The following is a 55340-nucleotide window of genomic DNA, read 5'->3' as shown; positions in this document are numbered from 1 at the left end:
GCATTGGCCCAGCCGGGTGAGGACGTCGCCGTCCTGAACGTCGGCGGCATCAGCAATGTCAGCCTGCTGTGGGCCGACGGTCGCAGCGGTGGGTTCGATTGCGGCCCTGGCAACTGCCTGATGGACGGCTGGATCCATCGGCATCAAGGCGCGAGTTATGACGCAGGCGGCCAATGGGCGGCCCAGGGACAGGTGCATGCCGGGCTGCTCGCCGCAATGCTCGCCGAGCCCTACTTCCATCAGGCGCCACCGCGCAGCACGGGACGGGACCTCTTCCACTTGGGATGGTTGGATGAGCGCATCACGGCGCATGCGCCGCAGGTCTCCGCGGTGGACGTGCAGGCCACGCTGCTCGAGTTGAGCGCGCGCTGCGTGACCGACAGCCTGGCGGCTCACGCTCCGGGCGCCTGGCGCGAATTGCTGGTCTGCGGCGGTGGCGCGTTCAACGAGGCGCTGCTTGGACGGCTGCGCGCGCTGCTGCCCGGCATGACGGTAGCAACCACCGATCGTCGTGGCCTGCCGCCGATGCAGGTCGAAGGCGCCGCGTTCGCCTGGCTGGCGATGCGCCATGTGCGCGGGCTCCCGGGCAACCTGCCCGCCGCGACCGGTGGCACCGGACTCCGCGTCCTCGGCAGCTACACCCCGGCGTGAGCCAGAAACGACAAGACCGCCCGAAGGCGGTCTTGGTCATGGCGCCCGACACGTGTCGGGGCAGTCGGGTCGTGCCGGCCGATCAGACCGAGAAGCTCGAACCGCAACCGCAGGTCGTCTGCGCGTTCGGGTTCTTGATCACGAACTGGGCGCCTTGCAGATCTTCCTTGTAGTCGATCTCGGCGCCGACCAGGTATTGCAGGCTCATCGCGTCGATCAACAGCGTCACGCCGTTCTTGGCCATCTGCGTGTCGTCGTCGTTCACCGCTTCATCGAAGGTGAAACCGTACTGGAAGCCGGAGCAGCCACCACCCTGCACGAACACGCGCAGCTTGAGCTCAGGATTGCCTTCTTCCAGCACCAGCTCGCGCACCTTCTCGGCCGCGCTGTCGGTGAAGACCAGCGGAGCCGGCATGTCGCCCATGCCGGTGGTTTGGGTTTCGAGGACTGCGCTCATCGTGGATCCTGTTGTGTCGGAGGAATGGCGGGAATTATCTCAAAGCACCCGCTGCATGGGGCAGGCACTTGGGGATAGCCCCTTCGGCGGGAGGTGCAGCCCACCGGATAAAAAACAAGGCCGCTGGAAACAGCGGCCTTGTTCTGGAGCTTGCGTCGCCGATGAAATCCCAACCCGGATTCCACCAGCGAACGGAAGTCGATCAGCGCTTGCTGAACTGCTTCCGGCGACGGGCGCCGTGCAGACCGACCTTCTTACGCTCGACTTCACGCGCGTCACGCGTGACGAAGCCGGCGCGGCTCAGTTCGGGCTTCAGGGCCGCGTCGTAGTCGATCAGCGCGCGGGTGATGCCCAGACGGACAGCACCGGCCTGGCCGGACTCGCCGCCACCGTGCACGTTGATCTTGATGTCGAAGGCCTCGCCATTGTTCGTCAGCAGCAGGGGCTGGCGCGAAATCATGATCGAGGTCTGACGGCCGAAGTACTGCTCGATCGAGCGGCCGTTCACCGTGATTTGGCCGGTGCCCTTCTTGATGAAGACACGCGCCACCGACGACTTGCGACGGCCGGTACCGTAGTTCCAGTTTCCGATCATCACGGCTCCTTAGATTTCCAGCGCCTTGGGCTGCTGGGCGGTGTGCGGATGCGTGTCGCCCGCGTACACCTTCAGCTTCTTGATCATCGCGTAGCCCAGCGGACCCTTGGGCAGCATGCCCTTGACGGCCTTCTCCAGGGCGCGGCCCGGATGCTTGGCTTGCATGTCCTTGAACTTGGTGGCGTAGATGCCGCCCGGGAAGCCCGAGTGACGGTAGTACACCTTGTCCGTGGCCTTGTTGCCGGTGACACGCAGCTTCTCGGCGTTGATGATGACGATGAAGTCACCGGTGTCGACGTGAGGCGTGTAGATGGCCTTGTGCTTGCCGCGCAAACGGAGTGCCACTTCGCTGGCAACACGTCCGAGCACCTTGTCGGTGGCGTCAATCACAAACCACTCGTGCGTCACTTCGGCCGGCTTGGCGCTGAAGGTCTTCATGAGATTCTTTCAAAAGGCGAAACTTCGGGCGATCTGCCCCCGTACGTTCGGTGCACGCTTGTCGGCGACGTGAATCGCGCGGCCTCTCACGGACGTTCCCCCGCTGCCTTGGAAACGGGAAAGCCGGCGAGTCTAGCAGAACACGCTCGAAAGGCCAAATCCACGCGCCCCGCCGGTCCGGCGCAAGCGCCGCGACGGCGCCCCGCCATGCCGGTTCCGACACGCATTCGGAAGGGAACGACCCGCCGCCCGCTTTCCCCGCTAGCATCCGACCCCATCCGCCACCGCGCCATGACCACCCCGCCCGATCCCCGGCCCACCCCGACGCCCGGCCCCGTGCCGGACGAGGCACCGCGCTCGCGCTGGCACCCCCGCGCGATGCTGGCGCGCTGGACCAGCTGGGTGCCGATCCGCTCGCTGGGGCGGCGCCACCGCAAGCGCATCCTGCAGCACCTGCTGTCCCTGGGGGAACGCGACCGCTACCTGCGCTTCGGCTACCCGGCGCGGGACGAGCAGATCCAGAAGTACGTGGCCGGGCTGGATTTCGTCCGGGACGAGGTCCTGGGCATCTTCAACCGCCGGCTGCAGCTGATCGCGGTCGCGCACCTGGCCTACGCCCCGGCGCCGCAGATCAAGGGCCGGCCGGCGATGGCCGAGTTCGGCGTCTCGGTCGCCACCACGGCGCGCGGCAAGGGTTTCGGCGGCCGGCTGTTCGAGCGCGCCGCGCTGCACGCCCGCAACCGCGGCATCGACACGCTGTTCATCCACGCCCTCAGCGAAAACGCCCCGATGCTGAAGATCGCCCGCAACGCCGGCGCGACCGTCGAGCGCGACGGCGGCGAATCCGAAGCCTGGCTGCGGCTGCCCCCGGACTCGGTGTCCTCGCACGTGGACGAGGCCCTGGAGCGCCACATGGCCGAATGGGACTTCCAGTTCAAGCGCCACATGCGCACCGTCGGCGATTTCCTGGATGGCGTGGCCGAGGTGAAATCCCGCATCCGCAAGGTCCGGGACCGGTCGGACGACCGCCCCGGCGGCCCCGGATCGAAACGCTGATCGCACGGACGGCGGCGGCATTCCACGGCGGCCCACCCGATTCCAGGGGGGAATCCGGATGCATTTTGTAACGCCTTTCCGCTACATTCGCCCGATTCGCCGGTCCGTTGCGCGCTGTCCTTGCCACCTCCGAGCGACCCTCGGCGCCTCGTCGCGCCATCCGTCCGGTCCGTCCAGTTCGTTGGGATATGCAGAACCTGCTTCCGTGGATCATCGCGGGACTGTCGGCGCTGGCGGTCCTGGGACTGCTCGCCGCGCTGCTGCTGCGGCGCCCCCGGCGCGAGCGCAAGCCGCTGCCCACCGAGTGGTCACTGAGCCCGCGCCCGGTCTTCAGCGCGGATGAACGCCGCGTCTTCCGCCTGCTGCGCGAGGCGCTTCCCCACCACGTCGTGATGTGCAAGCTGCCGGTGGTGCGCTTCTGCCAGCCGACCGAGGCCCGCGACGTCCGCTACTGGTATGAGCTGCTGGGCGGCATCAGCGTGAACTTCGCCATCTGCAGCCCCAACGGCCGCGTGCTGGCCGCCATCGACCTGGAAACCGACCGCCCCGGCTCGTCCCGCAGCCTGCAGATCAAGCAGGCCGTGCTGGCCGCGTGCCGGATCCGCTACCTCCGCACCTCGGTCGACCAGCTCCCCAGCGCGACCGAGCTGCAGCTGCTCGTGCCCTACAGCAACCAGGGCAGCCGCGCCAGCATGGCGCCGATGCCGCGCGCCAGCGCGCATGCGCCGGTCGCGAGCGCCGCCGGGGCGCGGCGCGCGGCACCGGTGGCCGCGGCCGCGCGCAACACGCTGTGGAACGACTCGCCCGTCTTCAGCGATTCCTTCTTCGCGCCCGACAGCCGCTATGACGCCTTCGGCGGCGGCGAGTCGATGCACGCGCCGCTGCCGCCGATGGCCGCCCCGATGTCCGCCGCCATGGCCCCGCTGCCGCCCGCCGAACCCCGCGCCCGCGGCTACCGGCCGCGCGCCGGCGCGCACGAGGCCAGCGGCTTCCGCGACTCCCAGCTCGGCCGGGAGTCCCAGTTCGGCCACGACTTCCCGCCCCTGCCCGGCGAATCGCCGGACGCCGACATCGGCGGCGTGGTCGTCGATTCGCCGCGCTACGGGCGGCGCTAAGCTACGCGCCTGCTCCGCTTCCTCGAGGACACACGACGGCGCTCCTGCGCCGTTTTCGTTGCCTCCGCGACTCCATGACTGACACGACGGCCGGGTTCGGCCTCCTGACGCCCGAGCTGATGCTCGATGCCCTCGAGCACGCGGGCCTGCGCCCCGACGGCCGCCTGCTGCAGCTGAACTCCTACGAGAACCGCGTGCTGCTGGCGCACCTGGAGGACGGCGCGGCGGTGGTCGCGAAGTTCTACCGGCCCGGCCGCTGGACCGATGCGCAGATCCTGGAGGAACACGCCTTCGCGCAGGCGCTGGCCGCGGCCGAGGTCCCGGTGGTCGCGCCGCTGACGCTGACCATCGACGGCGCCACCGGCACCCTGGGCCATTTCCAGGGCCAGCGCTTCGCGGTCACGCCGCGCCAGGGCGGCCGTGCGCCGGAGCTCGAGGACCCGGAGGTGCTGCGCTGGATCGGCCGTTTCCTCGCGCGCATGCACGACGTCGGCCAGGCCCAGCCCTTCCAGGCGCGGCTCGCCTGGAACAGCGCCGCGCCGGCGCGCGATGCCCGCGACTGGCTGCGCGCCCAGGACACCCTGCCGCCGGAGCTCTCGGCCCACTGGCACGATGCCGCGGCGCGCTGCATCGACGCGATCGACGCCGCCTTCGACAGCTTGCCGGACCGGCGCTCGCTGCGGCTGCACGGCGATTGCCATCCCGGCAACATCCTGTGGACGCCGGACCGCGGCCCGCACTTCGTCGACCTCGACGACGCCGCCCAGGGGCCGGCGGTGCAGGACCTGTGGATGCTGCTATCCGGCGATCCGGAAGCGGCGCGGATCCAGCGCGACGCGCTGCTGGACGGCTACGAGAGCGTGCGCGAATTCGACTGGCGCGAACTGCGCCTGGTCGAGGCGCTGCGCACGCAGCGCATGATCCACCACAGCGCCTGGCTCGCGCGGCGCTGGGACGACCCGGCCTTCCCGCTGGCTTTCCCGTGGTTCGGGACGCCCAACTACTGGAGCGACCAGGTCGTCAAGCTGCGCGAGCAGCTCGAGGCCATGCAGGTGGCCGCCGAGCGCTTCTGACCGCTTCTGACGCCGCTCAGCCCAGCAGCAGCGCGTTGACGCGGCGCACGTAGGCGGCCGGGTCCTCCAGCACGCCACCCTCGGCCAGCAGCGCCTGGTCGAACAGCACCTGCGCCAGGTCGCCGAAGCGCGGCTCGTCGCCCTCGATCGCGCCGAGCTTCTTCACCAGCGCGTGGTCGGGGTTGATCTCCAGCGTCGGCAGCGCGGTCGGCGCGGTCTGGCCGGCCTGCTTGAGCATGCGGGCCAGATGGCCGCTGATGTCGCCCTCCTCGACCACCACGCAGGCCGGCGAGTCCACCAGGCGGGTGGTCACGCGCACGTCCTTGGCGCGGCCCTCGAGCGCGGTCTTCAGGCGGTCCAGCACCGGCTTGAACTGCTCGGCGGCTTCCTCGGCCTTCTTTTTCTCTTCCTCGTCCTGGAGCTGGCCGAGGTCGACCGCGCCCTTGGCGACCGACTGCAGCGACTTGCCCTCGAACTCGTAGAGGTGGGACAGCATCCACTCGTCGACGCGCTCGGTCAGCAGCAGCACCTCGATGCCCTTCTTGCGGAAGATCTCCAGCTGCGGGCTGTTCTTCGCGGCGGCCAGGCTGTCGGCGGTGATGTAGTAGATGGCCTCCTGGCCCTCCTTCATGCGCGACACATAGTCGGCGAAGGAGACGTTCTGGTCCGCATGCGTCGAGGCGAAGCGCAGCAGCTTGACCAGGCGCTCCTGGTTGGCATGGTCCTCGCCGACGCCCTCCTTCAGCACCTGGCCGAAGTCGGTCCAGAAGCGGGCGTACTTGTCGCGCTCGGCGGCGTCCTCGCTGTTGGCCAGCGACTCCAGCATCGACAGCACGCGCTTGGTCGAGCCCTCGCGGATCGCCTTCACGTCGCGGCTTTCCTGCAGCAGCTCGCGGCTGACGTTCAGCGGCAGGTCGGCCGAGTCGATCACGCCCTTGACGAAGCGCAGGTAGACCGGCATCAGCGCCTCGGCGTCGTCCATGATGAAGACGCGCTTGACGTACAGCTTCACGCCGCCGCGCTTGTCGCGGTTCCACAGGTCGAAGGGGGCCTTGGCCGGGATGTAGAGCAGCTGCGTGTATTCGCTGCGGCCCTCGACGCGGTTGTGGGTGAAGGCCAGCGGCGGCTCGGTGTCGTAGCTGATCTGCTGGTAGAACGCGTCGTACTCGGCTTGCGTGACGTCGCTCTTGGAACGGGTCCACAGCGCGGAGGCCTTGTTCACCGGCTCCCACTCGTCCTTGAGGACCTGCTCGGCCTTGTCGGCGTCCCACTCCTCCTTGCGCATCAGGATGGGCAGCGAGATATGGTCCGAATACTTCGCGATCGTCGACTTCAGGCGCCAGGTCTTGAGAAACTCTTCCTCGCCCTCGCGCAAATGGAGGATCACATCGGTGCCGCGGCCCGGCTTGACGATGGTCTCGACCTCGAAGTCACCGGTGCCTTCGGAGCTCCAACGCACGCCCTGGTCGGCCGGCAGGCCGGCACGGCGGGACTCGACGGTGATGCGGTCGGCGACGATGAAGCCGGAGTAGAACCCCACGCCAAACTGGCCGATCAGGTGCGCATCCTTCTTCTGGTCGCCCTCGAGCTTGGCCATGAACTCGCGGGTGCCGCTCTTGGCGATGGTGCCCAGGTGCGCGATGGCTTCTTCCGCGGACAGGCCGATGCCGTTGTCGCTGATGGTGACGGTGCGGGCCTCGGCGTCGAAGGAGACGCGGACCTCGAGATTGGGCTGGTCTTCCAGGAACTGGGGATGATCCAGGGCCTCGAAGCGCAGCTTGTCGCAGGCGTCGGAAGCGTTGCTGACCAGCTCGCGCAGGAAAATTTCCTTGTTCGAGTAGAGCGAGTGCGTCACCAGATGCAGGATCTGCTTGACCTCGGCCTGGAAGGAATGAGTTTGCTTGTCCATCGTTCGAAAGAAGGGTGGATGAGAGAAACGGGTGGGAGCGCCACCCCGATTGGGGGCGGATTATCGCGGCGGGGCACATGGGCGCGGCGGCGCCGATTTCAAGGGGCCGCCTCTACACTCCCGGCCCTATGCCGATGATCTACTGGTTCGATTTGCTGGGCGTGGCGGTGTTTGCCGTGAGCGGGGCGCTGGCCGCGATGCAGGCCGGGCTGGACCTGTTCGGGCTGCTGGTCATCGCGGCGATGACGGCGGTGGGGGGCGGCACGCTGCGCGACCTGCTGCTGAACCGGCATCCGGTGTTCTGGATGAAGGACACCCGCTACCTGCTGGTGATCGTGGCCAGCGCGCTGGCGGCGCTGGTGGTCGGCCCCTTCCCGGGGCATGCGATCGCGGTGCTCAAGATCGCGGACGCCTTGGGCCTGGCGCTGTTCGCGCTCTGCGGCACGGAGATCGCCGAGGAACACGGCGTGAGGCCGATGCCCGCGCTGCTGATGGGCACGCTGACCGCCTGCGGCGGCGGCGTGCTGCGCGACCTGCTGAGCGGGCAGGCGCCGCTGCTGCTGCGCAAGGACATCTATGCGACGGCGGCGATCGGCGGCATCGCGCTGTACTTCGCGCTCAAGGCGATGGGCATGCCGATGCGCTGGGCCTTCGTGCTGGGGATGGTCGGGGTGGCCGCGCTGCGCCTGGCGGCGCTGTACTTCGGTTGGCAGTTGCCGGCGCTGCAGATGCTGCAGCTTCACTGACGGCGGTCGCCGCCGTCGCCGCCGTCGCCGCCCTCGCCTTCGTCTTCCGACAGCCCTTCGCCGTCGTCTTCGTCGAGGTCTTCGTCCGGGTCCTCGTCCTCGTCCTCGTCCTCGTCGTCGTCCTCGTCGCCGGACGCGTCCGCGTCACGCGTGCCGCGCTTGGCCAGCGCGGCGCGGGCTTCCTTCTCCGCCAGCTTGGCCGCTTCGGCGGCCTCGGCCGCGGCGGTCCATTCGGCGAATTCCGCCGGCGTCTCCAGCGTGATCCGACCAAGCTGCCCCTGGCGCAGGTCGTACAGCAGGATCTCGGCCGCCTTCTGCGTGTTGATGCGGCCACCGGAGAGCACCGCGCCGCGCCGCTTGCCGATCAAGGCCAGCACCTCGCCGTCCAGCAGGCTGGCGTCCGGCTCAAGCTGGTAACGGCGCTTGAGCGACTGCGGATAGTGCCGGCGCAGATAACCCAGCAGGTCCAGCGCGACGACTTCCTCCTCGAAGGCATTGCGGCCGACCGCGCCGCTGGCGGCCAGGTTGATGCCAGCCTCGGGCACGCGGATCTTGGGCCACAGCATGCCCGGGGTGTCAAAGAGGTAGACACCCTTGTCGAGCAGGATCTTCTGCTCGATCTTGGTGATGCCCGGTTCGTCGCCGGTGGCGGCGGCACGCTTGCCCACAATCGTGTTGATCAGCGTCGACTTGCCGACGTTGGGAATGCCGCAGATCAGCACCCGCAGCGGCTTGTCCAGCCCGCCCCGGTGCGGCGCCAGCGCACGGCACTCGGCCGCCATCAGCTTGGCCAGGCCGGGCTGGCCCTGGTGGATCGCCACCGCTTGCGTGTCCGGACGGGAGCGGTAGAAGGCCAGCCACTCGGCCGTGCGGGCCGGATCCGCCAGATCCTGCTTGTTCAGCAGCTTCAGCGCCGGCCGGCCAGCCGTCAGTTGCGCGATCAGCGGATTGGCGCTGCTCGCGGGCACGCGGGCATCGAGCATCTCGATGACCACGTCGATGCCGCTCTTCATGCGCTCGCGGATCGCGCCCCGGGTCTTGTGCATGTGCCCGGGAAACCATTGAATCGCCATGGGGCGGGATTGTCGGTGATCTGGTGGGGGGCGTTCCACATGCCGCGGGCGAGCGCTTGGCCGCCAGGGCGCAGGGCCTTGGCGGCAAGCGCCAAGACCCCGCGCCCTGCCGTCCCCGAACCACCGAGGGGCGCCGAAGTCGTGCCTCAGTTCGGGGCCGGCGCCGGGCGAAGCTCGATGATCGTCGGGGCACCGTCGCGCGACTCGATGCGCACCTCGACCTTGTCGCCAGCCTTCATCGCCGTCAGCTGCGCAGCGCTCAGCACACCAGGCGCCAGCTTGAAGGGCATCGTCATGCCCGGCATGTCCAGATGACGGATCTCGCCATGCTTGAGCGTCAACTTCTGCTGCGCCGCGTCGACACGACGGACCTCGGCAGCAATCCAGTCCTGCGACGACGCCGTGGCGTCGGCACTCGCGGCCGGCGCGGCAGCAGGCGCCGGCTGGCCGTGGCCCTCATGGCCCTCGTGCCCCTGATGCTGGGCGCGCGCCGGCGAGGCCGCAGCGATCAAGGTCAGCGCGATGGCGGCAAGGAAGGTGGGGAAACGGTTCATGGTGATCTCCTGATGAGCGTTTGAATCGATGTCAGCGGCGCGCGGATCGCAGGTCGCGGATCGCGCGTCGATGTTGTGATGGGCGATGGATCAATGGCCCTGATGGCCGCGGCCATCGGGCTTGCGCACGCGCAGCGGTTCGGGCGCAGGCGCCGACGAGGGCGCAGCGGTCCTCGGCGCGGGAGCTGACGGCGCCCCGGGTGGCGCATCGACCGCGCGCGCGACCGTGCCGCGCGGCGCGGCGTACCAGCCCGGATCGCGGTAGTCGCCGGGCTTCTGGTCCTTGCGGACCTTGAGCACGCTGAACATGCCGCCCATCTCGAGCGCGCCATGCGGCCCCCGCCCGGCCATCATCGGGACGGTGTTCTCCGGCAGCGGCATCTCCATGTCGGCCATGTCGGCCATGCCGCGCTCGCCCATCGCCATGTAGTCGGGGATGACCTTGTTGATGCGCGCGGCCAGCCCGCGGTGGTCGACGCCGATCAGCGTGTCGACCTCATGGCCCATGGCGTTCATCGTGTGGTGGCTCTTGTGGCAGTGGATGGCCCAGTCGCCGGGCTCGTCGGCGATGAATTCGATCTGCCGCATCTGGCCCACCGCGACGTCGGTGGTGACCTCGGGCCAGCGCGCGGACCTGGGCACCGGACCGCCATCGGTGCCGGTGACCTCGAACTCGTGCCCGTGCAGGTGGATGGGGTGGTTGGTCATCGTGAGATTGCCGACCCGCACGCGCACGCGGTCGCCCTGGCGCACGTTGAGCGTGTCGATGCCCGGGAAGACGCGGCTGTTCCAGGTCCAGAGGTTGAAGTCGGTCATCGTCATCGTGCGCGGCGTGTAGCTGCCGGGATCGATGTCATAGCTCGAGAGCAGGAAGCAGAAGTCGCGCTGCACCTCGGCGATCTGCGGGTGCCGCGCCTTCGGATGGGTGACCCAGAAGCCCATCATGCCCATCGCCATCTGCGTCATCTCGTCCGCATGCGGGTGGTACATGAAGGTGCCGGGCCGGCGGGCGATGAACTCGTAGACGAAGGTCTCGCCCGGTTTGATCGCCGGCTGCGTGAGCCCGGAGACGCCGTCCATGCCGTTGGGCAGGCGCTGGCCATGCCAGTGGACGCTGGTGTGCTCGGGCAGCTTGTTGGTGACGTAGATGCGCACGCGGTCGCCTTCGACGACCTCGATGGTGGGGCCGGGCGACTGGCCGTTGTAGCCCCACAGGTGCGCGGTGCAGCCCGGCGCGAGTTCGCGCAGGACCGGCTCGGCGACGAGGTGGAATTCCTTGACGCCGTCGCGCATGCGCCAGGGCAGCGTCCAGCCGTTGAGGGTGACGACGGGGTTGTAGGGCCGGCCGTCCGGCGGCGTCAGCGGCGGCGCGGTGTCGGGCGTGTCGCGCTGGGCGGGCTCGGGCAGCGCCGCCATCGCGACGCGCGAGACACCGCTCGCGTTGACCGCGCCGGCCGCGCCGAGCGCCGCACCCGCGGCGGCGCGGGCGAACAGGTTGCGTCGGGAAATCATCGGGATTCCTTTCAGGACCGCGCGCTCAATGCGCGGCGGCGCCGGCGGCTTCGGGCGCCGCGGCGGTCGGAGTCGGGGAAGCGGCCGCGGCGCCGTCGCGCACGGGGCCGAGCAGGCTCTGCGAGAGCATCGATTCGGCGAGCCAGTAGTCGCGTCGCGCGTCGAGCGCGGCGGCGACGGCGCGGGCCTGGGCCCGCGCGTCGGCGAGCAGGTCCATGACGCCGACCAGCATGCCGTTGTAGCGCAGCAGGGTTTCGTCGGAGACCTGCCGGGCCAGCGGCAGCACCTCGTCGTGATGACGCCGGGCGATGCGCCAGGCGGTCTCCGCGCGGGCCCGCGCGACGCGGACTTCGGAGCGCGCGTCGATCGCCACCTGCGCGGTCCGCTCGAGCGACTGCCCGTAGGCCTCGCGGGCACCGGCCACGCGCGCCTGGCCCCAGTCGAAGAGCGGCAGCTCGACGCTGAGCTCGACGCCCCGCTGGGTGGGTTCCTCGTTGCTGCTGTTGCGCTGCAGGCCGAGTTCGAGCACGTTGATCCGGCCGGTCCGGCGCGTCAGGCCCAGCTGCGCGGCGAGCTGCTCCGAGTCGCGCTTCGCGGCCTGGATGTCGAGCCGCTGCGCCACCGCCTGCCGCTCGAGGTCGTCGGCGGCGCGGAAATCGGTCGGCACGTCGGGCAGGCGCTCCGGCAGCGTCAGCGTCGTCACGTCGTCGCCCCACAGGCCGATCGCGCGGATCAGCGCCTCGCGGTCGCCGGTCGCCTGCAGCTCGGCCTGCTCCAGCGCGAGCTGAGCCTCGGCCAGCACCGCGCGCTCGCGGGCGAGCCGCAGTGCGCTGACATTGCCGGCCTGGCGCATCCGCAGCGCCAGTTCCGCGCCGGCGGAGGCGGAGTCCAGCACCGTGCGCGCCTGCCGCAGGCGCTCCTGCGCGGCGACGGCCTGGACCCAGCTGCGACGCGCCTGGGAGGCGACGTCGAGCAGCTGCTGCGCGACGCGCGCCTGCTCGCGGGCCAGGGCCTGGGCGGCGGCGTCCTGGCGGGCACCGCGGCCGAGCAGGCTCAGCAGGTTGAACTCGAGGCCGCGCTCGATCTCGCGCTCGTCGCCGCGCACGAGGCGGCCCAGGCTCAGGACCGGGTTCGGCCAGAGCAGCGTCTGCACGCGCTCGGCGTCCGCCATGCCCAGGCCGTAGAGGCCGGCCTGCAGGCCGCGGTGGTTCAGCAGCGCGAGCTGCACGGCGCCCTGGGCATCGAGCGGCCGCGCCAGCAGGGCGTCGGTGCGCGCGCGCGCGGCGGCGCGCTGGTCGTCGGTGCGCTGCAGCGGCAGGTCGCTGCCCAGCCAGTCGCGGCTCTGCCGCTGGACCGGCTCGGCCGCCTGCTCCGGCGAGAGCGACGCGCAGGCCGAAAGGCCCAGCGCCAGCAGCACGGGCAGGGTCAGGCGCAGGGAAGTCATCGTCGAGGACATCGGGGGCTCCTCAATGGTGGTGATGGCCGCCGGCCGGGGCCGAGGTGGCGCTCGCGGGGACCGGGGCGGCGCTGGCCGCAGACGCGGCGCTCGCCGGGACGGAGGAGGCAGCTGCCGGTCGGGCGGGCGACGCTGGCGGCGGGGCGGGTGCGTTAGCGGCTTGGCTTTCGCGCAGTAGCGCGCGCCAGCCGCCGGCCTCGTGGACACGGCGGTTGGCCTGGCGCCAGTCGCCGACACCGGGGTCGGCGACTGCGGCGCCGGAGGCGGGCACGGGCGGCTTGACGATCGGCGCGGGCGTGGTCGCCCGAGGGTCGGCGGGATCGGGGGGCGCGGCCGCGGCAGACCCGAGGGTCGCGGCCACGGCCAGCAGGCAGAGCAATCGAGAAGACATGGCTTCCTCGCGGAGGATCGGGAGCAGGGAGGACTGCCCAGACCCCTCACCCCTGCCCTCTCCCCGCCAGCGGGGAGAGGGAGTCAGTCAGACCGCGTCTCCAGCACCAGCGGCGCGAGAGTGGATCAGACCCTCTCTCTGGCGCCACATCGGAGCAAGGGAGCGGATCAGACCTCTTCCCTGGCGCCACCAGCGGGGCGAGGGATCGAATCGGACTCCCTCTCCCGCTTGCGGGAGAGGGTGGGGGTGAGGGTCGGTGCAGGCCGCCGGCCGGGCCGTCAGGCGGAACCCGGCACGATGGCGACGCTCACGGCGGCTCGTCCAGGACGAGCGCCGGCGTTCAGGCGAGGAAGGTTTTCGGCGGCCGCTCGAGCGGCTGCGGCGTCTGCTCGGGCGCGTCGATGGCGCGGAGCGTGGGGGTGGCGTCGCGCAGGTCCTGCGCGGCGAGCATCAGCGGCGCGATCGGCATCGCGGCGCCGATGCAGCACTGCAGGCAGATGCCGCAGTGGTGATCGGTGGCGGCATCCCTGCCGTCGTCGTGCGGCGCCGCGGCGTCCGTCGGCGACAGGTCCGTCGAGGCCCCGTCATGACCGCCGTGCGTCATGCCGCCCATGCCGCCCATGCCGATCCCATCGTGGCCCATCGCGCCCATGTGCATGGCGCTCATGTCCATGCCGGCCATCTCATGGCAGTCGGTGGGCATCGTCGCGACGGCGCCGCCGCCGTGCGCGGACATCAGCGCCATGCCGATGCCCATCGTGGCCGCGAGCGCCCCCTGCAGCGGCAGGGTCAGGGCTAGCACGGCCAGCACCAGCCAGCGGCTCCAGAGGAGCCGGCGCGGACCGGTGGCTTGCGGACGGGACATGGGGCCGGAGTGTAGGCGAGGCAAGGCCCGGGCGCTCACCTCGGCCCTGGCCGCCACAGGGCCTCCCGACCTCCCGGCTCAGTCCTCGTTCTTGAAGACCAGCTTGACCTCGTGCGTCTCCTTCTGGCCGCTGGGCTCGAACTTCCAGTCCATCAGCGCGCGGGTGACGGCCTTGTCGAAGACCTTGCGCGGCTCGGCCTCCAGGATCTCGACGCCCGAGACCTTGCCGTCCGGCTCGATGTTCATCTTGGCGCGCACCGAGCCCTGCGAGATCGACTGGCGGGCGGCTTCGGCCGGGAACTCCGGCGGCACCTTCTTGACGATCTTCGGCGTGGCATGGGCGCCGGCGGCCAGGACCAGCGCGGCGGCCAGGCCCAGCAGGCTGCGGGAAACGGTGGGGATCAGGTTCTTGCTCATCTTGGGACCTCGTACGTCTTGGGTGAGGAAAGCGGGATTTCCGGTAGGAACTGGGGCGACTCGCGCAGCCGGGACTTCAGGTCGCGGAGCGGGCCGTGCTGAAGAAGCCCACGGCCTGCACCAGGCGCGAGCTGCTGTCGCGCAGCGAGTCGGTGGAGCGGGTCAGTTCGTCGACCAGCGTGGTGTTCTGCTGCGTCGCGCGGTCCAGCTCGTTCATCGCGTTGTTCACGACGCCGACGCCGGCCGCCTGCTCCTGGGCCGAATGCGAGATCTCCTCGATCAGCTGGCCCATGTTGTTGACCTCGTCCACCACCGAGCGGATCGTCGCGCCGGCGTTGTTGACCAGCGCCGTGCCGTTCTCGACCTTGACGGACGATTCCTGGATCAGGACCTTGATCTCCTTGGCCGCCTGCGCCGAGCGCGAGGCCAGCGCCCGCACTTCCGACGCGACCACCGCGAAGCCCTTGCCGTGCTCGCCGGCACGGGCCGCTTCCACCGCGGCGTTCAGCGCCAGGATGTTGGTCTGGAAGGCGATGCCGTCGATGACGCCGATGATGTCGCCGATCTTGCGCGAGCTCGCGCTGATCTCTTCCATCGTCGAGACGACCTGGCTCACCACCGTGCCGCCGGCCGAGGCCGACTGGCGCGCCTTGCTGGCGATGCTGGCGGCCTTGCGGGTCAGCTCGCTGGCGCCGTTCAAGTTGGAGGCGATCTGCTCCACCGACGCGGCGGTGTTCTGCAGGCTCTCGGCGGAACGCGCGGTGCGGTCCGACAGGTCGACGTTGCTGCCGGCGATCTCGTTGGAGTTCTGGGCCACCTCGCCCGCCGCGGCGCTCACGCTGGCCACCACGCCCGACAGCGCCGTCTGCATGTCGCGCATCGCGTGCAGCATCTGCGCCAGTTCGTCGGAGCCCTGCACGTCGATGTGCTGCGACAGGTCGCCCGAGCTGATCGCCTGCGCCGCGTCCTTGGCCTTGCGCGCCGGCACGATGATCGAACGCGCGATCGTCAGGCCGCCGACACCCCCGATGACCACGGCGATCACGACCAGCAGGCCGGTGATGACGATGGACTGGTTGGCCAGCTTCGCGCCGCCTTCGGCCAGCGCGCGGCCACCGGCGAACTGCAGCTCGACCAGGCTTTTGAGCGTGTCCTGGTAATCCTTCTGCGCCGGACGCACGTCCTTGATCAGGGCCTCGCGGGCCTCGTCGGGGCTGCCGTCCTGCTGCACCGCCAGGAACTTGGACACCGCGGCGGCGAACCGGGTCTGGTGCTCGCGCACCTTGGCCACGACTTCCTTGTCCTCCTTGACATCGGCGACCTTGGCCTCGAGCTCGGCCAGCTGCTTCTGGCCCTCCTCGAGCGCGGCGGCGATGTCGTTCTTCTGGCGCTTGATCGCATTGGCCGTGTCCAGCAGCAGCAGGTCGCGGGAGGCGCGCGCGATGATGTTGACGTCGCTCTCCAGCGTGTTGGCCAGGGCGATCTTCACGAGGCTGGAGTCGGCCGTCGTGCTCAGGTCATGGGAGAGGCGGCTGGCGTTGTGGGCGCCGAAAGCGCCGATCACGATCAGCAGCAGGATCAGCAGCGCATAGCTCAGCGTCAGGCGCTGGCCGATGCGCAGGCGGGATAGAAACGACATCGATTCCCTCGCAACGATTCAGTTGTTGTTGATTGGCCGGACAGCGCGGGCACGTCGGCGCTCGTGGCGTCGTCGCTGCGGTCCGACCATCGGATTCGGCGCGATCATCGTTGGACTTGATCCGGGGCACCGATGCCGGTTCCGAGGGCCCGTGAATTCTGACGCGGCACTTGCAACTGAATGCAAACGGCGTTTTCACTGGCTCGGTAGAAGCCCTAATGCGGCGCTCGGCGCGGTTTCATGATTCCTGCACATTCCTTCGCGAGTCGCCCGCGTCACGCCCGTATCCGCGCCGTAACCGCCTCGCGGCCAGCGCGCCTCGTCGCAGCGAGGGTCAGGGCTTGCCGCTCTCCGGCAGCGGCGTGAGGGTCAGGGCTTGTCGGGCGCTGAGGACGTCGACGGCGCGGCCGCCACGTCCTCGCCATCCAGCTCGACACGGTTGCGCCCGCCCTGCTTGGCGCGGTACATCGCGGCGTCGGCGCGACGCAGCGGGTCCTCGACGCCGGCGTCGTCGCCCCGCAGCAAGGTCACCCCGATGCTGACGGTGTACGAGATCGACGCCGCGCCGCCGTCCTTCGCGTCGAGCGCCACCGGCGTCGCGGCGATGCGCTCGCGCAGGCGCTCGGCGAAGCGGCGCGCGCCGGCCAGGTCGGTGTGGGCGAGCCCGATGACGAACTCCTCGCCGCCGAAGCGCCCCGGCAGGTCGACGTCCCGCGAGGCGTCCTTCAGCACCTGCGCCAGGGCGCGGATCACCGCGTCGCCGGCGGCATGGCCGTGGTGGTCGTTGACCTGCTTGAAGTGGTCGATGTCCAGCATCAGCAGCGCGGACGGCGTGCGGTAACGCCGCACCGTGCGCAGCAGCGCGCGCAGGCCTTCCTCGGTCGCCATCCGGTTGGCCAGCCCGGTGAGGCCGTCGGTGCGCGAGCGCTGCTCGAGTTCCGCGTTGACCTTGGCGAGCTGGGTCACCAGCGCCTCGGTCGAGCGCAGCCAGCGCGACAGCGCCTGGTACCCGAACTGCGCCACGAACAGCACGATCAGCGTGAACACCCAGAAGAACACCCAGGCGGTGCTGAGCATCACCCGCGACGCTTCCTCCAGCCGGCTCCAGTCGCCGCTTGCCAGCGCGGCGCGCAGCTGCAGCGAGCCCAGGCCCAGGCTCACCAGCCCATACCCCTGCACCGCCAGCACGATCGCGAACAGCAGGCCCAGGCCCATCGCGCGGCGGCCGCTGGGCGGCGGCGTGAACAGCGCCGGCCGGCGCGCGATCCAGCGCGAAAGCCGCGGCCAGCTCAGCGCCATCAGTGGCCCGCCGAGCAGCACGCTCTGCAGGAAGGCGCCCAGCCACCAGCCCTGCCAGATCGGCAGCTGGCGCTCGGCGGCGAGGTCGTGGTTGAAATTCCAGATCAGCGCGCCGGCGGAGCTGAACACCGCGCCGACGAAACACAGCGGCACGAAGAACAGCCAGGCTCTGAGGCTGCGCAGCCCGCGCGCCGCGCCGACGGCCCGGTAGCCCAGCGCCAGCACGCCCAGCCCGAGCGGGTTGGCGCAGGCGAAGACCGCCGCCCAGCCCGGCGCCATGCCGGCGTCGACCGCCAGCACGAAGGTCGCCGCCCAGGCGGGCACCGCACCCCAGCGCCAGCCGAAGCACAGCGTCCACCACAGGCACAGCGGGATCGGCGGGTAGAAGGTCAGGAAGGCGACCGCGCCGCCCAGGTCGACGGGAATCCCGGACCAGCCCTCGCGCACCGTGAGCAGGCCCAGCACGACGCAGGCGATGACGGTCGCCAGCCAGCCGCCGAGCAACCAGCGTCGTTCAACCGCCCTGCCCTCGCGCCACAGCGCCCGGACCGACAGGCTGCCCGGGGTGTCGGGCATCAGGTCGGCCAGGCGCTGCAGCGGCTCCATTCAGCCCCCCGGCGGGGTCGGACGGGTCCGCGCGCCGAAGATCGCCGAGCCCACGCGCACCATCGTGGCGCCTTCCAGGATCGCGGCGTCCATGTCGGCGCTCATGCCCATGCTCAGGGTGTCCAGGCTCAGCCCGAGGTCCCGGTTGAGCGCGGCCAGCAGCCCGGCCAGCGCCCGGTGCGGGACCCGCTGCGCCTCCAGCGTGGCGGCCGGCTCCGGGATCGCCATCAGGCCGCGCAGCCGCAGCCTCGGCAGCGCGGCGACCGCGCGCGCCACCTCCGCCACCTCGGCCGGCGCCAGGCCGCTCTTGGACGCCTCGCCGCTGATGTTGACCTGCAGGCAGACGTCCAGCGGCGGGAGCGCCGCCGGCCGCTGCTCGGCCAGCCGCTGGGCGATCTTGAGCCGGTCGACGCTGTGCACCCAGTCGAAGCGCTCCGCCACCACCCGCGTCTTGTTGCTCTGCAGCGGCCCGATCAGGTGCCACTCGACGCGCTCGCGCAGGTCGGCCAGCGCATCGATCTTGTCGACGGCCTCCTGCACGTAGTTCTCACCAAAGCGGCACTCGCCGGCCTCGAACGCTTCTCTCACATCCGAAGCCGGGAAAGTCTTTGTTACCACCAGCAGCGTGACGCTGTGCACGGGCCGCGACGCCTGCAGGCAAGCCCTCTCAATGCGGCCATGGAGCTGTTGTATGTTCTCGGAGATCGTCGCCATAATCGCCAACGCTTTTCCCTATCCCATGGACATCACCCAACTGCTGGCATTCTCGGTCAAGAACAAGGCCTCCGACCTTCACTTGTCCGCCGGTCTGCCCCCCATGATCCGCGTCCATGGCGACGTGCGCCGCATCAACGTCGAGGCCCTCGAGCACCGCCAGGTGCACGACATGGTCTACGACATCATGAGCGACGCCCAGCGCAAGACCTACGAGGAGACGCTGGAGTGCGACTTCTCGTTCGAGATCCAGGGCCTGGCGCGCTTCCGCGTCAACGCGTTCAACCAGAACCGCGGCGCCGGCGCCGTGTTCCGGACCATCCCGAGCAAGATCCTGACGCTGGAGCAGCTCAACTGCCCCAAGGTCTTCGCGGACCTGGCGATGAAGCCGCGCGGCATGGTGCTGGTCACCGGCCCGACCGGCTCGGGCAAGTCGACGACGCTGGCCGCGATGATCAACCACCTCAACGAGAACGAGTACGGCCACATCCTGACCGTCGAGGACCCGATCGAGTTCGTGCACGAGTCCAAGAAGTGCCTGGTCAACCAGCGCGAGGTGGGCCCGCACACGATGAGCTTCTCCAACGCGCTGCGCTCAGCGCTGCGCGAGGACCCGGACTGCATCCTGGTGGGCGAAATGCGCGACCTGGAAACCATCCGCCTGGCGCTGACCGCCGCGGAGACGGGCCACCTGGTCTTCGGCACGCTGCACACCTCGTCGGCCGCCAAGACGGTGGACCGGATCGTGGACGTGTTCCCCGCGGCGGAGAAGGAAATGGTCCGCGCGATGCTGTCGGAATCGCTGCAGGCGGTGATCTCGCAGACGCTGTGCAAGACCAAGGACGGCAACGGCCGGCTGGCGGCGCACGAGATCATGCTGGGCACCTCGGCGATCCGGAACCTGATCCGCGAGAACAAGATCGCGCAGATGTACTCCTCGATCCAGACCGGCAACAACCTGGGCATGCAGACGCTGGACCAGAACCTCACCGACCTGGTCCGCCGCAACATGATCAGCCCGGCCGAAGCCCGGCTGAAGGCCAAGTTCCCCGAGAACTTCCCCGGCTGACCCGCCCCCAACGACAAACACGACCGGGACCCGGGCGACTGAGCGACGGCGCCCCGGCATAAGGACAGGACCTCGCCATGGAACGCGATCAGGCCACCAAGTTCATCAACGACCTGCTGCGCCTGATGGTGTCGCGCAAGGGCTCCGACCTGTTCCTGACGGCGGAGTTCCCGCCCGCGGTCAAGGTCGACGGCAAGGTGACCAAGGTGTCGCCCCAGCCGCTGACCGGCCAGCATACGCTGCAGCTGGCGCGGGCCATCATGAACGACAAGCAGGCGGCCGATTTCGAGCGCACCAAGGAGTGCAACTTCGCGATCTCGCCGCAGGGCATCGGCCGCTTCCGCGTCAACGCCTACATCCAGCAGGGCCACGTGGCGCTGGTGCTGCGGACCATCCCCCAGACCCTGCCGACGATCGAGTCGCTGGACCTGCCCGTGGTCCTGAAGGACGTCACCCAGACCAAGCGCGGCCTGGTGATCCTGGTGGGCGCCACCGGCTCGGGCAAGAGCACGACGCTGGCGGCGATGGTCGACCACCGCAACGAGACCACCTACGGCCACATCATCACGATCGAGGACCCGGTCGAGTTCGTCCACCCGCACAAGAACTGCATCGTCAGCCAGCGTGAGGTCGGCCTGGACACCGAAGGCTGGGAGCAGGCGCTGAAGAACACGCTGCGCCAGGCGCCGGACGTGATCCTGATGGGCGAGATCCGCGACCGCGAGACGATGGAGCACGCCGTCGCCTTCGCCGAGACCGGTCACCTGTGCATGGCCACGCTGCACGCCAACAGCGCCAACCAGGCGCTGGACCGGATCATCAACTTCTTCCCCGAAGAGCGCCGCGCCCAGCTGCTGATGGACCTGTCGCTCAACCTGAAGGCGCTGGTGTCGCAGCGGCTGCTGCCGCGCCAGGAGGGCAAGGGCCGGATCGCCGCGGTCGAGATCCTGCTGAACACGCCGCTGATCAGCGACCTGATCTTCAAGGGCGAGGTGGGCGAGATCAAGGAAATCATGAAGCGCTCGCGCGAGCTCGGCATGCAGACCTTCGACCAGGCGCTGTTCGACCTCTATGAATTCGGCAAGGTCACCTACGAGGACGCGCTGCGCAATGCCGACTCGGTCAACGACCTGCGGCTGCAGATCAAGCTCAACAGCGAGCGGGCGCGCAGCGGCGACCTGGCGTCGGGCACCGAACACCTGACCATCGTCTGAGCGCGCGGGAGGGACACAATCGGCGGGTCTTCATCCACCCACCGACAGGTTCCTCCATGAGCAGCATCGGCCAGCGTTCCTACGACTCCATCCCTCCCCTGCGCGTCGCCTTCCTCGGCCTCGGCGTCATGGGCTTCCCGATGGCGGGCCATCTCGCCAAGGCCGGGCATGGGGTCGTCGCCTACAACCGGACGCCCGCGAAGGCGCAAGCCTGGGTCGCCGAGTTCGGCGGACAGTCGGCCGCGACGCCGCGTGAGGCAGCCCAGGGCGCCGACATCGTCTTCTGCTGCGTCGGCAACGACGCCGACCTGCGCTCCGTCGTGCTGGGCGCCGACGGGGCCTTCGCCGGCATGAAGCCCGGCGCGTTCCTCGTCGACCACACCACCGCCTCGGCCGAAGTCGCCCGCGAGCTCGCGGCCGAAGCGACGCGACGGGGCCTGCACTTCATCGACGCCCCGGTCTCCGGCGGCCAGGCCGGCGCGGTGAACGGCGCGCTGACCGTCATGTGCGGCGGCGACGAGGCCGTCTTCGGACGCATCCAGCCGGTCGCGATGCACTTCGCCAAGGCGGTGACCCGCGTGGGCGAGGCCGGCGCCGGCCAGCTCGCGAAGATGGTCAACCAGATCTGCATCGCCGGCATCGTCCAGGGCCTGTCCGAGGCGATCGCCTTCGGCCAGAAGAGCGGCCTGCCGATGCCGCTGGTGCTCGAGGTCATCGGCAAGGGCGCCGCCCAGAGCTGGCAGATGGACAACCGCGGCAAGACCATGGTTGAGGACAAGTTCGACTTCGGCTTCGCCGTGGACTGGATGCGCAAGGACCTCGGGCTGGTGCTCGACGAGGCGCGCCGCAACGGCGCGCGCCTGCCGCTGACCGCCCTGGTGGACCAGTTCTATGCCGACGTGCAGGCCGAGGGCGGCGGCCGCCTCGACACCTCCAGCCTGATCAAGCGCCTGCGCTGAAGCGCGCCCGGCGCCGGTTGCGGGCGCGGCGCGCCTAGGCTTCGCCGAGCGCGCGGGCGACCAGTTCCACCTGCTCCAGCTGATGGATGGCGTGCGAGGAGGTGGCGCCCGAACCGTTCGGCCGTCGCGCCACGCAGCGCAGCCGCGCATGCGGCGGCAGCAGCTCATCCATCTGCTCGCGGATGAAGGACCAGGCGCCCTGCTGCCGGTGCTCCTCCTGCACCCAGGTGATTTCCACCAGCGCCGGATACCGCGCCAGCAAGGCCTCCAGCGCCTGCGCCGGGAACGGATAGAACTGCTCGATCCGCGCCACCGCCAGGTCCGCCCGCGCGACCGAGCGCCGCCCGCGGTCCAGGTCGTAATAGACCTTGCCGCTGCACAGCAGCAGGCGCTCGACCTGGCGCGGGTCCTCGACCGTCGTGTCGTCGATGACCGTCTGGAAGCTGCCCCCGGTCAGCTCGTCGATCCCGGCGTGCGAGGCCTTCTCCCAATAGAGCGTGCCCTTGGGCGACATCACGATCAGCGGCTTGCGCAGCGTGTCGAAGGCCTGCCGGCGCAGCAGGTGGAACCACTGCGCCGCCGTCGACGGGCAGGCCACGCGCAGGTTGTCCTCGCCGCACAGCTGCAGGAAGCGGCTCAGGTAGCCGCTCGAGTGGTCCGGCCCGATGCCCTCGTTGCCATGCGGCAGCAGCACCGCCAGCGAGGAGGTGTCGCCCCACTTCTCCTCGCCCGAGCTGATGTACTGGTCGACGAAGACCTGCGCGCCGTTGACGAAGTCGCCGAACTGCGCCTCCCACACCGTCAGCGTGCGCGCGGCGCCGACGCTGTAGCCGTACTCGAAGCCCAGCACCGCCTCCTCGGACAGCGGCGAGTTGTGGATGTCGAAGCGGCCGCTGGGGCCGTCGCCGGCCGCCACCTGGCGCAGCGGCACGAACTCCGCGGCCGTGCCGTCGCGCGCGCCGCCCGCGCCGCTCGCGCTGCCAGCCTCCTGCGAGGTCCAGACCGCCTGGCGGTGCAGGAAGGTGCCGCGACGCACGTCCATGCCGGAGACCCGCACGTTCAGTCCGCCGCGCAGGATGGTGGCGTAGGCCAGGTTCTCGGCGAAGCACCAGTCGGCCCGCAGCGGCGGCTCGGCCAGGCCGGCCATGCGCCGCCAGTGGTCGACCAGCGTGCGCACCATCGCATGCGGCTCGAAGCCGTCGGGCAGCGTCGTCATCGGGTCGATCAGCGCCTGCACGCCGGCCGCGTCCAGGGCCGGCACCGCGCCCGGCCGGCGCAGCGGCGACGGCGTGTCCTCGGCCGGCAGCGCGGGATCGGAGAAGGCCTGGTGGGCCCGCACCCGGCAACGCGTCACGTGCGAGGCCAGGTCGGTATCGGGCGGCACGACGCGGTCGGCGCGCAGCGCCGCGGCGTAGCGATCGACGATGGTCGGGTGCGACTGCGTCAGCGCATGGATGCGCGGTCGCGTCAGCGCCGGCACGTCACTTTCCGAATGGCCGAGCCGGCGGTAGCCGATCAGGTCGATGACGATGTCGGAGCCGAAGCGCGCGCGCCAGGCCATCGCGATCGCGGCGGCCCGCAGCGCCTGCTCGGGCTCGTCCGCGTTCACGCGCAGGACCGGCGCGTCGATCATGCGGGTGACGTCGGTGCAGTACTGCGCGGGCCAGGCGCTCATCGGGTTGGGCTCGGTGAAGCCGACCTGGTTGTTGATGATCACGTGCACCGTGCCGCCGACGGTGTAGCCCGGCTTGCCACCCAGCATCAGCGTCTCCATCACCACGCCCTGCCCCGCGAAGGCGGCGTCGCCATGCAGCATCAGCGGCAGCACCAGGCGCCGGCCGTCCTGGTCGGCGCGCTCGCGGCTGAGCGCGTCCTGGCAGGCGCGCGCCAGGCCGGTCAGCACCGGATGCACGCTCTGCAGGTGGGACGGGTTGTGCGCCAGCGTCAGCGTCAGGCGGCCGCGCGGCGTGTCCAGCTCGCGCTCGCCGCCCAGGTGATAGACCAGGTCGGTGTGGCGCTCCGGATGCGGCGACTTCGGATCGAAGTGGTCCAGCACCTGCGCCGGCGGGAAGCCTATCAGGTTGACCAGCACGTTGACCCGCCCGCGGTGCGGCATGCCCAGGAAGATCCGCCGCACGCCGAGGCCGGCCGCCTCGGCGCAGAGCGCGTCCAGCAGCGGGATCAGCGTCTCGTTGCCTTCCAGCGAGAAGCGCTTCGCATGCGGGAAGGCCTGGGCGACATGCTCCTCCCAGCCCTGCGCGCGGATCAGCCGGTCCAGCAGCGCGAGCCGCTCCGCCGCGCCGCCCGGCACCGGCGGCGAGGCTTCCATCTCGTGATGCAGCCAGTCGCGCCGCGACGCGTCGCGCACCGCGCTGGCGTCCAGGGCCAGGCCGCCGCAGTAGATGGCCTTGAGCGCGCGGTCCAGGTCGCCGACGGTGCGCGCGCTCCACAGCGGCGCGCCGGCCGGCGACAGCCATTCGCCGGGCTGCAGGCCGAAGCACTGCGGATCGAGCAGCCCCGGATCGGCGGGCCTCGACACGCCCAGCGGGTCGAGCCGCGCGCTGCGGTGGCCGTCACGGCGGTGCGCCTCGATGAAGGCCAGCACCTCGGGGCGCCAGCGCGCCGCGGCGGGCGGCGAGACCGGCGACGAAGCGGACGGTGCGGGGGAAAGGGATGCGGGCGCCGTCGCGCCCTCCTGGATCCTGTCGTTCATGCGGGTCGCTCCCTGGTGAGTCGACGAAGACGGCGCGGCGATGACAGTGCCGCGGGCACGGGGCGCGCCGGTGCTACAGCACGAAGGCGCGGACCGCGTTGTTCAGATGGGCGGCCTCGTCCTCCAGCGCCTTGGCCGAGGCGGTGCTCTGCTCGACCATCGCCGCGTTCTTCTGCGTGGTGTCGTCCATCTGCATGATGGCCATGTTGACCTGCTCGATGCCCATGCTCTGCTCGCGGCTGGAGGCGCTGATCTCGGCGACCACGCCGCTGACCTGCTGGATGCCGGTGACGACCTGGGTCATGGTGGCGCCGGCCTGCTCGACCAGCCGGCTGCCGGCGCCGACCTGCTCGGTGGACGCGACGATCAGGTCCTTGATCTCGCGCGCGGCACCGGCCGAGCGCTGCGCCAGCGCCCGGACCTCCGAGGCGACGACCGCGAAGCCGCGGCCGTGCTCGCCGGCCCGGGCGGCCTCGACCGCGGCGTTCAGCGCCAGGATGTTGGTCTGGAAGGCGATGCCGTCGATCGTGCCGATGATCTCGCCGATGCGCTGCGAGGACGCGGAGATCGAGCTCATCGTCGCGACCACCTCGCCCACCGCCTTGCCGCCCGCGCTCGCCACCTGCGACGCGGACGCGGCGCTGGCATTGGCCTGGTCGGCGTTGTCGGCGCTCATGCGCACTGCGGCGGTGAGCTGCTCCATCGCGGACGCCGTCTGCTGCAGCGCGCTGGCCTGGGCCTCGGTGCGTGCCGACAGGTCGGCGTTGCCCTGCGCCACCTCGCGGGCGGCGGCCGAGATCGTGTCCGCGCCCTGTCGCACCTCGGAGACGATCCGGTGCAGGCTGCGCACCATGTGCTGCAGCGCGGCAATCAGGCGGCCGATCTCGTCGCTGCTCTGCGGCAGCTCGCGGGGCGTGAGGTCGCCCTTGGCGACGTCCTCCGCCAGCGCGATGGCGCCGTGGATGCGCTGCGTGATCGAGCGGGTGATGCTGTAGGCGGTGACCACGCCCAGCAGCACGGCGATCGCGGCCACCACGCTCATCCAGAGCTTGGAGCGCTGCGCGTCCGCCTTGGCCCGGGCGACGTCGTCGGCCATGGCCTTGGACTGGTACTCGACCATCTTGTCGATGAGCGCGTAGTAGCGCACCTGCAGCTGTGCCATGTCGCCCTGGTAGACGGCCATGGCCTCCTCGCGCTGACCCGCGGCGACCAGGTCGAAGAGCTTGCGCACCGCCGCCCCGTAGGCTTTGCGGGCCTCCGACTGCTCGGCGAAGATCGCCTTGGCCTCGTCGGTGTTGAGCATCTTCTCGAAGCGCGCGAAGTTCTCGGTATTGGCGGCGCGGACGAGGGCGTACTCGTCCATGTAGCGCTTGGCCTGCGCGGGATCGGTGGCCATCAGCAGCCGGCCGATCACGATCACGCCGCGGTCGCCGACATTCTTGATGTCGTCGCTCACGGCGATCTGGGCGTAGCGGTCATCGACCACCCGGTCCATGGTGCCGCTGGTGCGATTGAGCACCGAAACGGCGACGGCCAGCACCAGCAGCAGCAAGGCGATCACGATCGCGAACGCGGCGGCCAGCCGCGTTCCGATCTTGAAGTTGGACAACGTCGGCATGTTCTTTTCTCCCTGAAAGCCCACGGTCAGTCCTGGACGGGGCAATGCGCGGGCCGGCAAGCGACCGGATGAACCGGCCCCGGACCCATGGGCGGAGCGGCGTGGGCAAGCAGGATGCCCACGGGCCGGCAGCCCGCGTCATTGCGCGCTTCGATTCGTCAGGAAGGGCCGGCGCGGCGCGCATGCCCGCGCCACAGGCGCCGCACGCGCAAGGTCGAGGCCGGGCACGCGGCTTGGCGGAGCGGGCGACTCGCGTGTTTGCTCACGCTTGTTCCGCAAAGGTGGCGATGTACTGGCAGGCCACGCGGTCGGCATGGGCGACGGCCTCGTCGGGTGACGGGAACTCGTCCTCCAGCTCATGCCAGGCGGTGACGCCCGGCCGGCCGTCCTCTTCGCCCTTGACGACGAAGCGTCCCCGCCACGGCCCGGCGCCCTGCCCGAGCGCGTCGAGAACATAGGTACGGCCTCTGTGCTGGCGAACGGAAGGCGTGGTCGTCATGGTCGGCAACGGTCGGACGGACGCTGGGATGCCGGGTCGACGGGCGCGAGGGGAGGCGCGCACGGACACGGGTGACGCGGTGTCCGTGGTTGTACACCCTTGCTCGCTTCACGGGAATGAAATCCTTGCGGCCGAACAGGGCCGCATCCCCCTGGCAGAGGACGCGCCGGCCGCCGACGCGCCTGCGCGGGGGCCAGTCGTCGCCCCGGCGCCGCCCCCGTCGACGCCTCAGCGCACGCGATTGCGCCCGTCGCGCTTGGCGGCGTAGAGCGCGTCGTCGGCCTCGGCGATGAGGCTCTCCAGCCCGCGCTCGTCGTCGGGCACGCAGGCGGCGACGCCCAGGCTGACGGTGATCACCGGCCCCACCGGCGAGGCCGGGTGCGCGATCGCCAGCGACTCGATGGCGGCGCGGATGTGCTCGGCCACCCGGTGCGCCGCGTCGCGGTCGGCGCCGGGCAGCAGCACGACGAATTCCTCGCCGCCATAACGCGCCGCGAGGTCGCCCGCCCGTCCGATGGACGCCCCCAGCACCGCGCCGACCGCCGCCAGGCACTCGTCGCCCTTGAGGTGGCCCAGCTGGTCGTTGTAGGGCTTGAAGGCGTCGACATCCGCCAGCACCAGCGCCAGGGAGGTGCCGGCGCGGCGCGCACGGCGCCATTCCTCGTCGGCCGCCTCGTTGAAGCGGCGGCGGTTGGGCAGGCCGGTGACGGCGTCGAGGAAGGACAGCTGCTTCAGATGCTCATTGGCCTGGCGCAGCTCCTCGGTGCGCTGGGCCACCAGGCGTTCCATCTCGACCTGGCGGCGGCGCAGCTGGCGCATCCGCAGCATCACGGCGCCGGCGAAACCGCCGATCGCTGCCAGGCCCACCAGCAGGTGGAACCAGCCGGTCTCGTGGAAGCGCGGCCGCACGGTGACGGGCAGCGGCGCCTGCGCCTCGCGCCAGCGCTGGCCATCCGCCGAGGCGGCCAGCCGCAGCCGGTACTCGCCGTGCGACAGCGCCGGGAAGGTCAGTTCGCGGTCCTGGCCCACATCGGTCCAGCCGCGCGACAGGCCTTCCATCCAGAAGCGGAAGCGCACCCGGTCGGCCTCGCGCAGCGTGGAGGCGGCCAGGCTGACCGACAGCGCCACCGGGCCGGGCGGCAGGTCCAGCGGGCGGCCGTCCAGCGGCACTGGCGCGCCGTCGACCTTGATCTGCTCGATGCGCACGGCCGGTGGCTCGCCGCCGCCGGGCAGGCGCGCCGGATCCACGACGACCAGCCCCGACGACGACGGCAGCCAGGCGCGTCCGGCCGCGTCGATCGCGCCGGCGGCCTGCAGGTTGCCGGCGAAGCTGGTGGCGCGCAGCGCGTCGCCCGGGCCGAAGCCGACCGAGCGGACCTGCTTGAGCCGGCCGTCGATCAGGCCGTCCAGGTCGTCGCGGGCGACGCGGTAGAAACCGCGGTTGCAGGTGATCCAGAAGTTGCCGGCGCGGTCCTCCAGGAGCACCTGCGACAGCCCGTCCCACAGGCCGTCGGCCGGGCGCACCGCGCCGATCTTCCCGTCCTTGAGGCGGTTGATGCCCTCGCCGTTCGTGCCGATCCAGAGCGCGCCGCGCGCGTCCTCCTTGAGCGCGATGACCCAGTCGGACAGCAGGCCGTCGGCGGTGCTGAAGTGCCGCGCCTTGCCGTCGCGCCAGCGCACCAGGCCCTGGCCGGTGGTGCCGAACCAGAGCGTGCCGGCGCGGTCCTGCAGGATCGCGGCGACGCCCTCGTCGGGCAATCCGGGCGCGCGGACCTGCTCGAAGCCGCGACCGTTGAAGCGCGCCAGCGCCGAGCGGGTGCCGACCCACACCGTGCCGTCGCGGTCCTCGTAGACAGACCGCACCTCGACGCCGGGCAGCCCGCTGTCCGGGCCGAAGCGCTCGATCCGGCCATCGGGCAGCCGCCGCGCGACACCGGCGGTGTAGGTGCCGATCCACAGCGTCCCGTCGCGCGCCTCGTGCATCGTCGAGACCTCGTCGGTGGGCAGGCCGTCGGCCTGGCGCAACGTCGTGATGCGGCCGTCCCGCAGGCGGTTGATGCCGCCGCCGGCGGTCGCGGCCCAGATCGCGCCGTCGCGCGCGGCGACGACGGAGCGGACGTTGTCGTGGCTCAGGCCCTCCGGCGTGCCGATCGCGGTGAAGGCGCGGTTGCGCAGCCGGTTCAGGCCGTCGACCCAGGTGCCGACCCAAATGCTGCCCTCGCGGTCCGCCATCAGCGACCAGACCTGGCCGCCAGCGAGCCCGCCGGCCGGCCCCGGCCCGGCGGAGATCGTGCTGAAGCGTCCGTCATGGAGGCGGCTGACGCCGGCGCCCCAGCTGCCGATCCACAGGTCGCCGCGGAGGTCGCGGGCCAGCGCGGTGAGGTGGTCGCTGGGCAGGCCGTCGGCGGTGGTGTAGACGCGCATGTCCGGGCGGTCGACCGCGTGCAGGCGCACCAGCCCGCCGCCGGCGGTCGCGGCCCAGACGCCGCCGGAAGGATCCGGCAGCACGAAGCGCACCTGCGGATGCGGGAAGCCGGTCGACGCGTCGAAGACATGGAACTTGCCGTCCGTCGTCATCGCGAACAGGCCGGCGCCGGTGGTCGCGATCCAGAGCGTGCCCGCCGTGTCGAAGGCGACGGTGCGCAGCCGCGCGGCGGGCAGGCCGTCGGCGGCGCCGAAGGTCTTGACCGCGCCGTCCTTCCAGCGGACCAGCGCGCCGTCGCCAGCGGCCCAGATCGCGCCGGACTTGTCTTCGGCGAGCGACCAGATCCGCCGGCCGCCGGCCTGCGCCTTCGAGATCGCCGCGCTGAAGCGCCCCTGCGCGTAGACCGCGACGCCGCCGGGATGCCCGATCCACAACCGGCCCTGGCGGTCCTCCAGCAGCGCGAAGACCGGCTGCGAGGCGACGTCCGGCGCCTGCGCGGCGTCGAAGCTGATGAAGCGCCGGCCGTCGAAACGGGCCAGGCCGCCGGCGGTGCCGATCCACAGGCCGCCGTCGCGCGATTCGAGTAGCGCCTGGACGGTGTTGAGCGGCAGGCCCTGCTCGGTCTGCCAGAGGTCGACCTTGTACTGGCTCACCTCGCGGACCGGGTCCGCCAGGTCGCCGGGGGTGATCGCGCCCTGCGTCTGGGCGGGGGACTGGGCGGACGGGGCGGGCTGGCTCGCGCCTCGCGCCGCCGCGGGTGGCGCCGCGCCCGCTGGGGCCAACGCGGCCGCCAACAGCAAGGCCATCGCCGCGAACGCGCGTCGCAAGAACGCGGCGGGCGTGATGGACGCAGCACGCGCGGCAAGCGCGCGCTCGGCGAAGGCGGTGGGGGCGGACCGGTCGACTGTCATGGGCGGAATCGCCGATTGTGACCGTTGCTGACGGCCGGGCCACGCCGGCGCGCGAGACATGGGGCGGTGGGCGTGAAGCCTTGCCGGGCATGGCGCGAGCCAGCCCCGTCCCGGCGCCGGGCGATGAAACCGCGCTGAAACGCGCCGCCCGCCCGTCGCGTCACAATCCCGCACCGCGCGCCTGACGAAGGCGCCTCCACCGCATCGCGCCCTCCCGGGCGCGATGTCCGTTTCCGCCACGACGCAGGTCCCGCCATGAGCTCCGTGAACCCCGCGATCCCCGCGATCCCCGCCCTTCCACTGCAGCAGCACCTCCCGACCGCCAGCCCGCTCGCCTACGGCTGCATGGGCCTGGGCGGCGGCTGGGACCGGCAGCCGTGGAGCGACACGGATGTCGACCACGCGCAGGCCGCCGTCGAGGCGGCGATGGAGATCGGCGTCACCCTGTTCGACCACGCCGACATCTACACCTTCGGCAAGGCCGAGTCGGTCTTCGGCGCGCTGTTCAAGCGCCAGCCTTCGCTGCGCGACCGCCTCGTGTTGCAGAGCAAATGCGGCATCCGTTTCGCCGACGACGAGGGCCCCAAGCGCTACGACCTGTCCGGCGGCTACATCGTCGAGGCGGTCGAGGCCAGCCTCAGGCGCCTGGGCACCGAGCGCCTGGACATCCTGCTGCTGCACCGCCCCGATCCGCTGATGCAGCCCGACGAGATCGCCGAGGCCTTCCAGCGCCTGCGCGCGGCGGGCAAGGTCGCGCATTTCGGCGTGTCCAACATGAACGCCGGCCAGATGGCCTGGCTGGGCCGCGCGCTGGCGCAGCCACTGGTCGTCAACCAGCTGGAGCTGGGCCTGGGCCACCTGGAGCCGCTGGACGCGGCCACCTGTTTCAACGACCGCCAGGCTGGCAGCCGCCCCGGCGCGCTGGCCTGGGCCGGCACGATGGAGCATTGCCAGCAGCACGGCATCCAGCTGCAGGCCTGGAGCGCGCTGGCCCGCGGCCGCTTCAGCGGCGACACCGCGCAGGACCCGGCCGATGAGGCGGCACGCGCGCTCGTGCGGCAACTGGCCCAGCGGCACGAGGTCAGCACCGAAGGCATCCTGCTCGCCTGGCTGATGAAGCACCCGGCGCGCATCCAGCCCGTCATCGGCAGCGCGAACCCGGATCGCATCCGCGCCTGCGGCGATGCGCTGCGGGTGCAGCTCAGCCGCGGCGAGTGGTACGCGCTCTACGAAGCGGCCCGCGGCGCGCCGCTGCCTTGAGCGCGGCCAGGGTCAGAAAGCGGCGCTGAGCTCGGTCACCAGCGCGGCGGCGCCGATCTCGCGCAGCGCCGCGAAGTTCTGTCCCGCCCACAGCGGCGAGAAGTCGCCACTGCCCTGCGCCTCCGCCTTCGCGCGCAGCGGCGCGATGCTCGCGGTGGCCAGCGGGAAACGCGGCGCCGCCTCGTTCAGCGGCCCGACCTCGCGCATCACGCGGTTGACGACGCCGCGCGCCGGACGGCCAGTGAAGAGGTTGGTGACCGCCGTGTGGTGATGCGCGGGATCGCGCAGCACCGCGCGGTGGACGGCACTGGTGGTCGCTTCCTCGCACAGCAGGAAGGCCGTGCCCAGCTGCACCGCCGACGCGCCCAGCGCCAGCGCGGCGCGGATGCCGCGGGCGTCGGCGATGCCGCCCGCCGCGATGACCGGCACCTGCACCGCGCGCACGATCTGCGGCAGCAGCGCCATCGTGCCGGGCTGGCGCGTCAGGTCGTCGCTGAGGAAATGGCCGCGATGGCCACCGGCCTCCCAGCCCTGCGCGATCACTCCGTCCACGCCGTGGGCCTCGAGCCAGCGCGCCTCCTCGACCGTGGTGGCGCTGCCCAGCACCAGGCTGCCCCACCCCTTCACCCGCGCGACCAGTTCCGGCGCCGGCAAGCCGAAATGGAAGCTCACCACTGGCGGCTTGAAGGGCTCGACCAGGTCGGCGATCTCCGCGGTGAAGGGCTGACGACCCGGTCCTGCCGGGATCTGCGCGGCGTCGATGCCGAACTCGGCGTAATACGGGCCGAGGCGATCGCGCCAGCGCGTCTCGCGCGCCTCGTCCGGCGACGGCGGCGTGTGGGCGAAGAAGTTGACGTTGAACGGCTTGTCGGTGCCGTCGCGCAGCGCCTGCAGTTCCTTGCGCAGGGCGTCCGGCGCCAGCATCGCCGCGGGCAGCGAGCCCAGCCCGCCGGCGTTGCTGACCGCGATCGCCAGCCGCGCGTCCTGCACGCCGGCCATCGGCGCCTGGATCAGCGGCAGCCGGGTGCCGAGGAAGAAGGGGGCGAAGGGCGCGCTGGAGGTGGGCATGGCGGCGGATCCTGGACTCGACGGAACGAGCCGCGATGATCGCGCAAGCGCAATGCCCCTGTCAGCCCGCGTCCAACTCGAAGGGCGGAATGCGGCGGCCGTCGATGTCGGTGAAGCCGTACTCAGCGGCGAGGTCGCCGACGCGCCAGACCCGGCCGCTGCGCGCCATCACCGCCGGGTCCGCCGCCAGCGCGACGACCGCGCGGCCGACATACCGCGGCGACTCGGTCCCCGCGAGTTCGGGGCGCTCGCGCCAGTGGTCTTCGTCGGTGTGATGGCCGGCGAGCACGAACTCGGTCCGCATCCAGCCCGGCGACACCGCCACCGAGGCCACGCCATGCGGCTTCAGGTCCTGCGCCATCGCGCCCGCCATCCGCGTCATCGTCGCCTTGGCCAGGTCGTAGACCAGGTTGCCCTTGAGGAAGCGGTCCCGGTCCCAGAAGGTGGTCGTGACGATCAGGCCGCTGCCGCGCGCGATCATCAGCGGCGCCGCGGCGCGGCTGGCCAGCAGGTGGTTGCGCGCGCCGCGGTCCAGCATCGCGTCCCACTCGTCCATCGAGCGCTCCCAGAACGGCGCGTCAAAGACGCCGCTGAAGACCTCGTGGCCGCCCCAGGCGTTGTTGACCAGCAGGTCCAGCCGGCCCTGCTCCGCCTGCACCCGCTCGAACAGCGCGCGCACCTGCGCCTCGTCGGTGTGGTCGCAGCGCGCGGCGATGCCGCGACCGCCCAGCGCGGTGACCTCGTCGGCGGTGTCGTCGATGGTGCCGGGAATGCGGTCCAGGCCCGACAGCGCCTGGATGCGGCCGTATTGCGTCGCCGGTTCCGCGCGGGTGCTGCGGCCGGTGACGTAGACCGTCGCGCCGGCGGCGCCAAGTTCCAGCGCGATGCCCCGGCCCGCACCCCGGCTGCCGCCGGTCACCACGGCCACGCGGCCGGCCAGCGGCCGCTCGATCCGTTCGCTGCTCATGTCGTCTCCCGTTGCTGCGAGCGGAAACGATACGCGGCCCTCGAGGGGCCGCGCGTCAAGTCCTGTCAGGAGACGGGGGCAAGCGCTCGAAGCGCCGCCCCGCCTTCCGGCTCACTTGCAGGTGAAGCTCTTCGCGTTCACTTCCTTGACGTTGCCCGCGCCGCAGGTGGCGGTGGCCTGGTCGCTCATCCGGCGCACGTCGTCCATGCGCTGCGTGCTGGTCTCGGTGGAGTTGGGCGCGATCACGCAACCGGTGCTCAGCATGGCGGCCGCGGCGGCCAGCAGCAGGGTCAGGGGACGAAGGGCGGAAGCGGTCATGACGGGGGTCCCTCTCGGGGGTTGAAATCGGCGCAGTCTAGGCAGCGGCCCCCGGCGACCAAGCCGCGACCGACGGGCCGTCGTCCGGCAGGGACGAACTGCACCGCCGCGCGACAGGCCGGGGAACCGGTCTCAGGGTCGCGCCAGCGCCTCCACCGGATCCAGCCGCGCGGCGCTGCGCGCGGGCAGGAAACCGAAGATCACCCCGATCAGCGAGGACACCGCGAAGGCGCCGGCGATCGCCGTCATCGAGACGATCATCCGGAACCCCATCCCCGCGGCGAAGTGGTTGAACAGCAGGCTGGCGCCGACCGCCAGCGACACGCCCAGCCCGCCGCCGATCAGGCAGACCAGCACGGCCTCGATCAGGAACTGGCGCAGGATGTCGCTCTGGCGAGCGCCGACGGCCATGCGCACGCCGATCTCGCCGGTGCGCTCGGTCACCGACACCAGCATGATGTTCATCACCCCGATGCCGCCGACCAGCAGCGAGATCAGCGCGATCGACGAGATCAGCAGCGTGATCGTGGCCGTCGTCTGCTCCACCGTCTGCCGGATGCTGTCGGTGTTGAACAGGAAGAAGTCGGTCGCGCCATGGCGCTGCGCCAGCAGGGTCCGGATGCCCTGCTCCGCCGCCGCGTTGGGCACCGCGTCGCTGACCCGCACGGTGATGCTGCGCAGGTAGTCCTGGCCGGTCATGCGGCTCATCGCCGTCGTGTAGGGCACCCAGACGTTGATCGCGTCGTCGTTGCCGAAGGCGCTGGCCTTCTTCGCCGTCACGCCGACGATGCGCACCGGCACGTTGCCCAGCAGGATGACCTCGCCCAGCGCCGGCTCGCCATTCGGGAACAGCGTCTTGCGCGCGTTCTCGTCGATCACCGCGTCCTGCGCCCGCGCGCGCACCGCCGCCGCGTCGAAGGCCCGGCCCTGCGCCATCGTGTAGCCGCGCACGCGGAAGAACTGCTCGCCGACGCCGGTGACGGTCGCGCTCACGTCGACGCTGCGGTAGCGCAGCCCCGCGGCCACGGCGACCGACGGCGTCACGCTGTCCACGTAGTCGAGCTGCGCCAGCGCGTCGGCGTCGCCGGCCCGCAGCGTCCGGATCGCGCCGGCCCGCCGGTCGCCGAAGCCCTCGCCCGGCATGACGTCGATGGTGTTGGTGCCCATCGCGCTGATGTCGGCCAGCACCTTCTCGCGTGTGCCCTGCCCCAGCCCGACGACCGACACCACCGAGGCGATGCCGATGATGATCCCCAGCATCGTCAGCAGCGTGCGCAGGCGGTGCGCCAGCATCGCCTTGAGCGCCATGCCGGTGGCCTCCGCCACGCGCCCCAGCACCGCCGCCCAGGCCGCGCCGGGCGGCGCCGGATCGGGCTTGGCCAGCACCGCCGGCGGCGCCGCGTCCGGCCGGCGCCGGTCGGCGACGATGACGCCGTCGCTGATCTCGATCACCCGCTGCGCATGCGCCGCCACCTGCGCGTCGTGCGTCACCAGGATGACCGTGTGGCCGTCGGCATGCAGTTCCTCGAGGATGGTCATGACCTCGCGCCCGCTGGCCTGGTCGAGCGCGCCGGTGGGTTCGTCGGCCAGGATCACGTCGCCGCCGTTCATCAGCGCCCGCGCGATCGACACCCGCTGCTGCTGGCCGCCGGACAGCTGGCCGGGCCGGTGATGCAGGCGCTCCGCCAGACCCAGCCGTGCCAGCAGCGAGCGGGCGCGCGCATGCCGATGCGCGGTGCCCGCACCGGCGTAGATCGACGGGATCTCGACGTTGCCGACCGCGTCCAGGTCGCCCAGCAGCTGGTAGCGCTGGAAGATGAAGCCGAAGTGCTCGCGCCGCAGGCGGGCGAGCTCGTCCGGCCCCATCGCGCCGGTCTCCTGGCCCGCGACGCGATAGCTGCCGCGCGTGGGCCGGTCCAGGCAGCCGAGGATGTTCATCAGCGTCGATTTGCCGGAGCCCGACGGACCGATGATGGCGACCATCTCGCCGGCCTCGATCGTCAGGTCCACATCGCGCAGGACGGCGACGGTGCCTTCGCCGGCCGGGTATTCGCGGACCAGGCCGCGCAGTTCGAGCAGGGCCGCCATGCTCACATCCGCGGCGGCGGACGACGACCGTCGCTCGCCGCGCCGGGCGGCGCCGCCTCGGCGGTCACGACGCGCTCGCCTTCCTTCAGGCCGTCCAGCACCTGCGCGCGCACCCGGTTGTTCAGGCCGACGCGGACGACGCGATCCTCGATGCGGCCGTCGGCGCCGAGCACGCGGACCTTGTGGCGATCGCCGCCGCTGCCCTCGCGCGCGCCGAGCGCCGCCACCGGGATCGTCAGCGCCGCCTTCGCCTGCGCCAGCACGATGGTGGCCTGCGCGGTCATGTTGATGCGCAGCGTGCCGTCCGGATTGGGCACGTCGAAGATGCCGTTGTAGTAGATCGCGTTGGTCGTGCCCGACGTGGCGCTGGAGGTGGAGGTGGTCGCCGAGCTGTCCGCCAGCGTGGTGTCGCCGGGCTCGACCGCGCGCAGCGTCGCCTGGATGCGGCGATCCGGCTCGCCCAGCAGCGAGAAGTGGACCGGCATGCCGGGCTTCACGCGCGGCACGTCGGCTTCGGAGATGCGGGCCTTGATCGTCATCGTGTCCAGGCGCGCGAGCTTGATGATCGTCGGCGCCGTCTGCGCCGCGTTCACCGTCTGGCCCTGCTCGGTCACGATCGCGACGACGGTGCCGTCCATCGGCGCCAGCACGCGGGCGTAGCCCAGGTTCAGCTGCGCGGTGTCCACGTTGATCCGGGCCTGCGCCACCATCGCGCGCTGCGACTCGACATCGGCGCGCGCGGTGTTCAGCGTGGCCTCGGCGGCCTCGAGGTCGGCGCGGGCGCCGGCGTCACCGGCGGCCAGTTCGCGCTGCCGCTTCGCGGCCAGCTCCGCCTGCACCAGCGTCGCCTGCCGGGCGCCGAGCAGCGCCTCGGCGCTGCGCAGCGAGGCCTGCGCGTCGCGCAGCGCGTTCTGCTGCGTCAGCGCGTCGATCTCGGCGATCAGTTGACCTTCCTTGACCTTGTCGCCCAGCGCCACCGCCAGCCGCTTGACCTCGCCGGTCGCGCGCGCGCCGACGCTCACCAGCTTGTAGGCGTTGATCGTGCCGGTGGCCAGCACGCTGACTTCCAGGTCGCCGCGCTCGACCGCCGCCGAGGTCACCTGCGGCGGCGCAGGCGGGCTGAACCAGACCGCCTTCACGATCAGCGCCATCACCACCACGCCCGCCGCGACCGCCACCAGCCGGCCCGGCTTCATCCACTGCTTCATCGGATCTCCCTCAATCCCTGGTCATTCACGGGTGGCAGCCGGCGCGACTGGCCCGTCCGACGGCGCCTGCCAGCCACCACCCAGCACCTTGTAGAGCGTGAGGCGATTGAGCTGCTCGCTCAGCCGCAGCGTCACCAGCGCCTGCTGCGCGGCCACCAGCGAGCGCTGCGCGTCGAGCAGGTCCAGCTGCGTCGTGCTGCCGGCGCGGTACTGGGTTTCCGCCAGTCGCAGTTGCCGCTCGGAGGACGCGAGCAGCGACTGCTGCAGCGCCAGCCGGTCGGCCAGCGTCGCGCGCACGGCGAGCGCGTCCGCCACCTCGCGGAACGCGGTCTGGATGGCCTTGTCGTAGCTGGCGAGCGCGATGTCGCGGCCGACCTCGGCCTGGCGCAGCGCCGCGTCGCGCGCGCCGCCGTCGAAGATCGGCAGCGAGGCCGAAGGACCGAGGCTCCAGCTCCCGCTGCCCGCCTTGAACAGGCCGGACAAGGCGCTGCTGCCGGTGCCGGCGCTCGCGGTCAGGCTGATCGTCGGGAACAGCGCGGCGCGCGCGGCGCCGATGTCGGCATGGCGGGCGATCAGCGCGTGCTCCGCGGCCTGCACGTCGGGCCGGCGCTGCAGCACGGTCGACGGCACGCCGCCGGGCAGGTCGACCAGCAGGCTGACCGTGGCGAGCGCATCGGTCGCTTGCGGCGCCAGCGCCTCGGGCAAGCTCGCGCCGAGCAGCAGCTCCAGCGCATGCCGGTCCTGGGCGATCGTCGCCGGCCAGGCGGCCACATCGGCCTGCGCGCTGTCCAGCGCCGTGCGCGCCTGCGCGAGCACCAGGCCCGAGACGGCGCCGGCCGCATGCCGGCGCTGCGTCAACGCGAAGGAGCGCTCCTGGCTCTCCAGCGTCTGCTGGGCCAGCCGCTGGCGCTCAAGGTCCGCGGCCCAGGTGAGCCACGCGCTCGCGCTTTCGGCCACCAGGCTGATCTGCACGCTGCGCCGCGTCTCGTCGGCGGCCAGCAGCGACTGCTCCGCCGACGCGCTCAGGTTGCGGACGCGGCTGAAGACATCGAGTTCATAGCTGGCCAGCGCCAGTTGCAGCGACACCTGCTGCGTCACCTGCCCCGCGCTGCCGCCGCGACTGGCGCCGGCCGAGGCAGTCAGCGTCGGCAGCCGCTGCGCCTCGGTCTGGCGGAAGGCGGCGCGCGCCTGGTCGACCTGCAGCGCGGCCACGCGCAGGTCGCGGTTCTCCCGCACGGCCAGGTCGACGACGCCGCGCAGGCGCTCGTCCAGGAACACCGCATGCCAGTCGAGCGCGGCGGCGTCGGTCGCGGCCGGTGTGGCGGCGGTGCCCCGCGACGGCACGGCGGCGTCGGGCCGGCGGTAGTCCGGCGCGAGGTTGACGCAGCCGGCCAGCATCAGCGCGGCGGCCAGCACGGCGATCGGCGCCAGGGACGGAGAGCGGGATGAAGGACGGCGCGAGGCAGACGGGCCGGCGGATCGTGGCCCCGGAGACGGGAGTCGGGTCATCGGCAAGCGGACGGACGGGACGGAGCGGGGACGGCCGCCGGCGCGAGGGGCGCGGGCCGGTGGCGTCAACGGTGCCGCGCATCATGCATCAGCGACCGGCTCGCGGATTTACGCGGCGGTAAATCGCGATGTCAGAACTGATGCATGTGGACACACGATTCGTCGCGCATTGCCGATCGGACCGGCGTTGTCGGAGGGGTGAGTTCCGCCGTCCCCGAGATCAGGGGCGGTGCGCATCGCGCGCATAAACCCCATTCACACGCGCTTGACGTGACAGGGCTAGGCTGTCGACTTCGCCCTGCGAGGCGAACCAGGAGTTGCCGTGACTGACCTTTCCTCGATCCAGCGCCCTGCGACCGCGGTCCGCGCCGCGATCGCGGTGGCGGTCCTGGGCGCCCTGCTGAGCGCCTGCGGTGCTGACCGCGTCCCGGGCAAGCCGGCGATGAGCGCCCATGAAGCTACCCAGCACGATCGCTGCATCGCGCTGCTGCGGCCGATGCTGCATGGGCAGCCGGTGCGCTCGACCTCGATCGAGCGCGGCCCGAACGGGCTGGACTATGTGTGGATCAATGCCGAGGTGCATGACGACGCGGACGACGTCGAGCGCCGGGTCGCCAAGGGCGCGCGCTTCGCGGGCCACTGCCAGTTCGATGCCGGTGGAGAATCCGTGCACCTGCACGCCTACGCGCTGGAGGCCGGCGACGCCCCCGCGACGCCGGCGGTGGACTACCGCTTCGTCGCCGGTTCCCGCGACAGGGTCGCGAGCGCCGATCCGCGATGAGCCGACCCATGCTGCTGCGCATCCACCATGCCGCGATCATCTGCGCCGACTACGAGCGCTCGCGCCGCTTCTACACCGAGGTTTTGGGCCTGCGCGTGATCGCGGAGACCTACCGCGAGGCGCGGCGCTCCCACAAGCTGGACCTGGCGCTGCCGGACGGCTCGCAGATCGAGCTGTTCAGCTTTCCCGGCGCGCCGCCGCGGCCGTCCTATCCGGAGGCGCAGGGGCTGCGCCATCTCGCGTTCGAGGTGGACGACGTCGAGCGCGGCAAGGCCGAACTCGAGGCGCGCGGCGTGAGCGTCGAGGCGGTGCGCGTCGACGAGCTCACCGGCAAGCGCTTCACCTTCTTCGCCGACCCGGACGGGTTGCCGCTCGAGCTTTACGAGCGCTGAGCGCCCCCTTGGACAGGCGGGTCCGGTGACGCGGCGGCGCATCACCACACGCATGCCGTGCGGCATGATGCGCGCCTGGAAGAGGAATGGGCCATGTCCAAGAACAATGCGGCGATCCGGGAGTTCTCGACCGCCGGCACGCTGACGCGCGGCGGATTCTGGCTGCGCCAGTGCTCGCTCGTGCCACTGGCACTGTGGGTCGCGATCACGGTCACTGACACGGCGCTTGGCTGGCCTGCGGCGCTCATCGCCACGCTTTTGATGGTCTCGATCTGGGGGCGGCGCCTGCATGATCGCGGGCGCTCCGCCTGGTGGCTGCTCGCCGCCGCGGTGCCGGTGCTCGGGCCGCTGGCCTTGTGCGTCGAATGCGGCCTGCGCGGATCGTCCCCCGCCGCCGCGCGCTTCCGGGCCACCACGCCTGATGACTATCTGACCGTCTCCCCTCGCCAGCCATGACCGCCAGCTCCCATCACATCGTCAACGACGTCACCGGCCTGAACCCAGTGCGCGTCATGGCCATCGTCGCACCGGAGTCGGTCGAGGAGGTCCAGGAAGCATTGCGCCGCACCAGCGGCGCGGTCTCGATCGGCGGCGGCCGCTTCAGCATGGGCGGGCAGACGGCCAGCCCCGGCAGCCTGCACATCGACATGCGGACGCTGAACCGCGTGGTCGCGTTCTCGCCGACGGCTCGCACCCTGCGCGTCCAGGCCGGCGCGCGCTGGTGCGACATCCAGCGCTTCATCGACCCGCACGGGTTGTCGGTGAAGATCATGCAGACCTACGCCAATTTCACGGTCGGCGGAGCGCTCAGCGTCAATTGCCATGGGCGCTACGTCGGGCTCGGTCCGCTGGTGCTGTCGGTGCGCGCGATCCGCATCGTCCTGCACGACGGCAGCGACATCGAGGCCACCCGCGAGTCGAATGCCGAAATCTTCCGCGGCGCCGTTGGCGGCTACGGCGCGCTGGGCGTGATCGTCGAGGTCGAGCTGGACCTCGACCAGAACCTGCGCGTCGAGCGCCGCGACGCGGTCATGCCGCTGTCGGAATACTGGTCCTTCTTCAAGGACCAGGTGCGCGACAACCCGGCAGCGGTCTTCCACAACGCTGATCTGTACGGCCCGCACTACACCACGCTGCGCGCCGTCACCTGGAGCGAGACCGAGAAGCCCGCCACCGTGCGCGAGCGGCTGCAGACGCCGCGAGGCTCATACCCGCTCCATCGCTATTTCCTCTGGTCGATGTCCGAGACCCCGCTCGGCAAGGAGCGCCGGGAGAAGCTGATTGATCCGTTGCTGTACCTGCGCGGCAAGGTTCACTGGCGCAACTACGAGGCCGGCTACGACGTGGCCGAACTGGAGCCGCCGTCGCGGATGCATCGCACCTACGTGCTGCAGGAGTACTTCGTGCCCGTGCAGCGGCTGATGGACTTCGTGCCGAAGATGGCGGAGATCCTGCGCCGGCATCGCGTCAACGCGCTCAACATCTCGATCCGGCATGCGATGCCGGACCCGGACACGATGCTCGCGTGGGCGCCGGCCGAGACCTTCGCCTTCGTCCTGTATCACAAGCAGCGCACGCGCGAGAACGCCCGCCGCCGTGTCGCGGTGTGGACGCGCGAGCTGATCGACGCGGTGCTGTCGGTGGGCGGCGCCTACTACCTGCCCTACCAGCCGCATGCGACGCACGAGCAGTTCCACCGGGCCTATCCGGGCGCGCAGGCGCTGTTCGCGCTCAAGCAGCAGCTGGATCCGCACGGACGCTTCACCAATGCGCTGTGGGACAAGTACTGCCCGCGCTCCGGCTGTGCACCGGAGCGCGCCGGCGATGGCGGCACCACCGAGTTCCATCGCGTCTTCGGCGACACACGGTTGTCCGACGCCTTCTATCTGTTCCTGCAGAACGTCTTCCACACGGCGCCGGAGGATCGCTTCCATCACCTGATCGCGGAGGCCACCGCGCGTCACCGCGACGAGGAGAGCATCTACCGCGACATCCAGCGCCGCCTGCCATCGATCAAGCCGGCGGCGGCCGAGCTGCGCTACGCGCTGCCGGCGCTGTTCAAGCAGAAGGCGGAGATGACGAGTCAGACCCTGGAAGTGCTGGCCGACCGCGAGTTCGACGGCTACCTGGAGATCGGCTCCAAGGGCCGCTATCACGGTGGCCTGTCCAAGGCGCTGCGGTTGCGCGGCGAGTTGGTGTTCGTCGAAGAGAAGCCGCAGAGCCGATCGCCGGTCGACATCGTCGAGCGCGGCCGCTTCGCTCGTCCGGGACGCCACTTCGCCCTGGACGACTACGCACCGCTGTCCGCCGAGATCGCCTCGGGCAGCATCGGCCTGGTGACCTGCTTCATCGGCCTGCATCACATGACGCCCGACACGCTGATGCCCTTCCTGCGATCGGTTCACCGTGTGCTCAGGCCCGGTGGCGCCTTCATCGTGCGGGACCATGATGTGCGGGATCCCGGTCTGGGCGCGCTGGTGTCGCTCGCGCATACCGTGTTCAACGCCGGCCTGGGCGAGACATGGGAAAGCAACGTGGCGGAACGACGCCACTTCGCCTCGGCGCAGGACTGGGTCGACCGCCTGCGCGAAGCGGGCTTCGAAGACAGCGGTCATCGCGTGCTGCAGGCCAGCGACCCGACGCTCAACACGCTGTTCTGCTTCCTCAAGCCCGCAGGAGCCTCCGCATGAACCCCGCCCGATTCACCGCCTTGCGGCGGGCCGGCCGAACGCTGCTGTGCGCGGCCGGACTGGCGCTGGCCGCGAGCGTGGCGGCCGTTCCCGAGACACCGATCGAACACCGCCGGACGCCGGATCAGACCTTCCTGACCTTCCCCGAATGGTTCCTGGTGCACAGCCCGGCCGAGTACGCTGCCTGGCTGGGCGCCAACAGCGCGCCGAGTCGCTTCCCGCTGTACGCGCACGTGGGCCAGTTCTGGCAGTCCTATGCGGCGATCAACTCGGAGATCGAGCGCTACCCGTTCAATGGCGGCTATCACCTGATGGTGATGGTCATCGGAGTCAGCACGTCGATCGAGTACGCGCTCAAGGGCGCTTACGAGCGCACGATCGGCCGTCTGGCCGAGGGGCTGCGCGGCGGCGGTCGCGTGGCGGAGGAAGACTTCGCGGCGCGCTACGCGCAGGCCTATGTGGACTTCATTCGTGTCGAGCCCTGGTACAAGTTCGACTTCGCCTCGCAGCTACGCGCGCTGTGGCACGACGTGCCGATGTCAGGCCCGAACCTCGCTCGCAAATGGGAACGGCGCTACCTTCTGACCACGGAGCTGCTGATCAAGGAAGGCTACGCGCGCCTGATCAAGATGGGGACCCAGTCCCTCTACGAGGCGCCCAAACCGGTCACCGCCGTCTGGTTGAGCCGAGCACCGAAGGATGCGGCCGACGTGGCCGCGCATCCGGACTTCTCGGTCCTGCACCGGGCTGCGGCGCACACCGCATCGGCGAGCGCGCCGGTCCTCGCCACCATCCCTCGTTATGAGGGATTCACTGCCTACAGCCGCTGGCTCGCCGCGCGCGATGTGGATTTTCTGAGCATCGCCGGCAACGACGGCGAGATCGTCGTCAGCGAACTGGTGTCGCAGGCATGGCGTCCCGTTGGCAGCCGCCTGCTGTTCGAGCAACCGATCCTCACCCGGCCCGGCCTCAAACGCGCCGTGATCGCGGTGCCGGTCGCAGGACTCGCCGATGAACTGCGCCGCGCCGCCAAGGCCGGCGACACGGTCGAGCACGTCTACGACTTCTGAGCCCCGCGCGGCGCAGGGCCCGGAGCGGCGCTCAGTTCAACCGGTAGTTCAGTCGCAGCCAGGTGACCGTGCCCTCGGGGCGATTGCGCACCGAGAACTCCTTCATCACCTTGAAGTCGACGCCCCAGTCGCCGCTTTCCGCCAGGTAGGCGATCAGCGGGCCGGCGGACAGCGCCTGGACCTTGTTGGCGCCGGCATCGCCGCCGCGGTCGGCGGTGAACTGCTTGAGCACGTAGCCCTGCACGCCGAACTTCCACTGGTCGTTCAGCTGGTAGGTGCCGGACCAGTCCGCATGCAGGTACTGGCCGGAGCGCACGCCGGTATCGTCGTTGCGGGTGTTGAAGGAGTAGGTCGCGCGCAGGCCGACGGCGAAGCCGTTCTCCCACACGCGCGAGGCCACCAGCAGCGGCTTGAAGGTCCAGTACTTGCCGGCGCCCGGATTGACCGGACGGTCCGCGTCGTAAGAGCCCATCGGCGGGTTGAACGCGACGCCCAGCGCCACGCGCGATTCGTCCTGCTGCCAGTCGAGGTAGGCCGCCAACTCCGGATCGGCCATGCCGCTGCGCTTGCCCGACAGCGCGCCGCCCGCGGCGGCCAGCTGCTGGTTGACGGCCGCGGCGACATTGGCCGGCACGCCGGCCGGCAGCACCGTGGTCAGCGTGAAGTCATTGGTCTGGCGGACCAGCGGGAAGGCGGCGGAGAAGCCCAGGCGGCCGTCCATCACGATCTTCTCGGTGACCCAGGTCAGGCGCGGCACGAAGACGTCGGCCTTGATCGAGCCGTTCACCGTCAGCGGCAGCGTGCCGACACCCGGGATCGTCAGCGCCTGGGTCGGCGTCTTGCCATCGGCGTCGCGCAGCTTGTCGGCCTCGTAGTGCTGGTACCAGAACTGCGCATAGAGACCGGGGAACTGCGGCGTCGAGATCTCGTACGACGGCGCGCCCAGAAGGGCACGCACCTGGCTGTTCTCGGTGGCGTGGGCGGCGCCCGCGGCGGCGAGCGAGGCGACGGCCACGGCGACGAGCGCGCGCGGCATCAGGCAAAGACGGTCGATGGACACGGGGATCCCTCCGGGGTGCTTGGAATGCTTGGAATAAGGTCTGCGGTGTTCGGGCGCCTGCATCGTGTCGAACCACCGGTCTTCAGGCGGACTGCGACTGGTGCCGTGCCCGCGCGTGGCGGCGTCGATGAAGCGGCGCGCATCGTGCCAGCGGATGCCGGCGGCTCGCGTGCCAAACGTCACGTGGACCATCGGATTAGAGGCACGGCCCCAGTTTCCGGGGCTGACGCGCCACACCGTCGCGCGCTTTAATCCGGTCCGCACAGCGCCCGCGATCGCCGTCACCATCGGCTCAAACTCGCGACGCCCCGAGTGCGGGCCCGTTTCGCCACCGCGTCCGGCCGGCTCGCGGATTCCCCTGACAACACGACGCGCCACGCCTGGAGGAGACTTCCCATGCTTCGTACCGCTCTTGCCCGTTCCGCCCGGAACGCCCTGTCCATCGGCCTGATCGCGGCATCGACCTGGGTCGCCGCCGCGGAGGTCGAGGTGGAGGGCTACAAGTTCCAGGACACGGCCACGCTGCACAACCAGGTGCTGCAGCTCAACGGCGCGGCCACGTCGAGCATCCTGTCGACGCGCTCGACCGCGGTGGCCTTCTACCTGCCGCGCAAGCAGACCACGATGGAAGCGGCGGTGGCCGAGAAGGGGGCCAAGCGCATCACCTTCTACATGATGCGGGACGTGTCCTCGCGCGACCTGGCCAACGCGATGCTCGACCGCATCCGCCAGAACGCGGCGGACGAGTTCGCGAAGAACATCATCCAGACCTCGCAACTGGGCGTGGTCTTCGGCAATCGCGCCAAGCTGCTCAAGGGCGACCTGGTCACGATCGACTACGACCCGGCGAAGCAGACCACCGAGTTCAACGTCAACGGCCAGAAGGTCGGCGACACCATCCAGGGCGAGAGCTTCTTCCCGATGATGATGAAGGTCTGGATCGGCCCGAAGGTGCGCGGCAGCACGCGCGACGGCCTGCTCGGCATCGCGCCGGCGAAGTGACCGCGGGGCGGGAACCCCGATGACGACGGGCCTCTGGCCCGTCGTCGTGTTTCAGCGCTGGCGCGGCGCGCTCAGCGGCCGAGCTGCTTCAGCGCCGCCTGCAGGCCGGTGACGCCGCCGACGCGCTGGTCGTTGATGAAGACCTGCGGCATCTGCCGCACCGACGGGCCGCACTTCTCGTAGAAGGCCATGCGCTCGGCCTCGTCGTCGATCAGGATTTCCTGGAATGCCATCCCGCGCGACTTGAGCAGCATCTTCGCCGTGTCGCATTGCGGGCAGGCGGACTTGGAGTAGACGACGATCTTGAGTTCCATGGGGCCGGAGTGTATGCGCCGTCGCGCTTAAGCTCCGCGCCCATGGACGCCCTGATCAACGCCGCCGCGCGCTGTCTCGCCGCCGGGGATGCGCTTGGCGCGCTGCAGCGGGTGGCCTTGCGCGAGGACCCGCCCGCGCTCGCGCTGCGCGGCATCGCGATGGCGCAGTTCGGTGAGCATCCGCGCGCCCGCGACCTGCTGCGGCGCGCCGCCAAGGGCTTCGGTCCGACGGAGGCCGTCGCCCGCGCGCGCTGCGTCGTGGCCGAAGCGGAAGTCGCCCTGGCGATGCGCGACCTGGGCGAGCCCGCGCGTGCGCTGCTGCAGGCGGCCGAGGTTCTCGAAGCCCACGATGATCGCGCCAACGCCTTGCTGGGCCGATGGATCGCGGCGCGGCGCCTGATCCTGCTGGGACGGCTCGACGAGGCCAGGCGCGCCCTGCCCATCGAGGAACCCGCGCGATCGCCGCCGCTGCTGGCGGCCATGGCGGGATTGACGACCGCCGAGCTCGCGCTGCGCTCGCTGCGCAGCGGGGAGGCTGTGGCGGCGCTCGATGCGGCTGCCATCGCCGCGTGGCGCTCCGGCGTGCCGGCGCTGATGGCGGAGGCCGACGCGATGCGGGCCCTGCTCGACCAGCCGGTGGCCCGGCGCATCGACGCGGGCACGGAACGTCCCCTGCGGCTCGCCGAGGTCGAGGCGCTGCTGCAGTCGCCCGCGTTCGTCGTCGACGCCTGCCGGCGAGCGATCCGCGGTGCCGGCCTGGCCGTGGACCTGGCGCGCCGGCCGGTGCTGTTCAGCCTGGCGCGCGCGCTGGCCGAGGCCGGCCCGGCAGGCGCCTCGCGCGCCGCGCTGATCCTGCGCGCCTTCCGGGCGCGCCATCCGGACGAGACCCATCGCGCGCGGCTGCGCGTGGAACTTGGCCGGCTGCGCGCGCTGCTCGCGCCGGCGGCCCGCATCGAAGCGACCCCCGATGGCTTCGCGCTGCGGGCCGAGGCGGGCCGGTCGGTGACGGTGCTGGTGCCGCCGATCGAAGGCGAGTCCGCCGCCTTGCTGGCGCTGCTCGCGGACGGCAACGCCTGGTCGACCTCGGCCCTCGCGCTGGCCCTGGGCGCGAGCCAGCGGACGGTGCAGCGCGCGCTGGCGGACCTGGAGGCCGACGGACGGGTGCGGGCGCTCGGACTCACGCGTGCCCGGCGCTGGTTGGCACCGCCGATGAGCGGATTCGCGACGATCTTGTTACTCCCCGCGTTGCCGCCGTCTGGATAGATTGCGGTCCATGCGGCGACGGTCGCCGCGAAGGAGAACCCGATGTCCTCGACCGCTTCCACTGCTTGCGATCCCCACGCCGAGGCCCGCATGGCCTCCAACGACGGCCTGCCCGAGGCCCGTCCCGCCGAGGTCGTGCGCGAGTACGGCCCCTACCCCGGCGCGCCCGCCGTCCACGGCGTCAGCCACGACGGCGACCGCGTCTGGGCCGCGACGGCGCTGGGGTTGCTGGCGATCGACCCGGCCAGCGGCGAGGTCCAGCGCACGCTGCCCTGCGCCGCCGACGCTGGCACCGCCTTCGATGGCCGCCACCTGTACCAGATCGCCGATGCGCGCATCCACAAGATCGACCCCGCCAGCGGGCGCGTGCTCGGGTCGATCCCGGCGCCATCGGGTCAAGGCAGCGATTCCGGACTCACCTGGGCCGAAGGCAGCCTGTGGGTGGGCCAGTACCGCGACCGCACGATCGTGCAGATCGATCCCGAGACCGGCGCGGTGCGACGCAGGATCGAGTCCAACCGCTTCGTCACCGGCGTCACCTGGGTCGATGGCGAGCTCTGGCATGCCACCTGGGAAGGCGACGAGAGCGAGCTTCGACGCGTCGATCCCGTCGACGGCACGGTGAAGGAGCGGCTCGCGATGCCCGCCCACCAGGGCGTCAGCGGCCTGGAGTCCGACGGCGCCGGCCTGTTCTATTGCGGTGGCGGCGGCAGCGGGAAGCTGCGCGCCGTGCGGCGCCCGCCGCGCGCCTGACAGGCGCGGCGCCCGGGCTGTCGCTTCAGCGCGCCTTGCCCAGGTCCATGACCCAGTACTTGCTGTAGGTGTTGGCCGAGGAAGCCGCCGGCCGGCAGGCGACGCCCACGTCGGCGAAGTTGGCCGACATCAGGTTGGCGCAGTGGCCCGGGCTGTTGCGCCAGGAGCTCATGACCGCCTCGACCGTCGCCTGGCCGGCGGCGATGTTCTCGCCGGCCGCGACCCAGGTGTAGCCGGCGGCGGTGATCCGGTCGGAGAACTTGCGGCCGTCCTGGCTGTCGTGGCTGAAGTAGTTCTTGTTGGCCATGTCCAGCGCGTGCGCGTCGGCAGCCTGCGTCAGCTTGTCGTTCCAGACGACCGGCGCGACGGCGGGGAAGTTCCCCGACGTGCCGCAGCTGGCGCCCGAGGCGCGCAGCGCGTTGATGCGGTCGAGCAGGTCCTGCTTGAAGTTGGGCAGGTCGCAGGTGCCGGCCACGGGAGTGGGCGTCGGCGTCGACGGGGTGGGCGTGGGGGTCGAGCCCGGCGTGCCGGTATCGGCGTCACCGCCGCCACCGCCGCAGGCGCTCAGTCCCAGCGCCAGCAAGGCGGCGGCAATCATCGAAAGGGGCAATGGCCGGCGGACCGGCTTCTCATGGACGTCCATCGCGGCATCTTATGAAACAGCCGGCAAGAAAGCTGGAACGAAACGTACCGGGCCGGGCCAGCGTGGTCATTGCGCCGCGATCTCCGGACGCCGCTGCGCGAGCGGCGCCCGGGAGCGCTCACAGCAGGTCGTAGCGGTCCAGGTTCATCACCTTCGTCCAGGCCTTGACGAAGTCGTTGACGAAGACCTTCTCGCCGTCACTGGACGCGTACACCTCGGCCAGCGCGCGCAGCTGGGAGTTCGAGCCGAACACCAGGTCCGCCGCGGTGCCGGTCCACTTCAGCGCACCGGTCCCGCGGTCGCGGCCCTCCCGCACGCCTTCGTCGCTGGTCGACTTCTGCCATTTGGTCCGCATGTCCAGCAGGTTGACGAAGAAGTCGTTGCTCAGCGTTTCCGGACGCGTCGTGAAGACCCCATGCCGGGTATGGCCGAAGTTGGTGCCCAGCACCCGCATGCCGCCGATCAGCGCCGTCATCTCCGGCGCGCTCAGCGTGAGCAGCTGGGCCTTGTCGACCAGCAGCTCGGCCGCGTGCGGCACCAGGTCCTTGCGGATGTAGTTGCGGAAGGCGTCAGCCGCGGGCTCCAGCACGCCGAAGGACTCGACGTCCGTCTGGTCCTGAGACGCATCGGTGCGGCCCGGCGAGAAGGGCACGACGACCGCATGCCCCGCCTGCTTCGCCGCTGCCTCGACACCGGCCGATCCGCCCAGCACGATCAGGTCGGCCAGCGAGATCTGCTTGCCGCCGGCCGCCGAGCTGTTGAACTCCTTGCGCACCGCTTCCAGCTTGGACAGCACCTTCTCGAGCTCGCTGGGCTGGTTCACCGGCCATTCCTTCTGCGGCGCGAGCCGGATCCGCGCGCCATTGGCGCCGCCGCGCTTGTCGCCGCCGCGGAAGGTCGAGGCCGAGGCCCAGGCCGTCGTCACCAGCTGCGAGATGCTCAGGCCGCTGGCCAGCAGCTTCGCCTTGAGCGCGGTGACGTCCTGGTCGTCCACCAGCGGATGGCTGACCGGCGGCACCGGGTCCTGCCAGATCAGCTGCTCCTGCGGCACCAGCTTGCCGAGGTAGCGGGACGTCGGCCCCATGTCGCGGTGCGTCAGCTTGAACCAGGCGCGCGCGAAGGCGTCGGCCAGCTCGGCCGGGTTCTGCATGAAGCGGCGCGAGATCTTCTCGTAGGCCGGATCGACGCGCAGCGCCAGGTCGGCCGTCGTCATCATCGGCGCGTGGCGCTTGGCCTTGTCATGCGCGTCGGGCACGGTGCCGGCGCCGGCGCCGCCCTTGGGCGTCCACTGGTGGGCGCCGGCCGGGCTCTTCGTCAGCTCCCATTCGTAGCCGAACAAGGTCTCGAAGTAGCTGTTGTCCCAGGTCGTCGGCGTCGGCGTCCAGGCGCCCTCGATGCCGCTGGTGATCGTGTAGACGCCCATGCCCTCGCCGAGCTGGTTCTTCCAGCCCAGGCCCTGCTCCTCGAGCCCGGCGCCCTCCGGCATCGCGCCGACGTGATGCGCCTCGCCCGCGCCGTGCGCCTTGCCGAAGGTATGGCCGCCGGCGACCAGCGCCACCGTCTCCTCGTCGTTCATCGCCATGCGGCGGAAGGTCTCGCGGATGTCGCGCGCGGAGGCCGCCGGATCGGGCTTGCCGTTCGGCCCTTCCGGATTCACGTAGATCAGGCCCATCTGCACCGCCGCCAGCGGATTGGCCAGGTCGCGGTCGCCGGCATAACGTTCGTCGCCGAGCCAGGTGGTCTCCGGGCCCCAGAAGGTGTCGGTCTCCGGCTCCCAGATGTCAGCGCGGCCGCCCGCGAAGCCAAAGGTCTTGAAGCCCATCGACTCCAGCGCGACGTTGCCCGCCAGGATCATCAGGTCGGCCCACGACAGCTTGCGGCCGTACTTCTGCTTGACCGGCCAGAGCAGGCGCCGGGCCTTGTCGAGGTTGCCGTTGTCGGGCCAGCTGTTCAGCGGCGCGAAGCGCTGCGCGCCGGTGCCCGCGCCGCCGCGGCCGTCCTGCACGCGGTAGGTGCCGGCCGAGTGCCAGGCCATGCGGATGAAGAACGGGCCGTAGTGGCCGTAGTCGGCGGGCCACCAGTCCTGCGAGTCGGTCATCAGCGCATGCAGGTCCTGGACCACCGCGTCGAGGTCCAGGGTCTGGAACTCCCGCGCGTACTTGAATTCCTCGCCCATCGGATTGGACTTGGGCGAATGCAGGGAAAGGATGGAGAGGTTGAGTTGCTCGGGCCACCAGTCGCGGTTGCCTTTGGTCCCGGCCACCGCATGGTGGTGGGTGCCGCTCGAGAATGGGCACTTGGAATCGCCTGACATATCTGCCTCCTGAGTTGAGCCTTGGGGAACCGTCCGCTTGTCCGCAGAGTGCGAGCGCGGACGAGTCTAGGACTCGGCCGGCGACGGCGGCAACAGCCGGTGTTTATCGGGCCGATAGTTTTTTCGGCGTGGCCGCCGGCGGCGCGGGCCCTCATCCGGTCCGCGCATGAGTAAAGTCGCTGGCCGAGCAAGGCCATTGGGCAGACTCTCCCCGTCGTCGAAAGGGAGGACAAGAATGTCGCCCAGCCGCCGGCGGGTGCCGGTGGGACGACGAGAATCGCCCGGTCCCGCACGATCGACCGTCGCCGTCCGCGGCGATGGACCCCTTCACCTTGGAGCCCATCATGTCTCTGCGCATCAACGACACCGCCCCGAACTTCACCGCCAAGACCACGCACGGGGAGATCAACTTCCACGACTGGATCGGCGACAGCTGGGCCATCCTGTTCTCGCACCCGAAGGACTTCACCCCGGTGTGCACGACCGAGCTGGGCTACATGGCGAAGATCGAGCCCGAATTCACCAAGCGCAACGCCAAGCTGATCGGGCTGTCCATCGATCCGGTCGAGAACCACTCGAAGTGGGCCGCCGACATCGAGGAGACTCAGGGCGCCGCGGTGAAGTACCCGATGATCGGCGACACCGACCTGGCGGTGGCCAAGCTCTACAACATGCTGCCGGCCGAGGAGCCGGGCACTTCGGAAGGCCGCACCGCGGCGACCAACGCGACGGTGCGCTCGGTGTTCATCGTCGGCCCGGACAAGAAGATCAAGCTGACGCTGACCTACCCGATGACCACGGGCCGCAACTTCGACGAGATCCTGCGCGTGCTCGATTCCATCCAGCTCACCGCCAAGCACCGCGTCGCCACGCCGGTGAACTGGAAGCACGGGGACGACGTGATCATCGCGGGCTCGGTGTCCGACGACGAAGCCAAGACGATCTACCCCGAAGGCTGGAAGGCGCCCAAGCCTTACCTGCGCATCGTCAAGCAGCCGAAGTGAGGCGGCGCGCCCGGCGCGCGTGACGACACCGCGCCGCGCGTTGCGCCCGAATGAAGGCCGGACCCTCCGATGGGGGGAAACCGGCCTTTTTCCATGGGGCGTCGATAACATGCGCGGCCTCATGCGACGCGCGACCGTATTGCCCACCCGTAGCTCCGCGGCCATCGCCGGGCTGACCATCGTGATCGCGGCTGCCGTCGCCCTGGCCTGGGTCTACGCGCCCAGCGGCGAGCGGGTGACGCTGAACGCTGCCGCTGCTGCGGACGCGGGTCCGAGCGCCGCGGCAAGGCCGGCGAAGGAAGTCGCCGCTCAAGCGCGCAGCGTGACGCCAACCTCCCCCGATCCAACGACGGCCGAGGCCACGAAGCCCGCCGCGCCACCGCGCGCCGCTGTCGGCGCCTCCGCCGTCATCGAGGACTACGGCCAGATCGTGCTTGCCGCGCTGCAGGGCGGCTCCGCGGCGCAGGCCGGCGATGCGACGGAGGTGTTGTCCCGCTGCGAGGGCGCGACCCAGGTGCGAGAGACCCTGGAGACCGTCCGCGCCGATCCCAAGTCCAACCCGGCGGACGTCGCCCACGCGATCGCGCATTTCGACGACCGCGTGCGCCGCTGCCAGTCCATCACCGACGAGATGCGGGCCCAGCGCCTGCCGCTGGCCGAGCGCGCGCTGCGGGGCGGCGAGCGAGGTGTCTCGATGGCCTACTTCCGCCTGGTCGATTTCGACCCGCCGCAGGACATGCGCGCCCCGCTGCTCGAGGGCCTGCGCGGCGATGTCCGCGCCGGCGACCGCTTCCCCACGCTCGTGCTCGCCACGCGCGGCGAAGACCTGGGTTTGTCTCCGGTCGAGGCGCGGGCCTACGCCCTGCTGGCCGAGGACCTCAACCCCCAACTCATCGCGCCGGGCAAGTTCAGCCGGAACCGCGAGCAGGAGCGCCTGACTGACGCGCAGCTGCGCCAGGCCGCCGAGCTCAAGGAGCAGTACAAGCGCGAGATGAAGCGGCCACGCACCGGCCGGCGCGTGGGCCGATCCGGCTGAGCCAGAATCCCGCGCGTCGGGAGCGATTCGAACAAGGAGAAGACATGGCGGACAAGAAGGAGATCCAGGCGCGGGCCGAAGCGCTGCTCGCGCAGGGCGTGGGCAAGTCCGAGGTGTTCCGGCAGCTGTCCGGACAGGGCATGAAGGACCGCCAACTGGCGGCCTGGCTGGCCGCCCGGCATGACCCGCAGGCGCGCGCCGAGATGAGCCTGCACGTCAACATCCTGGTCGGGCTGATGGTGCTGCAGGCGCTGATCGTGCTGGCGGTCGGCTGGCAGGTCTCGATGTGGCTCGGCCTCGCGTTGACCAGCATCCCGCTGCTGTTCGCCTGGGGCTTCCGCAAGCCCTACGCCGGCGCCTACACCGGCTACCTGTTCCTGTCGATCATCACGGTGGGCCGCAACGTGGCCCAGCTGTTCCCGATCACCACCGGCGGCCTGGTCGGCGTGGCGCTCTCGATCGCCATGATCTGCTACGTCTTCTGGATCCAGCGCCGGATCTTCCCGGACATGAACTTCCTCGGCCCGATGCGCAAGGGCGGACAGTTCGTCTTCACGACCTGAGGTCGATCGCAGGCCGTCCAAGACCGCGCCATCAGGGCACGAACAGCGCCCGCTCTTCCTCGAAGACCTGCTGCAGATGGTCCGCGACGGTCCGGATCGCACGGGCCTTGCGGTCCTGGCCGCGGATCAGCAGCCACATCTCGCGCGCCTCGCGGGTCGGCGTCAGCGCGCATTCGCGTAGGCCCGGCACCTGGCGTCCGATGTAGTGCGGCAGCAGCGCCAGGCCGGCGCCGGTCCGCGCCGCGATCGCCTGCGACATGTGGTTGTTGGCGCGGAAGGCCACCCGCCTGCGCGGGAAGTGCTGCGCGAGCCAGGTGGCGTCGGGCATGTCCGCGTTCTCCTCGTCGAAGCCGACGAAGACCGGCGCCGCGCCGCCCTCCACCGCCGCGCAGATCGCCGGCGTGCCGTAGAAGCCGAAACCCATGGTGCCCAGCGGCTTGGCGATGAAGTCGCCGTCGCGCGGTCGCATCAGGCGCACCGCGATGTCGGCGCGGTGACGGTCCAGGCTGACCGGGCGCAGGTCGGTGGCGAGGTCCAGGTCCAGCCCCGGATGCACCGCGGAGAGCCGCGCGAGCCGATCGATCAGGAAGCCCTGCGACAGCGCCGGTGGCGCATTGACCCGCACCAGCCCGCGCACCGCGTCGTCCTCGTCGCCTTCGCGGGCGAGCGTCAACGCGGCGGCTTCCATCTCGCTCGCGGCAGCCAGCGCCAGCCGGCCCGCCGGCGTCAGCGCATAACCGTCGGGCCGGCGGTCGACGAGCTTGTCGCCGAGGCGATCCTCCAGCGACTGGATGCGGCGCGAGATCGTCGCGTGATTGACCGAGAGCGCCCGCGCCGCCGCCGACAGGCTGCCGTGCCGCCCGAGCGCGAGGAACACCCGCATGTCCTCCCAATCCACGCCCCGGCGAGGGCCTGTGCGTTTTTGATCAGCCATTGAGACAGGATAGCGGCTACCGCTGGCACAGGCCGGCTCCTACGCTTCGTCCAACGCCTCCCGATCCCCGATCGCCGCGGCGTCCCCGACGACCCCGGATCCTCCGGATCCCGCATGAACAGGAGCCTTCCATGTCCACCGCTTCCAGCACCGCCTCCGCCACCACCACCAACACCAACACGACCATCACGCAACGGGTCGCCCTCATCACGGGCGCCTCGCAAGGCATCGGCGCCGGCCTCGTCGCCGCCTACCGCGCCCAGGGTTATGCGGTCATCGCCAACTCCCGCAACATCCAGCCGGGCGACGACGCCGGCGTGATCGCCGTGCCCGGCCACATCGGCGACCGCGCCGTCGCCCAGCGCATTGTCCAGACGGCGCTCGACCGCTTCGGCCGCATCGACACGCTGATCAACAACGCCGGCATCTTCCTGGCCAAGCCCTTCACCGAATACACGCTGGCGGACTACCAGGCCGCGTTCGACGTCAACGTGGCCGGCTTCTTCCACCTCACGCAGCTGGCGCTGCCGCAGATGCTGCTGCAGCGGCACGGCCACATCGTGCAGATCACGACCACGCTGGTCGACCAGCCGATCGCCGGCGTGCCGGCCGGCCTGGCCAGCCTGACCAAGGGCGGCCTGGATGCGGTGACGCGCTCGCTCGCGATCGAATACGCGAAGAGCGGCGTGCGCGTGAACGCGGTGCGCCCAGGCGTCATCAAGACCCCGATGCATGCACCGCAGACCCATGACTTCCTGGCCGCCCTGCACCCGATGGGCCGCATGGGCGAGATCAGCGAGGTCGTCGACGCAGTGATGTACCTGGAGCGCGCCGGCTTCGTCACCGGCGAGCTGCTCAACGTCGACGGCGGCCAGCACGCCGGCCGCTGACCCCTGACCGCTGAAAGGAGCCCCCATGCCCTACGTCAACATCAAGGTGACCCGCGAGGGCACCGCCCCCGGCGCCAGCGCCACCACGCCCGAGCAGAAGGCCGCCCTGATCCAGGGCGTCAGCGACCTGCTCTTCGAGGTGATGGGCAAGCCGCGCCACATGACCTTCGTCGTCATCGACGAGGTGGAGCTCGAGAACTGGGGCGTCGGCGGACTGCCGACGGCGGAGTTCCGCCGGC

Annotated in this window: 50 protein-coding genes (1 of these 50 running past the window's edge); 22 read left to right on the top strand and 28 right to left on the bottom strand. The window is 70.9% G+C overall.

All coding sequences use genetic code 11. The features are described 5' to 3' along the window. Positions 1-651: the 3' portion of an anhydro-N-acetylmuramic acid kinase gene (locus tag ACTJKJ_RS00250; RefSeq protein WP_440819267.1), read on the top strand. It extends 480 nt beyond the left edge of the window; only the last 651 of its 1131 coding nucleotides appear in the window; the start codon falls outside the window, past its left edge; it ends in the stop codon at positions 649-651. Positions 652-733: 82 nt separating this feature from the next. On the opposite strand, the gene erpA is transcribed toward ACTJKJ_RS00250, so the two are convergent. The 3 genes from erpA to rplM form a co-directional block, all read right to left on the bottom strand. Next, positions 734-1108, bottom strand: coding sequence for an iron-sulfur cluster insertion protein ErpA (erpA, locus tag ACTJKJ_RS00245; RefSeq protein ID WP_279756836.1), 375 nt, complete (start codon positions 1106-1108; stop codon positions 734-736). A 202-nt stretch (positions 1109-1310) separates the two neighbouring features. Beyond that, positions 1311-1703: a 30S ribosomal protein S9 gene (rpsI, locus tag ACTJKJ_RS00240; RefSeq protein WP_091727356.1), complete on the bottom strand. Its 393-nt coding sequence runs from the start codon at positions 1701-1703 to the stop codon at positions 1311-1313. Positions 1704-1712: 9 nt separating this feature from the next. Continuing rightward, positions 1713-2141 (bottom strand): 50S ribosomal protein L13, encoded by a 429-nt coding sequence (gene rplM, locus ACTJKJ_RS00235; protein WP_067065533.1) that lies wholly within the window; start codon positions 2139-2141, stop codon positions 1713-1715. A 291-nt stretch (positions 2142-2432) separates the two neighbouring features. Between rplM and ACTJKJ_RS00230 the strand changes: the two genes are divergently transcribed. The 3 genes from ACTJKJ_RS00230 to ACTJKJ_RS00220 all read left to right on the top strand — a co-directional run bounded on the left by ACTJKJ_RS00230 (position 2433) and on the right by ACTJKJ_RS00220 (position 5385). Further along, the gene (locus ACTJKJ_RS00230) at positions 2433-3197 is read left to right on the top strand and encodes a GNAT family N-acetyltransferase (protein ID WP_297384280.1); all 765 of its coding nucleotides are present in this window, start codon (positions 2433-2435) and stop codon (positions 3195-3197) included. A 188-nt stretch (positions 3198-3385) separates the two neighbouring features. Next, positions 3386-4312 (top strand): DUF2726 domain-containing protein, encoded by a 927-nt coding sequence (locus ACTJKJ_RS00225; protein WP_440819266.1) that lies wholly within the window; start codon positions 3386-3388, stop codon positions 4310-4312. Positions 4313-4386: 74 nt separating this feature from the next. Next, entirely contained in the window at positions 4387-5385 is a 999-nt protein-coding gene (locus ACTJKJ_RS00220) for a serine/threonine protein kinase (protein WP_440819265.1), read from the top strand. Positions 5386-5401: 16 nt separating this feature from the next. On the opposite strand, the gene htpG is transcribed toward ACTJKJ_RS00220, so the two are convergent. Continuing rightward, positions 5402-7294: a molecular chaperone HtpG gene (gene htpG / locus ACTJKJ_RS00215; protein WP_440819264.1), complete on the bottom strand. Its 1893-nt coding sequence runs from the start codon at positions 7292-7294 to the stop codon at positions 5402-5404. Between the two features lie 128 nt (positions 7295-7422). Between htpG and ACTJKJ_RS00210 the strand changes: the two genes are divergently transcribed. After that, positions 7423-8040: a trimeric intracellular cation channel family protein gene (locus ACTJKJ_RS00210; protein WP_297384287.1), complete on the top strand. Its 618-nt coding sequence runs from the start codon at positions 7423-7425 to the stop codon at positions 8038-8040. Here ACTJKJ_RS00210 and ylqF read toward each other — a convergent pair. The 9 genes from ylqF to ACTJKJ_RS00165 all read right to left on the bottom strand — a co-directional run bounded on the left by ylqF (position 8034) and on the right by ACTJKJ_RS00165 (position 18566). Then, entirely contained in the window at positions 8034-9113 is a 1080-nt protein-coding gene (gene ylqF, locus ACTJKJ_RS00205; protein ID WP_440819263.1) for a ribosome biogenesis GTPase YlqF, read from the bottom strand. The two genes, ACTJKJ_RS00210 and ylqF, sit on opposite strands and share 7 nt — an antisense overlap. Positions 9114-9259: 146 nt before the next feature. Next, complete coding sequence (locus ACTJKJ_RS00200) at positions 9260-9667, bottom strand: copper-binding protein (RefSeq protein WP_297384291.1); 408 nt, start codon at positions 9665-9667, stop codon at positions 9260-9262. Positions 9668-9757: 90 nt separating this feature from the next. After that, positions 9758-11179: a multicopper oxidase family protein gene (locus tag ACTJKJ_RS00195; RefSeq protein WP_297384293.1), complete on the bottom strand. Its 1422-nt coding sequence runs from the start codon at positions 11177-11179 to the stop codon at positions 9758-9760. A 25-nt stretch (positions 11180-11204) separates the two neighbouring features. Beyond that, on the bottom strand, positions 11205-12635 hold the full coding sequence (locus tag ACTJKJ_RS00190; protein WP_297384295.1) for a TolC family protein: 1431 nt from the start codon (positions 12633-12635) through the stop codon (positions 11205-11207). Between the two features lie 731 nt (positions 12636-13366). Continuing rightward, a complete protein-coding gene (locus tag ACTJKJ_RS00185; protein WP_440819262.1) occupies positions 13367-13891 on the bottom strand; it encodes a hypothetical protein in 525 nt (174 codons plus the stop codon). Positions 13892-13969: 78 nt separating this feature from the next. Further along, positions 13970-14308 (bottom strand): energy transducer TonB, encoded by a 339-nt coding sequence (locus ACTJKJ_RS00180; protein WP_091727391.1) that lies wholly within the window; start codon positions 14306-14308, stop codon positions 13970-13972. A 76-nt stretch (positions 14309-14384) separates the two neighbouring features. Next, positions 14385-15947, bottom strand: coding sequence for a methyl-accepting chemotaxis protein (locus tag ACTJKJ_RS00175; protein WP_183492918.1), 1563 nt, complete (start codon positions 15945-15947; stop codon positions 14385-14387). 369 nt (positions 15948-16316) lie between these two features. Further along, complete coding sequence (locus tag ACTJKJ_RS00170; RefSeq protein WP_440819261.1) at positions 16317-17852, bottom strand: diguanylate cyclase; 1536 nt, start codon at positions 17850-17852, stop codon at positions 16317-16319. Further along, on the bottom strand, positions 17853-18566 hold the full coding sequence (locus tag ACTJKJ_RS00165; RefSeq protein ID WP_091727402.1) for a YggS family pyridoxal phosphate-dependent enzyme: 714 nt from the start codon (positions 18564-18566) through the stop codon (positions 17853-17855). Between the two features lie 25 nt (positions 18567-18591). Here ACTJKJ_RS00165 and ACTJKJ_RS00160 point away from each other — a divergent pair, with 25 nt between their 5' ends. The 3 genes from ACTJKJ_RS00160 (at position 18592) to ACTJKJ_RS00150 (ending at position 21808) form a co-directional block, all read left to right on the top strand. Next, complete coding sequence (locus tag ACTJKJ_RS00160) at positions 18592-19635, top strand: type IV pilus twitching motility protein PilT (protein ID WP_091731552.1); 1044 nt, start codon at positions 18592-18594, stop codon at positions 19633-19635. Between the two features lie 77 nt (positions 19636-19712). Next, entirely contained in the window at positions 19713-20849 is a 1137-nt protein-coding gene (locus ACTJKJ_RS00155) for a PilT/PilU family type 4a pilus ATPase (protein WP_147241816.1), read from the top strand. Positions 20850-20905: 56 nt separating this feature from the next. Next, positions 20906-21808: an NAD(P)-dependent oxidoreductase gene (locus ACTJKJ_RS00150; protein WP_440819260.1), complete on the top strand. Its 903-nt coding sequence runs from the start codon at positions 20906-20908 to the stop codon at positions 21806-21808. A gap of 34 nt (positions 21809-21842) precedes the next feature. Here the strand turns inward: ACTJKJ_RS00150 and ACTJKJ_RS00145 are convergent, their stop codons facing one another. The 4 genes from ACTJKJ_RS00145 to ACTJKJ_RS00130 form a co-directional block, all read right to left on the bottom strand. Continuing rightward, positions 21843-24521, bottom strand: a complete 2679-nt coding sequence (locus ACTJKJ_RS00145; RefSeq protein WP_440819259.1) for a 2-oxoglutarate dehydrogenase E1 component — start codon at positions 24519-24521, stop codon at positions 21843-21845. Between the two features lie 73 nt (positions 24522-24594). Continuing rightward, positions 24595-26139, bottom strand: coding sequence for a methyl-accepting chemotaxis protein (locus tag ACTJKJ_RS00140; protein ID WP_440819258.1), 1545 nt, complete (start codon positions 26137-26139; stop codon positions 24595-24597). A gap of 262 nt (positions 26140-26401) precedes the next feature. Beyond that, entirely contained in the window at positions 26402-26638 is a 237-nt protein-coding gene (locus ACTJKJ_RS00135; protein ID WP_183482594.1) for a hypothetical protein, read from the bottom strand. Positions 26639-26866: 228 nt separating this feature from the next. Then, a complete protein-coding gene (locus tag ACTJKJ_RS00130; protein ID WP_440819257.1) occupies positions 26867-29974 on the bottom strand; it encodes a ligand-binding sensor domain-containing diguanylate cyclase in 3108 nt (1035 codons plus the stop codon). 255 nt (positions 29975-30229) lie between these two features. Between ACTJKJ_RS00130 and ACTJKJ_RS00125 the strand changes: the two genes are divergently transcribed. After that, on the top strand, positions 30230-31234 hold the full coding sequence (locus ACTJKJ_RS00125; protein ID WP_440819256.1) for an aldo/keto reductase: 1005 nt from the start codon (positions 30230-30232) through the stop codon (positions 31232-31234). A gap of 12 nt (positions 31235-31246) precedes the next feature. On the opposite strand, the gene ACTJKJ_RS00120 is transcribed toward ACTJKJ_RS00125, so the two are convergent. The 6 genes from ACTJKJ_RS00120 to ACTJKJ_RS00095 all read right to left on the bottom strand — a co-directional run bounded on the left by ACTJKJ_RS00120 (position 31247) and on the right by ACTJKJ_RS00095 (position 38299). Then, positions 31247-32302: an NAD(P)H-dependent flavin oxidoreductase gene (locus ACTJKJ_RS00120; protein ID WP_440819255.1), complete on the bottom strand. Its 1056-nt coding sequence runs from the start codon at positions 32300-32302 to the stop codon at positions 31247-31249. Between the two features lie 61 nt (positions 32303-32363). Then, complete coding sequence (locus tag ACTJKJ_RS00115) at positions 32364-33269, bottom strand: SDR family NAD(P)-dependent oxidoreductase (RefSeq protein ID WP_440819254.1); 906 nt, start codon at positions 33267-33269, stop codon at positions 32364-32366. 111 nt (positions 33270-33380) lie between these two features. Beyond that, complete coding sequence (locus tag ACTJKJ_RS00110) at positions 33381-33587, bottom strand: hypothetical protein (protein WP_440819253.1); 207 nt, start codon at positions 33585-33587, stop codon at positions 33381-33383. A gap of 132 nt (positions 33588-33719) precedes the next feature. After that, the gene (locus tag ACTJKJ_RS00105) at positions 33720-35675 is read right to left on the bottom strand and encodes a MacB family efflux pump subunit (RefSeq protein WP_343608199.1); all 1956 of its coding nucleotides are present in this window, start codon (positions 35673-35675) and stop codon (positions 33720-33722) included. Positions 35676-35677: 2 nt separating this feature from the next. Then, the gene (locus tag ACTJKJ_RS00100) at positions 35678-36883 is read right to left on the bottom strand and encodes an efflux RND transporter periplasmic adaptor subunit (protein WP_440819252.1); all 1206 of its coding nucleotides are present in this window, start codon (positions 36881-36883) and stop codon (positions 35678-35680) included. 21 nt (positions 36884-36904) lie between these two features. Beyond that, positions 36905-38299 (bottom strand): efflux transporter outer membrane subunit, encoded by a 1395-nt coding sequence (locus tag ACTJKJ_RS00095; protein ID WP_297382829.1) that lies wholly within the window; start codon positions 38297-38299, stop codon positions 36905-36907. Positions 38300-38714: 415 nt separating this feature from the next. On the opposite strand from ACTJKJ_RS00095, the gene ACTJKJ_RS00090 reads away from it, so the two are divergent. The 5 genes from ACTJKJ_RS00090 (at position 38715) to ACTJKJ_RS00070 (ending at position 43325) form a co-directional block, all read left to right on the top strand. Beyond that, positions 38715-39173, top strand: a complete 459-nt coding sequence (locus tag ACTJKJ_RS00090; protein ID WP_297382830.1) for a hypothetical protein — start codon at positions 38715-38717, stop codon at positions 39171-39173. 8 nt (positions 39174-39181) lie between these two features. After that, on the top strand, positions 39182-39565 hold the full coding sequence (gloA2, locus tag ACTJKJ_RS00085) for an SMU1112c/YaeR family gloxylase I-like metalloprotein (RefSeq protein ID WP_091727460.1): 384 nt from the start codon (positions 39182-39184) through the stop codon (positions 39563-39565). 93 nt (positions 39566-39658) lie between these two features. Continuing rightward, on the top strand, positions 39659-40021 hold the full coding sequence (locus ACTJKJ_RS00080) for a DUF805 domain-containing protein (protein WP_440819251.1): 363 nt from the start codon (positions 39659-39661) through the stop codon (positions 40019-40021). Then, positions 40018-42255: an FAD-binding protein gene (locus tag ACTJKJ_RS00075; protein ID WP_440819250.1), complete on the top strand. Its 2238-nt coding sequence runs from the start codon at positions 40018-40020 to the stop codon at positions 42253-42255. Before ACTJKJ_RS00080 ends, ACTJKJ_RS00075 begins: the two co-directional genes overlap by 4 nt. Then, the gene (locus ACTJKJ_RS00070; protein ID WP_440819249.1) at positions 42252-43325 is read left to right on the top strand and encodes a hypothetical protein; all 1074 of its coding nucleotides are present in this window, start codon (positions 42252-42254) and stop codon (positions 43323-43325) included. The genes ACTJKJ_RS00075 and ACTJKJ_RS00070 overlap by 4 nt, the downstream gene beginning before the upstream one ends. 31 nt (positions 43326-43356) lie before the next feature. Here ACTJKJ_RS00070 and ACTJKJ_RS00065 read toward each other — a convergent pair whose 3' ends face one another. After that, a complete protein-coding gene (locus ACTJKJ_RS00065) occupies positions 43357-44385 on the bottom strand; it encodes a SphA family protein (RefSeq protein WP_141225340.1) in 1029 nt (342 codons plus the stop codon). A gap of 396 nt (positions 44386-44781) precedes the next feature. Here ACTJKJ_RS00065 and ACTJKJ_RS00060 point away from each other — a divergent pair, with 396 nt between their 5' ends. Further along, the gene (locus tag ACTJKJ_RS00060; RefSeq protein WP_183482615.1) at positions 44782-45387 is read left to right on the top strand and encodes a chalcone isomerase family protein; all 606 of its coding nucleotides are present in this window, start codon (positions 44782-44784) and stop codon (positions 45385-45387) included. A 71-nt stretch (positions 45388-45458) separates the two neighbouring features. On the opposite strand, the gene ACTJKJ_RS00055 is transcribed toward ACTJKJ_RS00060, so the two are convergent. Continuing rightward, positions 45459-45701, bottom strand: a complete 243-nt coding sequence (locus tag ACTJKJ_RS00055) for a glutaredoxin family protein (protein WP_091727472.1) — start codon at positions 45699-45701, stop codon at positions 45459-45461. Positions 45702-45743: 42 nt separating this feature from the next. Here ACTJKJ_RS00055 and ACTJKJ_RS00050 point away from each other — a divergent pair, with 42 nt between their 5' ends. Beyond that, positions 45744-46964: a helix-turn-helix domain-containing protein gene (locus tag ACTJKJ_RS00050; protein WP_440819248.1), complete on the top strand. Its 1221-nt coding sequence runs from the start codon at positions 45744-45746 to the stop codon at positions 46962-46964. A gap of 90 nt (positions 46965-47054) precedes the next feature. Continuing rightward, positions 47055-47717 (top strand): Vgb family protein, encoded by a 663-nt coding sequence (locus tag ACTJKJ_RS00045; protein WP_147240181.1) that lies wholly within the window; start codon positions 47055-47057, stop codon positions 47715-47717. A gap of 25 nt (positions 47718-47742) precedes the next feature. Here ACTJKJ_RS00045 and ACTJKJ_RS00040 read toward each other — a convergent pair whose 3' ends face one another. Both ACTJKJ_RS00040 and katG read right to left on the bottom strand, forming a co-directional pair. Then, positions 47743-48360 carry a CAP domain-containing protein gene (locus ACTJKJ_RS00040; protein ID WP_343608077.1) on the bottom strand — a complete coding sequence of 206 codons (618 nt, stop codon included), beginning with the start codon at positions 48358-48360 and terminating at the stop codon, positions 47743-47745. A gap of 118 nt (positions 48361-48478) precedes the next feature. Beyond that, positions 48479-50674: a catalase/peroxidase HPI gene (gene katG, locus ACTJKJ_RS00035; protein ID WP_440819247.1), complete on the bottom strand. Its 2196-nt coding sequence runs from the start codon at positions 50672-50674 to the stop codon at positions 48479-48481. A 344-nt stretch (positions 50675-51018) separates the two neighbouring features. Here katG and ACTJKJ_RS00030 point away from each other — a divergent pair, with 344 nt between their 5' ends. From ACTJKJ_RS00030 to ACTJKJ_RS00020, 3 genes are all read left to right on the top strand, one after another. Further along, positions 51019-51678, top strand: coding sequence for a peroxiredoxin (locus tag ACTJKJ_RS00030; RefSeq protein ID WP_091727483.1), 660 nt, complete (start codon positions 51019-51021; stop codon positions 51676-51678). 121 nt (positions 51679-51799) lie between these two features. Continuing rightward, positions 51800-52714: a hypothetical protein gene (locus tag ACTJKJ_RS00025; protein WP_440819246.1), complete on the top strand. Its 915-nt coding sequence runs from the start codon at positions 51800-51802 to the stop codon at positions 52712-52714. A 44-nt stretch (positions 52715-52758) separates the two neighbouring features. Further along, positions 52759-53277, top strand: a complete 519-nt coding sequence (locus ACTJKJ_RS00020; protein ID WP_440819245.1) for a hypothetical protein — start codon at positions 52759-52761, stop codon at positions 53275-53277. Positions 53278-53308: 31 nt separating this feature from the next. On the opposite strand, the gene ACTJKJ_RS00015 is transcribed toward ACTJKJ_RS00020, so the two are convergent. Then, positions 53309-54211 (bottom strand): LysR family transcriptional regulator, encoded by a 903-nt coding sequence (locus ACTJKJ_RS00015; RefSeq protein ID WP_297382837.1) that lies wholly within the window; start codon positions 54209-54211, stop codon positions 53309-53311. Positions 54212-54342: 131 nt separating this feature from the next. Here ACTJKJ_RS00015 and ACTJKJ_RS00010 point away from each other — a divergent pair, with 131 nt between their 5' ends. Together ACTJKJ_RS00010 and ACTJKJ_RS00005 are read left to right on the top strand one after the other, a co-directional pair. After that, positions 54343-55101: an SDR family NAD(P)-dependent oxidoreductase gene (locus ACTJKJ_RS00010; protein WP_440819244.1), complete on the top strand. Its 759-nt coding sequence runs from the start codon at positions 54343-54345 to the stop codon at positions 55099-55101. Between the two features lie 25 nt (positions 55102-55126). Further along, positions 55127-55340, top strand: a 214-nt coding sequence (locus ACTJKJ_RS00005; protein ID WP_440819243.1) for a tautomerase family protein, incomplete at its 3' end; no start/stop codon positions are given.

It is taken from the genome of Roseateles sp. 22389 (assembly GCF_052044995.1).
Taxonomy (GTDB): Bacteria; Pseudomonadota; Gammaproteobacteria; order Burkholderiales; family Burkholderiaceae_C; genus Roseateles.
This window is presented reverse-complemented; position numbering and strand designations above follow the sequence as displayed.

What these genes read in the sequence shown, in the direction of transcription:
- ACTJKJ_RS00080 (WP_440819251.1), top strand. Translation starts at nt 39,659, where the DNA reads ATGTCCAAGAACAATGCGGCGATCCGGGAGTTCTCGACCGCCGGCACG.
- rpsI (WP_091727356.1), bottom strand. Translation starts at nt 1,703, where the DNA reads ATGATCGGAAACTGGAACTACGGTACCGGCCGTCGCAAGTCGTCGGTG.
- ACTJKJ_RS00200 (WP_297384291.1), bottom strand. Translation starts at nt 9,667, where the DNA reads ATGAACCGTTTCCCCACCTTCCTTGCCGCCATCGCGCTGACCTTGATC.
- htpG (WP_440819264.1), bottom strand. Translation starts at nt 7,294, where the DNA reads ATGGACAAGCAAACTCATTCCTTCCAGGCCGAGGTCAAGCAGATCCTG.
- ACTJKJ_RS00170 (WP_440819261.1), bottom strand. Translation starts at nt 17,852, where the DNA reads ATGGAGCCGCTGCAGCGCCTGGCCGACCTGATGCCCGACACCCCGGGC.
- ACTJKJ_RS00105 (WP_343608199.1), bottom strand. Translation starts at nt 35,675, where the DNA reads ATGGCGGCCCTGCTCGAACTGCGCGGCCTGGTCCGCGAATACCCGGCC.
- ACTJKJ_RS00220 (WP_440819265.1), top strand. Translation starts at nt 4,387, where the DNA reads ATGACTGACACGACGGCCGGGTTCGGCCTCCTGACGCCCGAGCTGATG.
- ACTJKJ_RS00050 (WP_440819248.1), top strand. Translation starts at nt 45,744, where the DNA reads ATGGACGCCCTGATCAACGCCGCCGCGCGCTGTCTCGCCGCCGGGGAT.
- ACTJKJ_RS00175 (WP_183492918.1), bottom strand. Translation starts at nt 15,947, where the DNA reads ATGTCGTTTCTATCCCGCCTGCGCATCGGCCAGCGCCTGACGCTGAGC.
- ACTJKJ_RS00070 (WP_440819249.1), top strand. Translation starts at nt 42,252, where the DNA reads ATGAACCCCGCCCGATTCACCGCCTTGCGGCGGGCCGGCCGAACGCTG.
- ACTJKJ_RS00190 (WP_297384295.1), bottom strand. Translation starts at nt 12,635, where the DNA reads ATGTCCTCGACGATGACTTCCCTGCGCCTGACCCTGCCCGTGCTGCTG.
- ACTJKJ_RS00130 (WP_440819257.1), bottom strand. Translation starts at nt 29,974, where the DNA reads ATGACAGTCGACCGGTCCGCCCCCACCGCCTTCGCCGAGCGCGCGCTT.
- ACTJKJ_RS00230 (WP_297384280.1), top strand. Translation starts at nt 2,433, where the DNA reads ATGACCACCCCGCCCGATCCCCGGCCCACCCCGACGCCCGGCCCCGTG.
- gloA2 (WP_091727460.1), top strand. Translation starts at nt 39,182, where the DNA reads ATGCTGCTGCGCATCCACCATGCCGCGATCATCTGCGCCGACTACGAG.
- ACTJKJ_RS00185 (WP_440819262.1), bottom strand. Translation starts at nt 13,891, where the DNA reads ATGTCCCGTCCGCAAGCCACCGGTCCGCGCCGGCTCCTCTGGAGCCGC.
- ACTJKJ_RS00030 (WP_091727483.1), top strand. Translation starts at nt 51,019, where the DNA reads ATGTCTCTGCGCATCAACGACACCGCCCCGAACTTCACCGCCAAGACC.
- ylqF (WP_440819263.1), bottom strand. Translation starts at nt 9,113, where the DNA reads ATGGCGATTCAATGGTTTCCCGGGCACATGCACAAGACCCGGGGCGCG.
- ACTJKJ_RS00025 (WP_440819246.1), top strand. Translation starts at nt 51,800, where the DNA reads ATGCGACGCGCGACCGTATTGCCCACCCGTAGCTCCGCGGCCATCGCC.
- ACTJKJ_RS00040 (WP_343608077.1), bottom strand. Translation starts at nt 48,360, where the DNA reads ATGGACGTCCATGAGAAGCCGGTCCGCCGGCCATTGCCCCTTTCGATG.
- katG (WP_440819247.1), bottom strand. Translation starts at nt 50,674, where the DNA reads ATGTCAGGCGATTCCAAGTGCCCATTCTCGAGCGGCACCCACCACCAT.
- ACTJKJ_RS00100 (WP_440819252.1), bottom strand. Translation starts at nt 36,883, where the DNA reads ATGAAGCAGTGGATGAAGCCGGGCCGGCTGGTGGCGGTCGCGGCGGGC.
- ACTJKJ_RS00155 (WP_147241816.1), top strand. Translation starts at nt 19,713, where the DNA reads ATGGAACGCGATCAGGCCACCAAGTTCATCAACGACCTGCTGCGCCTG.
- ACTJKJ_RS00015 (WP_297382837.1), bottom strand. Translation starts at nt 54,211, where the DNA reads ATGGCTGATCAAAAACGCACAGGCCCTCGCCGGGGCGTGGATTGGGAG.
- ACTJKJ_RS00140 (WP_440819258.1), bottom strand. Translation starts at nt 26,139, where the DNA reads ATGCCGACGTTGTCCAACTTCAAGATCGGAACGCGGCTGGCCGCCGCG.
- ACTJKJ_RS00125 (WP_440819256.1), top strand. Translation starts at nt 30,230, where the DNA reads ATGAGCTCCGTGAACCCCGCGATCCCCGCGATCCCCGCCCTTCCACTG.
- ACTJKJ_RS00180 (WP_091727391.1), bottom strand. Translation starts at nt 14,308, where the DNA reads ATGAGCAAGAACCTGATCCCCACCGTTTCCCGCAGCCTGCTGGGCCTG.
- ACTJKJ_RS00145 (WP_440819259.1), bottom strand. Translation starts at nt 24,521, where the DNA reads ATGAACGACAGGATCCAGGAGGGCGCGACGGCGCCCGCATCCCTTTCC.
- ACTJKJ_RS00060 (WP_183482615.1), top strand. Translation starts at nt 44,782, where the DNA reads ATGCTTCGTACCGCTCTTGCCCGTTCCGCCCGGAACGCCCTGTCCATC.
- ACTJKJ_RS00010 (WP_440819244.1), top strand. Translation starts at nt 54,343, where the DNA reads ATGTCCACCGCTTCCAGCACCGCCTCCGCCACCACCACCAACACCAAC.
- ACTJKJ_RS00150 (WP_440819260.1), top strand. Translation starts at nt 20,906, where the DNA reads ATGAGCAGCATCGGCCAGCGTTCCTACGACTCCATCCCTCCCCTGCGC.
- erpA (WP_279756836.1), bottom strand. Translation starts at nt 1,108, where the DNA reads ATGAGCGCAGTCCTCGAAACCCAAACCACCGGCATGGGCGACATGCCG.
- ACTJKJ_RS00195 (WP_297384293.1), bottom strand. Translation starts at nt 11,179, where the DNA reads ATGATTTCCCGACGCAACCTGTTCGCCCGCGCCGCCGCGGGTGCGGCG.
- ACTJKJ_RS00210 (WP_297384287.1), top strand. Translation starts at nt 7,423, where the DNA reads ATGCCGATGATCTACTGGTTCGATTTGCTGGGCGTGGCGGTGTTTGCC.
- rplM (WP_067065533.1), bottom strand. Translation starts at nt 2,141, where the DNA reads ATGAAGACCTTCAGCGCCAAGCCGGCCGAAGTGACGCACGAGTGGTTT.
- ACTJKJ_RS00225 (WP_440819266.1), top strand. Translation starts at nt 3,386, where the DNA reads ATGCAGAACCTGCTTCCGTGGATCATCGCGGGACTGTCGGCGCTGGCG.
- ACTJKJ_RS00055 (WP_091727472.1), bottom strand. Translation starts at nt 45,701, where the DNA reads ATGGAACTCAAGATCGTCGTCTACTCCAAGTCCGCCTGCCCGCAATGC.
- ACTJKJ_RS00115 (WP_440819254.1), bottom strand. Translation starts at nt 33,269, where the DNA reads ATGAGCAGCGAACGGATCGAGCGGCCGCTGGCCGGCCGCGTGGCCGTG.
- ACTJKJ_RS00045 (WP_147240181.1), top strand. Translation starts at nt 47,055, where the DNA reads ATGGCCTCCAACGACGGCCTGCCCGAGGCCCGTCCCGCCGAGGTCGTG.
- ACTJKJ_RS00020 (WP_440819245.1), top strand. Translation starts at nt 52,759, where the DNA reads ATGGCGGACAAGAAGGAGATCCAGGCGCGGGCCGAAGCGCTGCTCGCG.
- ACTJKJ_RS00165 (WP_091727402.1), bottom strand. Translation starts at nt 18,566, where the DNA reads ATGGCGACGATCTCCGAGAACATACAACAGCTCCATGGCCGCATTGAG.
- ACTJKJ_RS00120 (WP_440819255.1), bottom strand. Translation starts at nt 32,302, where the DNA reads ATGCCCACCTCCAGCGCGCCCTTCGCCCCCTTCTTCCTCGGCACCCGG.
- ACTJKJ_RS00075 (WP_440819250.1), top strand. Translation starts at nt 40,018, where the DNA reads ATGACCGCCAGCTCCCATCACATCGTCAACGACGTCACCGGCCTGAAC.
- ACTJKJ_RS00110 (WP_440819253.1), bottom strand. Translation starts at nt 33,587, where the DNA reads ATGACCGCTTCCGCCCTTCGTCCCCTGACCCTGCTGCTGGCCGCCGCG.
- ACTJKJ_RS00135 (WP_183482594.1), bottom strand. Translation starts at nt 26,638, where the DNA reads ATGACGACCACGCCTTCCGTTCGCCAGCACAGAGGCCGTACCTATGTT.
- ACTJKJ_RS00160 (WP_091731552.1), top strand. Translation starts at nt 18,592, where the DNA reads ATGGACATCACCCAACTGCTGGCATTCTCGGTCAAGAACAAGGCCTCC.